This is a genomic window from Streptomyces sp. NPDC052036 (genome assembly GCF_040680495.1).
Taxonomy (GTDB): Bacteria; Actinomycetota; Actinomycetes; order Streptomycetales; family Streptomycetaceae; genus Streptomyces.
This window is the reverse complement of the sequence record NZ_JBFAWW010000042.1, coordinates 1-57671: the sequence shown is the minus strand read 5'-3', so window position 1 is coordinate 57671 and position 57671 is coordinate 1. Positions and strand designations below refer to the sequence as shown.

The 57671-nt window shown below is 69.4% G+C and carries 48 protein-coding genes and 10 pseudogenes (1 of these 58 running past the window's edge); 38 read left to right on the top strand and 20 right to left on the bottom strand.

Annotated features, from left to right (window positions below; all coding sequences use genetic code 11):
* On the top strand, positions 1-380 hold the end of the coding sequence (locus AB0L95_RS35685; protein ID WP_365169369.1) for a PrpF domain-containing protein. The gene continues 844 nt to the left of window position 1, outside the view; only the last 380 of its 1224 coding nucleotides appear in the window; its start codon lies beyond the left edge, outside the window; the stop codon is at positions 378-380.
* A 17-nt stretch (positions 381-397) separates the two neighbouring features.
* A complete protein-coding gene (locus AB0L95_RS35680) occupies positions 398-1483 on the top strand; it encodes a DUF2332 domain-containing protein (protein ID WP_365169366.1) in 1086 nt (361 codons plus the stop codon).
* 282 nt (positions 1484-1765) lie between these two features.
* Here the strand turns inward: AB0L95_RS35680 and AB0L95_RS35675 are convergent, their stop codons facing one another.
* Both AB0L95_RS35675 and AB0L95_RS35670 read right to left on the bottom strand, forming a co-directional pair.
* A complete protein-coding gene (locus AB0L95_RS35675; RefSeq protein ID WP_365169363.1) occupies positions 1766-2293 on the bottom strand; it encodes a hypothetical protein in 528 nt (175 codons plus the stop codon).
* Positions 2290-2496, bottom strand: a complete 207-nt coding sequence (locus AB0L95_RS35670; protein ID WP_365169360.1) for a hypothetical protein — start codon at positions 2494-2496, stop codon at positions 2290-2292. Before AB0L95_RS35670 ends, AB0L95_RS35675 begins: the two co-directional genes overlap by 4 nt.
* A 383-nt stretch (positions 2497-2879) precedes the next feature.
* On the opposite strand from AB0L95_RS35670, the gene AB0L95_RS35665 reads away from it, so the two are divergent.
* On the top strand, positions 2880-4856 hold the full coding sequence (locus AB0L95_RS35665) for a hypothetical protein (RefSeq protein WP_365169357.1): 1977 nt from the start codon (positions 2880-2882) through the stop codon (positions 4854-4856).
* 100 nt (positions 4857-4956) lie between these two features.
* On the opposite strand, the pseudogene AB0L95_RS35660 reads toward AB0L95_RS35665, so the two are convergent.
* A pseudogene (locus AB0L95_RS35660) lies at positions 4957-5875 on the bottom strand (LysR family transcriptional regulator).
* Positions 5876-5925: 50 nt separating this feature from the next.
* Here AB0L95_RS35660 and AB0L95_RS35655 point away from each other — a divergent pair.
* Positions 5926-6036, top strand: a pseudogene (locus tag AB0L95_RS35655) (EamA family transporter); the annotation flags it as partial.
* A gap of 213 nt (positions 6037-6249) precedes the next feature.
* Positions 6250-8211 (top strand): hypothetical protein, encoded by a 1962-nt coding sequence (locus AB0L95_RS35650; RefSeq protein ID WP_365169354.1) that lies wholly within the window; start codon positions 6250-6252, stop codon positions 8209-8211.
* A 214-nt stretch (positions 8212-8425) separates the two neighbouring features.
* On the opposite strand, the gene AB0L95_RS35645 is transcribed toward AB0L95_RS35650, so the two are convergent.
* The 5 genes from AB0L95_RS35645 to AB0L95_RS35625 form a co-directional block, all read right to left on the bottom strand.
* A complete protein-coding gene (locus AB0L95_RS35645) occupies positions 8426-10648 on the bottom strand; it encodes a TIGR03767 family metallophosphoesterase (protein WP_365169351.1) in 2223 nt (740 codons plus the stop codon).
* 168 nt (positions 10649-10816) lie between these two features.
* Positions 10817-13651: a TIGR03767 family metallophosphoesterase gene (locus tag AB0L95_RS35640; RefSeq protein ID WP_365169348.1), complete on the bottom strand. Its 2835-nt coding sequence runs from the start codon at positions 13649-13651 to the stop codon at positions 10817-10819.
* Positions 13652-13751: 100 nt separating this feature from the next.
* Complete coding sequence (locus AB0L95_RS35635; RefSeq protein WP_365169345.1) at positions 13752-15341, bottom strand: GMC family oxidoreductase; 1590 nt, start codon at positions 15339-15341, stop codon at positions 13752-13754.
* The gene (locus AB0L95_RS35630) at positions 15338-15991 is read right to left on the bottom strand and encodes a DUF5987 family protein (RefSeq protein ID WP_365169342.1); all 654 of its coding nucleotides are present in this window, start codon (positions 15989-15991) and stop codon (positions 15338-15340) included. Before AB0L95_RS35630 ends, AB0L95_RS35635 begins: the two co-directional genes overlap by 4 nt.
* Before the next feature lie 6 nt (positions 15992-15997).
* Positions 15998-16657, bottom strand: coding sequence for a hypothetical protein (locus AB0L95_RS35625; protein WP_365169339.1), 660 nt, complete (start codon positions 16655-16657; stop codon positions 15998-16000).
* A gap of 560 nt (positions 16658-17217) precedes the next feature.
* Between AB0L95_RS35625 and AB0L95_RS35620 the strand changes: the two genes are divergently transcribed.
* Positions 17218-17730, top strand: a complete 513-nt coding sequence (locus AB0L95_RS35620; RefSeq protein ID WP_365169336.1) for a peptidoglycan-binding protein — start codon at positions 17218-17220, stop codon at positions 17728-17730.
* 200 nt (positions 17731-17930) lie between these two features.
* Here the strand turns inward: AB0L95_RS35620 and AB0L95_RS35615 are convergent.
* Positions 17931-18066 (bottom strand): annotated as a pseudogene (locus AB0L95_RS35615) (transposase); the annotation flags it as partial.
* 14 nt (positions 18067-18080) lie between these two features.
* Here AB0L95_RS35615 and AB0L95_RS35610 point away from each other — a divergent pair.
* Positions 18081-18432, top strand: a pseudogene (locus AB0L95_RS35610) (Tn3 family transposase); the annotation flags it as partial.
* 103 nt (positions 18433-18535) lie between these two features.
* Here the strand turns inward: AB0L95_RS35610 and AB0L95_RS35605 are convergent.
* Positions 18536-19009, bottom strand: coding sequence for an NAD(P)H-dependent oxidoreductase (locus tag AB0L95_RS35605; RefSeq protein WP_365169333.1), 474 nt, complete (start codon positions 19007-19009; stop codon positions 18536-18538).
* A gap of 5 nt (positions 19010-19014) precedes the next feature.
* Here AB0L95_RS35605 and AB0L95_RS35600 point away from each other — a divergent pair, with 5 nt between their 5' ends.
* From AB0L95_RS35600 to AB0L95_RS35580, 5 genes and pseudogenes are all read left to right on the top strand, one after another.
* Positions 19015-19371 carry a TetR/AcrR family transcriptional regulator gene (locus AB0L95_RS35600; RefSeq protein ID WP_365169330.1) on the top strand — a complete coding sequence of 119 codons (357 nt, stop codon included), beginning with the start codon at positions 19015-19017 and terminating at the stop codon, positions 19369-19371.
* A 795-nt stretch (positions 19372-20166) separates the two neighbouring features.
* Positions 20167-20343 (top strand): hypothetical protein, encoded by a 177-nt coding sequence (locus tag AB0L95_RS35595; RefSeq protein WP_365169327.1) that lies wholly within the window; start codon positions 20167-20169, stop codon positions 20341-20343.
* A gap of 130 nt (positions 20344-20473) precedes the next feature.
* A complete protein-coding gene (locus AB0L95_RS35590; protein ID WP_365169324.1) occupies positions 20474-20734 on the top strand; it encodes a hypothetical protein in 261 nt (86 codons plus the stop codon).
* A gap of 40 nt (positions 20735-20774) precedes the next feature.
* Positions 20775-21122: pseudogene (locus tag AB0L95_RS35585) on the top strand (transposase); the annotation flags it as partial.
* 426 nt (positions 21123-21548) lie between these two features.
* Positions 21549-22146, top strand: a pseudogene (locus tag AB0L95_RS35580) (transposase family protein); the annotation flags it as partial.
* A gap of 27 nt (positions 22147-22173) precedes the next feature.
* Here the strand turns inward: AB0L95_RS35580 and AB0L95_RS35575 are convergent.
* Complete coding sequence (locus AB0L95_RS35575; RefSeq protein WP_365169321.1) at positions 22174-22410, bottom strand: hypothetical protein; 237 nt, start codon at positions 22408-22410, stop codon at positions 22174-22176.
* A 601-nt stretch (positions 22411-23011) separates the two neighbouring features.
* Between AB0L95_RS35575 and AB0L95_RS35570 the strand changes: the two genes are divergently transcribed.
* The 17 genes from AB0L95_RS35570 (at position 23012) to AB0L95_RS35490 (ending at position 41357) form a co-directional block, all read left to right on the top strand.
* Positions 23012-24040 (top strand): lytic transglycosylase domain-containing protein, encoded by a 1029-nt coding sequence (locus tag AB0L95_RS35570; protein ID WP_365169318.1) that lies wholly within the window; start codon positions 23012-23014, stop codon positions 24038-24040.
* 101 nt (positions 24041-24141) lie between these two features.
* Complete coding sequence (locus AB0L95_RS35565; protein ID WP_365169315.1) at positions 24142-25155, top strand: sigma-70 family RNA polymerase sigma factor; 1014 nt, start codon at positions 24142-24144, stop codon at positions 25153-25155.
* Positions 25156-25272: 117 nt separating this feature from the next.
* Entirely contained in the window at positions 25273-26211 is a 939-nt protein-coding gene (locus tag AB0L95_RS35560) for an ABC transporter ATP-binding protein (protein ID WP_365169312.1), read from the top strand.
* Positions 26208-26978 (top strand): ABC transporter permease, encoded by a 771-nt coding sequence (locus AB0L95_RS35555; protein ID WP_365169309.1) that lies wholly within the window; start codon positions 26208-26210, stop codon positions 26976-26978. The genes AB0L95_RS35560 and AB0L95_RS35555 overlap by 4 nt, the downstream gene beginning before the upstream one ends.
* A 3-nt stretch (positions 26979-26981) precedes the next feature.
* Positions 26982-27797: an ABC transporter permease gene (locus AB0L95_RS35550; protein ID WP_365169306.1), complete on the top strand. Its 816-nt coding sequence runs from the start codon at positions 26982-26984 to the stop codon at positions 27795-27797.
* Between the two features lie 5 nt (positions 27798-27802).
* Complete coding sequence (locus tag AB0L95_RS35545) at positions 27803-29050, top strand: MCE family protein (RefSeq protein ID WP_365169303.1); 1248 nt, start codon at positions 27803-27805, stop codon at positions 29048-29050.
* Positions 29047-30084: an MlaD family protein gene (locus AB0L95_RS35540; protein ID WP_365169300.1), complete on the top strand. Its 1038-nt coding sequence runs from the start codon at positions 29047-29049 to the stop codon at positions 30082-30084. The genes AB0L95_RS35545 and AB0L95_RS35540 overlap by 4 nt, the downstream gene beginning before the upstream one ends.
* A gap of 101 nt (positions 30085-30185) precedes the next feature.
* The gene (locus AB0L95_RS35535) at positions 30186-31166 is read left to right on the top strand and encodes an MCE family protein (protein WP_365169395.1); all 981 of its coding nucleotides are present in this window, start codon (positions 30186-30188) and stop codon (positions 31164-31166) included.
* On the top strand, positions 31163-32287 hold the full coding sequence (locus AB0L95_RS35530; protein WP_365169297.1) for an MCE family protein: 1125 nt from the start codon (positions 31163-31165) through the stop codon (positions 32285-32287). The genes AB0L95_RS35535 and AB0L95_RS35530 overlap by 4 nt, the downstream gene beginning before the upstream one ends.
* Positions 32284-33561 (top strand): MCE family protein, encoded by a 1278-nt coding sequence (locus AB0L95_RS35525; RefSeq protein WP_365169294.1) that lies wholly within the window; start codon positions 32284-32286, stop codon positions 33559-33561. Before AB0L95_RS35530 ends, AB0L95_RS35525 begins: the two co-directional genes overlap by 4 nt.
* On the top strand, positions 33558-34844 hold the full coding sequence (locus tag AB0L95_RS35520; protein WP_365169291.1) for an MlaD family protein: 1287 nt from the start codon (positions 33558-33560) through the stop codon (positions 34842-34844). Before AB0L95_RS35525 ends, AB0L95_RS35520 begins: the two co-directional genes overlap by 4 nt.
* Complete coding sequence (locus AB0L95_RS35515) at positions 34817-35332, top strand: hypothetical protein (protein ID WP_365169288.1); 516 nt, start codon at positions 34817-34819, stop codon at positions 35330-35332. Before AB0L95_RS35520 ends, AB0L95_RS35515 begins: the two co-directional genes overlap by 28 nt.
* A 34-nt stretch (positions 35333-35366) precedes the next feature.
* Entirely contained in the window at positions 35367-36116 is a 750-nt protein-coding gene (locus AB0L95_RS35510) for a hypothetical protein (protein WP_365169285.1), read from the top strand.
* 472 nt (positions 36117-36588) lie between these two features.
* A complete protein-coding gene (locus AB0L95_RS35505) occupies positions 36589-37929 on the top strand; it encodes a S53 family peptidase (protein WP_365169282.1) in 1341 nt (446 codons plus the stop codon).
* An 856-nt stretch (positions 37930-38785) separates the two neighbouring features.
* Positions 38786-39994 (top strand): carbohydrate-binding protein, encoded by a 1209-nt coding sequence (locus AB0L95_RS35500; protein WP_365169279.1) that lies wholly within the window; start codon positions 38786-38788, stop codon positions 39992-39994.
* Between the two features lie 771 nt (positions 39995-40765).
* A complete protein-coding gene (locus tag AB0L95_RS35495) occupies positions 40766-40951 on the top strand; it encodes a hypothetical protein (RefSeq protein WP_365169276.1) in 186 nt (61 codons plus the stop codon).
* A gap of 106 nt (positions 40952-41057) precedes the next feature.
* Complete coding sequence (locus AB0L95_RS35490; protein WP_365169273.1) at positions 41058-41357, top strand: transposase; 300 nt, start codon at positions 41058-41060, stop codon at positions 41355-41357.
* Here the strand turns inward: AB0L95_RS35490 and AB0L95_RS35485 are convergent.
* The 3 genes and pseudogenes from AB0L95_RS35485 to AB0L95_RS35475 form a co-directional block, all read right to left on the bottom strand.
* On the bottom strand, positions 41256-41900 hold the full coding sequence (locus AB0L95_RS35485) for a dihydrofolate reductase family protein (RefSeq protein ID WP_365169270.1): 645 nt from the start codon (positions 41898-41900) through the stop codon (positions 41256-41258). The genes AB0L95_RS35490 and AB0L95_RS35485 overlap by 102 nt on opposite strands.
* Positions 41901-42142: 242 nt before the next feature.
* Positions 42143-42467: pseudogene (locus tag AB0L95_RS35480) on the bottom strand (hypothetical protein).
* Between the two features lie 197 nt (positions 42468-42664).
* On the bottom strand, positions 42665-44056 hold the full coding sequence (locus tag AB0L95_RS35475) for a hypothetical protein (protein WP_365169267.1): 1392 nt from the start codon (positions 44054-44056) through the stop codon (positions 42665-42667).
* Positions 44057-44318: 262 nt separating this feature from the next.
* Here AB0L95_RS35475 and AB0L95_RS35470 point away from each other — a divergent pair, with 262 nt between their 5' ends.
* The 3 genes and pseudogenes from AB0L95_RS35470 (at position 44319) to AB0L95_RS35460 (ending at position 45141) form a co-directional block, all read left to right on the top strand.
* On the top strand, positions 44319-44519 hold the full coding sequence (locus tag AB0L95_RS35470; protein WP_365169264.1) for a hypothetical protein: 201 nt from the start codon (positions 44319-44321) through the stop codon (positions 44517-44519).
* A gap of 69 nt (positions 44520-44588) precedes the next feature.
* Positions 44589-44768 (top strand): annotated as a pseudogene (locus tag AB0L95_RS35465) (IS5/IS1182 family transposase); the annotation flags it as partial.
* A 52-nt stretch (positions 44769-44820) separates the two neighbouring features.
* The gene (locus tag AB0L95_RS35460; RefSeq protein WP_365169261.1) at positions 44821-45141 is read left to right on the top strand and encodes a hypothetical protein; all 321 of its coding nucleotides are present in this window, start codon (positions 44821-44823) and stop codon (positions 45139-45141) included.
* Between the two features lie 73 nt (positions 45142-45214).
* Here the strand turns inward: AB0L95_RS35460 and AB0L95_RS35455 are convergent, their stop codons facing one another.
* The 3 genes and pseudogenes from AB0L95_RS35455 to AB0L95_RS35445 form a co-directional block, all read right to left on the bottom strand.
* The gene (locus AB0L95_RS35455; RefSeq protein ID WP_365169258.1) at positions 45215-45838 is read right to left on the bottom strand and encodes a DUF6461 domain-containing protein; all 624 of its coding nucleotides are present in this window, start codon (positions 45836-45838) and stop codon (positions 45215-45217) included.
* 288 nt (positions 45839-46126) lie between these two features.
* A pseudogene (locus tag AB0L95_RS35450) lies at positions 46127-46369 on the bottom strand (IS5/IS1182 family transposase); the annotation flags it as partial.
* Between the two features lie 128 nt (positions 46370-46497).
* The gene (locus AB0L95_RS35445; RefSeq protein ID WP_365169255.1) at positions 46498-46749 is read right to left on the bottom strand and encodes a Smr/MutS family protein; all 252 of its coding nucleotides are present in this window, start codon (positions 46747-46749) and stop codon (positions 46498-46500) included.
* 847 nt (positions 46750-47596) lie between these two features.
* On the opposite strand from AB0L95_RS35445, the gene AB0L95_RS35440 reads away from it, so the two are divergent.
* The 3 genes from AB0L95_RS35440 to AB0L95_RS35430 all read left to right on the top strand — a co-directional run bounded on the left by AB0L95_RS35440 (position 47597) and on the right by AB0L95_RS35430 (position 49993).
* The gene (locus AB0L95_RS35440; RefSeq protein ID WP_365169252.1) at positions 47597-48304 is read left to right on the top strand and encodes a winged helix-turn-helix domain-containing protein; all 708 of its coding nucleotides are present in this window, start codon (positions 47597-47599) and stop codon (positions 48302-48304) included.
* Positions 48305-48627: 323 nt separating this feature from the next.
* Complete coding sequence (locus AB0L95_RS35435) at positions 48628-48954, top strand: hypothetical protein (protein WP_365169250.1); 327 nt, start codon at positions 48628-48630, stop codon at positions 48952-48954.
* 583 nt (positions 48955-49537) lie between these two features.
* Positions 49538-49993, top strand: coding sequence for a hypothetical protein (locus AB0L95_RS35430; RefSeq protein ID WP_365169247.1), 456 nt, complete (start codon positions 49538-49540; stop codon positions 49991-49993).
* Between the two features lie 158 nt (positions 49994-50151).
* On the opposite strand, the gene AB0L95_RS35425 is transcribed toward AB0L95_RS35430, so the two are convergent.
* Positions 50152-50391: an alpha/beta hydrolase gene (locus tag AB0L95_RS35425; protein WP_365169244.1), complete on the bottom strand. Its 240-nt coding sequence runs from the start codon at positions 50389-50391 to the stop codon at positions 50152-50154.
* 739 nt (positions 50392-51130) lie between these two features.
* Here AB0L95_RS35425 and AB0L95_RS35420 point away from each other — a divergent pair.
* The gene (locus AB0L95_RS35420; protein ID WP_365169241.1) at positions 51131-52330 is read left to right on the top strand and encodes a hypothetical protein; all 1200 of its coding nucleotides are present in this window, start codon (positions 51131-51133) and stop codon (positions 52328-52330) included.
* 714 nt (positions 52331-53044) lie between these two features.
* Here AB0L95_RS35420 and AB0L95_RS35415 read toward each other — a convergent pair.
* Positions 53045-54256: an ABC transporter permease gene (locus tag AB0L95_RS35415; RefSeq protein WP_365169238.1), complete on the bottom strand. Its 1212-nt coding sequence runs from the start codon at positions 54254-54256 to the stop codon at positions 53045-53047.
* A 107-nt stretch (positions 54257-54363) separates the two neighbouring features.
* Between AB0L95_RS35415 and AB0L95_RS35410 the strand changes: the two genes are divergently transcribed.
* The gene (locus AB0L95_RS35410) at positions 54364-54966 is read left to right on the top strand and encodes a TetR/AcrR family transcriptional regulator (protein WP_365169236.1); all 603 of its coding nucleotides are present in this window, start codon (positions 54364-54366) and stop codon (positions 54964-54966) included.
* Here AB0L95_RS35410 and AB0L95_RS35405 read toward each other — a convergent pair.
* Positions 54865-55239 (bottom strand): lysylphosphatidylglycerol synthase domain-containing protein, encoded by a 375-nt coding sequence (locus AB0L95_RS35405; RefSeq protein WP_365169234.1) that lies wholly within the window; start codon positions 55237-55239, stop codon positions 54865-54867. The genes AB0L95_RS35410 and AB0L95_RS35405 overlap by 102 nt on opposite strands.
* 2229 nt (positions 55240-57468) lie before the next feature.
* Here AB0L95_RS35405 and AB0L95_RS35400 point away from each other — a divergent pair.
* A pseudogene (locus AB0L95_RS35400) lies at positions 57469-57561 on the top strand (IS5/IS1182 family transposase); the annotation flags it as partial.
* Positions 57562-57671: the final 110 nt, after the last annotated feature.

The following is a 57671-nucleotide window of genomic DNA, read 5'->3' as shown; positions in this document are numbered from 1 at the left end:
ACGAGTACGATCTGGCGGTACGCATGGTGTCGATGCACGCGCCGCATCCGGTCATAGGCCTGACCGCCGCGGTGGCGGTGGCCGTGGCGGCGAGAGTGCCGGGCAGCGTGCCGGCCCGCCATCTGGTCGACCGGTCAGCCCCGGGTCATCTGCGGCTGGGCACACCCGCCGGGGTCCTCACCGTGGACATCGAGAGGGCAACATCCGGACGCGTGCGGCGCGTCATCCTCCACCGGGCCGCGCGACGTATCGCATCCGCCACCTTGTGGGTGCCGATGTCGCGCCCCACCGCACTGGCCGGGCACGCTGCCACCGGCCAGCCTGCCGTCAGGCGGCGCGCCAGGATGGCAACCGCCGTTTCCGCCACGCCGTCGCGCTGAATCGAACGGAAGAACCCATGTCGCTGGAGAACATCGCCGCCGCCATGCAGCGCCAGGCCGACGCATGCGAGCGCTTCGGCTCTCCCCTTTACGCGGCGCTGCTGCCTCGCATCGCCCAGGACATCCGCGCGGACGGACCTTGCGCCGAGGCCACCATTGCTCGTGCGGCCCGGCCTACCTTTGACGCGATCGCCCTCCGGCTACTCAGCGCCGTCCACTATCTCGCGCTTACCGGCCGGGCCCCTGCGGTGGCCGCCCACTACCCCAGCACGGGGGGTAGCTTCGATCCTGCCGAGCCGGACGCTTGTTGGCCAGCCTTCCGGGCGGCGGTGTCCGCCTATCCGGCGTGGATACGGCGCTGGATGACCCGACCGCCGCAGACCAACGAAGTCGGCAGGGCCAATCTCCTCATTGCCGGGCTGCTGTGGGCCACGGCCGCCCATCCGTTGCCCGTCCGCCTCTTCGAGCTGGGCGCCAGCGCTGGACTCAACCTGCGGGCGGACGACTTCCTCAGCGCACACGGCGAGACGACCTGCGGTCCGGCGAACTCAGCGGTGCGCCTGGACCCCGCGTGGGAGGGAGCAGCCCCCGAATGGTGGCTGCGGACCGCCGCTGAACATCGCGCGCTCACCGTCACGGAACGGCGCGGATGCGACCTGTCCCTCATCGACCCACTCTCCCCGGACGGCGCGCTGACCTTGCGGGCTTACGTCTGGCCCGACCAGACCGACCGCCTCGCGCGCCTTGACGGCGCTCTGCGGGTCGCGGCCCGAGTGCCGGCCCGCGTCGACCGAATGGGCGCCGCGGAGTTCCTCGCGTCCGTTCAACTCAAGCCCGGCACCGTTACCGTCGTCTGGCACTCCATCATGCGGCAGTATGTGCCGACCGCCGAGTGGGGCCAGGTGGAACGGGAACTCCTGCGGCTCGCCGGGCAGAGCACCTCGGAAGCGCCCTTCGTCCACCTTGGCTTCGAGCCGAACCGAGTCGGTCACGACTCCCGCTACCAGCTGATCGCGCGGCGCGGCCACACGGCGACCGTGCTAGCCACCGCTCCTTCGCACGGCCTCCCGGCCCGCGACGCTGGGGCACCTCAACCCCGTTGACATGCGGTGGCGGAGCGAGGCCGCCGACCATCAGAGGGTCGAACCTGGCCGTTGTATGCCCCCAGAAACATGCGAGAGCCCGATCCACGTCGGCTGGCCGGGACGAACCGGCGTCACTCACGGGAAAAGCCGGGTCAACGAGCCCCGCCCGTCGGCGTCCGGAGCAGCGGTAAGCAGTAGCAGGCGAAGCTCTCTCCCCACCAGCCCGTTACGGAGGGGAACGTCTGCGGTTCGACGCCTATTGACACGGCAGCTGCAGATAGCTGCTGGTGTGTTGTCTGTTCATGGTGTGGTGTCGGCGTATGTGTGCCATCGGCGGTGGCAGAGGCGGGCGCGGTGTTGATGGCGGCGGTGCCAGGTGGACCACCACAGCAGGTGTTCGGGATCTCGTCGGGGTGGCGGAAGGATCAAGGCCCGTAACAGGCGAAGGAGTTCGTGGCTGCCGAGGGGGACGAGGTCGGCCTCGGCGGGATCGTTCCGGCCGGTCTGGGCGGTGCGTTCGAGGGCGGCGGTGACGGCCAGGAGGGCGTGGACGACCAGGGCGATCACGCCCCAGCGATGCCAGGAGTTCCAGCAGGTGACCTGGCCTTTGTCGAGGTGACAGGTCCCTTTCGCGTCTTGGACATCGTCTTCCACTCGCCATCTGCGGCACACCAGTGACACCAGTCGCGCCAACGTCACCGGCCCGGGGGCGAAGCCGCGGTTGCAGGACAGGGTGCGGGTGTAACGGTGCCGGCGGATGAGCAGCACAGACGTCGCCGTGTCGCCCTCGCGTCCCTCAGGAGGGTCGTCGGCAGTGACCTCGATCATTGCCCAGTCGTAGTCGACCGGTCACTCAGGATCTGCACGCCCGCGGCGACCGGCAGAGACTCCCGTCCGGTCAGGTCCAGATCCACGTTCCCGGCGATCCGCACCACCGCGTCCGGCGTGTCGATCGCCTGCACGAACAGGTCCTGCTGACTGTTGGAGTTGATGAAGAAGGCCGGCGCCGCGGCGGGGGCGGCGGACGCCACCGGACCTCCACTCAGCAGAAGCCCCAAGGCGAACGCCACGGCGCCGCCCAGGGCCGAGCGCCGATGGCCGAAAAAGAAAGCCCACGACTGAGTCCCCTCCGAAAGAGTGGTCGTTTGGATGTGTCGCTGTCAGGTAAGCGTTCCAATCCGTGCCGTCCCGTGCCATCGCGTTCCCCCGGCCGTCCGGCGTGGTTCCGGCACCCGGGCCTCACACGATGTCCACATCTCGTGCAACTTGTGACTGTTCCCCCGCCACGGCCTCTGCGCTAGGCTCACTGGCCGTCGTCCCCTGCCTGTGGCAAGGCCACCGATCACGACCGACACGGCGGTCCGGCCGGCTTCCCCCTGGCGTTGTCGAGTGCACCCAGGAGAGAAGCACAGCCGTGAACAATGTCGATGCGCCCGTGCGGGACGCGCGCGGTCCGGCCGGGCCGGACGTCCCGCGGCCCGGTGAACTTCAGACCCTGCTCGCCGAGGGCACCATCGCCGTGGTCGACGACGGTGATCTGCGCACCGGCCGGGACCGCTTCGAACGCGCCTACCGGATCGCCGAGTCGATGGGCGATGAACGGGCGATGGCGGTGGCCGCCCTCGGCTTCGGCGGCCTGTGGGTGCACGAGCACCGCACGGTCGCCGGCTCGGTACTCCTGGAATCGCAGATACGCCGGGCGCTGGAGTTGCTGGACCCGCAGTCCTCCCTGGCGCTGCGGCTGCGGATCCGGCTGGCCGGGGAGGGCGACTACCGTCACAGCGACAACACGGCGGTACTGTCGCTGCTCGAGCAGGCGAGGTCGCGGCAGAATCCGATGGCGCGTGCGGAGGCTCTGAGCCTGGCCCATCACTGCCTGATCGGCCCGGAGCACGGCGCACTTCGCCGGGAACTGGCCGCCGAGCTGGTCGCGGAGAGCTTCCGCACCTCCCGCCGCAGCGATCTGCTGATGGGCCTGCTGTGGCAGACGGTCGACATGTTCCTGGACGGTGACCCGCACGCGGAACGCTGCCTTGCGGGGCTGCGCGGCCTGCTGGCCGAGCAGGACCATCTCGCGGTGGGCTTCGTCGTGAGCGCGATGGAGGTCATGCTCGCCGTCCGCGCGGGCCGCCTCGACGAGGCCGAGGACCTGGCCAGGGCGTGCACCGAGCGCGGGGTCGCCGCCGGTGACGTCAACGCCACGGTGTGGCAGGCCGCCCAGCTGGTGACCATCCGCTGGTACCAGGGCCGGGTGGTCGAACTCGTGCCGCTGCTCAGCGAAGTGGTCAACTCCCCGACGCTGAGCGCCGTGGACGATCACGCCCAGGCCGCGCTGGCGGTGGCCGCGGTGACGGCCGGGGACCGGCGAAAGGCGGTCAGTGCGCTGGCCACGCTGTGCGGCCGCGACCTCGGCGACCTGCCGATGTCGAGCAGTTGGATGGTGACGATGCACGGTGTCGCGGAGGCCGCCTATCTCCTCGACGACACCGTCACGGCGGCGCGGGTCTACGAGTTGCTGAGTCCGTACGGTCACCTGCCGATGGTGGGCAGTCTCGCCGTCGCCTGCTTCGGCTCGGCCCACCACGCGCTGGGGGTCGCCGCGTTGACCATGGGAGACATCGACCGGGCCGTGGCCCATCTGCGGGACGCGGTACGGCAGAATCTCGCCCTCGCGCACTGGCCCGCGGTCACGGCCTCCCGGGACCGGCTCGCGGAGACGCTCGTACGGGCCGGCCGGCAGACCGAGGCCGACGCTGTCCGCCAGGAGTTCGCGGTGGCTGCCGAGGAGGCCGCGCCGGCGCCGCCGGAGATCGACAGGCATGACGGCGAGGGTCCGCAGGGCGAGGACGGGCAGGGGCAGCCCGCGGCGTTCTGTACCCGGCTGGGCCGCAAATGGCGGATCGACTTCGGCAGGCGCAGCGTCCTGGTGGAGCACAGCGTGGGGATGCTCCACCTGGTGGTGCTGATCGCCAACCCGCGCCAGGAGATCCGGGCCGTCGACCTCGTGGCGGGGCTGACCGCGCTTGACGGGGCCGCCGAGCACACGGCCCTGTCCGGGCAGCCGGTACTGGACCGGGTGGCGACGCAGGAGTACCGCAACCGTCTTGCCCGGCTGCGCACCGAACTGGACGAGTTCAAGGCGGCCGACAACCATGAGCGCGCCGCCGTGGCGCAGGTCGAACATGACTGGCTGATCAGCCAGCTGGCGGGTGCCACGGGCCTGGGCGGACGCGTCCGCCGCTTCCCCGAGGGCGAGGAACGTTCCCGGGTCGCGGTGAGCAAGGCCATCCGCCGGGCGCTGGACCGGATCGCGGCAGCGGATCCGGTGATCGGTGAACACCTGTGGCACACGGTGCACACCGGGGTGCGGTGCTCGTACTGGCCCGCATGACGTGTGCCCGGCCCGCGGTCCCGGCTGGATCGAAGGGCTCGCCGCCTCGCTCGGCACCCCGCCGGGCACCGGCAGGGCCTGAGACGCCGAACCGGGCGCTTCAGCTGCCCGCGGCCGGGTCGTGTGCTGCGGCGGTATCCGTGCCGGTGTCCCGGCTCTGGATCGTCACGGCCGCACGGTGCCGTTCGGTGAGTACGGTCCGTACCGCTCCTCGTGCCACGCGTTCGGGGCGATGCAGCACGTCGATGGGCGGCGGGCAGGTACGCCGCTGAGCGGTCCGAGGACCGGGGCGGGATGCGGACGGGTCGTCCAGCGCGGTATCAGAGCCAGGCCGCCCCCGGCCGCCACGGTTTCGGCGACGACCGCGAATTCGTTGATGCGATGCACGATGTCGAGCCGTCGGTTCGCGGCGGCCGCGATGGCGTCGACGGTGGACATGAGCGGGAAGCCGTCGTGCACGGTGATCCAGGGCTGGTCCGCGACATCACGAGGAGTGACGTGCTGCTTGGCGGCCAGCGGGTGATCGGCCGGCATGGCAATGTCGAGCGGTTCGCGCAGCAGGGTGACGGCGGTGATCGTGGCCGGCCACGGGGGCTCGTGGTCGAGGTGATGGGCGAGCACGAGGTCGTAGTCCCGGGTCAGCCGGGGAAACAGGTGCCGCGCCACGTCCTCGTCAGCGGGCGAGAGCCGAGGGTGCCCGGCGGCGGCCCGACGCAGAAGAAGCGGGAAGAAGGCCGAGGCCGCGCTGTGGAACGCCGCCAGTGACACCTCGACGTCCGGCCGGTCGACGAAATCGTCGATGCCGTGCCGGGCCTTGGCCAGCACGGTTTCCATCTCGATCGCCACTCCGGCCAGGGCCTGACCCGCGTCGGTCAGCACCAGTCGGCGTCCGTCACGTTCGGTGAGCGGGACGGGGATCGAACGTTGCAGCAGTCCCAGCTGCTGTGAGATCGCCGAGGGGGCATCAACAGCGCGTCGGCCGCGGCGGTGACGCTTCCCAGCTCACCGACCTCCCGCAGTGAAGAGAGCCGCTCTCGCCTTCAAGGTTGCGATGGTGCAGCATGGGAGCGTGATCCAAGTCCGCCGCACTGACGCAGTGCTTCTCCTGGTAGCCGTCGTGTGGGGTTCCAGTTTCCTCGTCGCGAAGACGGCGGACTCCGCCCTCCCGGTCGTGGTGGTGGCAAGAGGGTGCGGTGGCTGATGAGGCAGAATCTGGCGCGGCCAGGCATCTGCCGCCTGATCAGCCATTCTTTCGTGCTGAGGCCCTGAGCCGGGCCCTCGCCGCGCGGGAGGCGAAGTCCCGGCTACGGCTGCGTCGTGGTATTGGTCGATGCCGGAAGTCAGCGGAGAGGGCCGGCTGAGAAGGCGGCCGGTCGGGGAGCGAAGTGGAGCCATGACGGGGATGGACGCACCGGCCAAGGACGATCCAGGCCCGACGGGATTCGGCGCCGAGCCGGCGAGCGACCCGGAGACGCTGCTCGCGGCAGCCACCCGGGCGCTCGTTGTCGAGGGTGACCTGCAGACCGGTCGGCGGCGGTTCGACGCGGCCTACCGGATCGCCGAGTCGACGGGTGACGCACGGGCGATGGCCGTCGCGGCGCTCGGCTTCGGCGGTCTCTGGGTCCACGAACACCGCACTGTCGCGGGTTCCGCACTACTGCGGTCGCGGCTGCGTCACGCGTTGTCGCTCCTCGCACCGAACTCCCCGCTCGCTCTGCGGCTGCGAGTCAGGCTTGCCAGCGAGACCGACTACCGGGCCGGTGAGCACGCCTCGATACTCGCCCTGCTCGACGAGGTCAGGCTGACAGCCGACCCGGTGGCGCGGGCGGAGGCCCTCAGCCTCGCCCACCACTGCGTGCTCGGCCCGGACCACGGCGCCTTACGCCGAAAACTGTCGGTCGATCTCGTCGCGGAGAGCTTCCGCACCGCACGGCACAGCGACCTGTTGATGGGCCTCCTCTGGCAGACGGTCGACCTGTTCCTCGACGGCGATCCGCATGCCGAGCGCCGCCTGGCCGAGCTGCGGGACCTGCTGGTCGAGCGGGATCACCTCACGGTCGGCTTCGTGGTGAGTGCGATCGAGGTGATGCTCGCCATCCGGGCGGGCCGCCTCGACCAGGCCGAGACGCTGGCACGTGCCTGTGCCGAGCGCGGGGCGGCCGCCGGTGACGTCGACGCCACGGTCTGGCTGGAAGGGCAACTGCTCACGATCCGGTGGTACCAGGGGCGCGTCGCAGAACTGCTGCCACTGCTCGGGGATCTGGTGCATTCCCCCAAGCTCAGCCCGGTGGACAACCATGGTCTGGCTGCACTCGCGGTGGCCGCGGCGGTGGCCGGGGACCGGCGCAAAGCGGTCGGCGCGCTGGCCATGCTGTGCGGCCGCGACCTTGCCGACCTGCCGCGTTCGAGCAGCTGGCTGGTGACGATGAACGGCATCGTGCAGGCCGCATACCTGCTCGACGACGTCGAGACGTCGGCACGGGCGTACGACGTGCTGAGCCCGTTCGGCCACCTGCCGATGATGGGCAGCCTCGCCGTCGCCTGTTTCGGCTCGGTGCAGCACGCTCTCGGGGTCGCGTCGTTGACCACGGGAGATCTGGACAGGGCCGTGGAGCACTTCCACGCGGCGGTGCAGCACAACCTCGCGCTGGCGCACTGGCCCGCGGTCATGGCCTCCCGGCAGATGCTCGCGCAGGCCCTCGCCCGCCGGGGCCGGCCGGACGATGCCGCCGCCGGCCGGCGCGAGCTGGCCGCCGCCACGGAGGAGGCCGCGGCACTTCAGGACGCCGGGCGGCCCGGCGATCCGGAGGAAGAGCCGCCGGAGGCGGAGGCGACATGTGCCCGCCGGGGCCGGAAGTGGCGGATCGGTCTGGGCCGGCGGAGCATGCTCGTCGAGCACAGCATCGGGATGTTCCATCTCGCGGTGCTCATCGCCAACCCGCGTCAGGAGATCCGGGCCGTCGACCTGGTGGCGGGGCTGACCGCGCTCGACGGTGCCGTCGGGAGAAGTGCCCTGTCGGAGCAGCCGACGCTGGACCGGGTAGCGGTAGATGAGTACCGGCGCCGCCTGACAGGGCTGCGTTCCGAGATAGCCGACCTGGAGTCGCGGGACGAACACGAGGACGCTGCCGGCTCCCGCCGCGAACACGACTGGCTGGTGACCCAGCTGGCCGGTGCCGCGGGACTGGGTGGGCGCCTCCGCCGCTTCGCCGAGGGCGACGAACGAGCGCGGATCGCCGTGGGCAAGGCGATCCGCCGTGCGCTGCAACGGATCACGGATGCCGACCCGTTGATCGGCGAACACCTGCGCCACACCGTGCACACCGGACTACGGTGCTCCTACTGGCCCACGTGACGTACGACAGGGACTTTCCCGTACGCACGGTAACGGGCCTGCTCGGGTCCCGTGGTGCGGGCCGCCGGCCGGCCCTGTCCCGGGTGAAGAACCCGTTGGGCCCGCCGGCGGTGGCGCACCGTTCCCGGTCAACCGCCCGCCCAGTACCGCGTTCGCACGCCGCGGCACCAGCGGATCGGCGTCGGCCGCCCGGCAGTCCCGTGGGCGGTCCGCGTCACAGCGCGATCAGCGTCTGCCAGGTCGTGGACGCGACGGCCCCGTCCGCCGGCAGGCTGTGGGCGGACTGAAAGGACTGCACCGCGCCGCCGGTGGACGGGCCGAAGGCGCCGTCCATGCTCAGCGCGGCTCCGTGAGCGTTGAGCTGGCGCTGCAACGCCGTCACCGCGGGCCCGCTGCTGCCCTGCTGCACGGCAACGGCGAGGGCCCGCCAGGTCGCGGGTCCGACGATCCCGTCGGCGGGCAGACCGCGGCTGGACTGGAAGGACCGCACCGCGCTGCCGGTGGACGGGCCGAAGGCGCCGTCCACGCTCAGCGCGGCTCCCCTGGTGTTGAGCAGGTACTGCGCGGTCCTGACCCGCTCACCGCTCGCCCCCTGCTGAACCACCGGCCAGCCGGCGCTCGGAAGCGGCGTACCGCGGCCGGCGGGCAGGGAGAAGGGAGTGGGCAGGAGCAGCTGTGTGTTGCGGGCGTCGGCCGTTCCACGGCGCTTGCCGATGCCGGCCGCCACCGCCTGGAGGTCGTTGGCCGCCAGCTCGCGGCCCAGCGAGGCCAGCGCGGCGGGGGTGCTGGTGTCCCCGTTGCACGACAGCGGTGCGTCGGAGTCGACCATGGTCGTGAAGATCGACAGGATGCCGCCGCCTTCGGCGATCTCGAAGATCCGGCTCTGGATGGGCCAGTCGATGTGCGACGCCGTGTTCACCTCCCAGAAGCCGTTGCCGATGACGGACGGCCAGGAAGACTTGTGGGCCGAGATGTTGTTGGTGTGGGTGTGGCCGTCGACCATGAGGATCACATTCGGGAAGCGCAGCAGCAGGTCGCGGAGTTCCGTGCCGCCGTACGGGGACCCGCTGTCCGTGTTGTCCATGGAGTCGAGCGTGTGATGGCAGCAGATGACGATGAGTTTATCGGTCACGCCGGGCTGGGTGACGACCGTCCTGGCCTTAGTGCCGTCGGAGTCGTCGAGTTCGTAGCGTGAGCTGTTGGCCCTGAGCTGGGCGTTCAACCAGTTCCACTGGTCCGTGTCGATGGCGCCGTCGGCACCGCCGCTGGTGTTGGTCGTGTCCAGCACAAGGAACTGGAACACGTCGCCGGTCCCCGAGGGAATCGCGTAGTAGCCCTTGTCACTGCCGGAGGTGAAGCCGTGACCGCGCGGGACACCGGTGGTGTTGAAGTGCTCCGCGATGAAATCGCTCCGCGCGAGCAGCCGCCTGGACGGGTCTGCCGTCACATGGGCGGTCTGGAGGGTGAACTCGCCCGTCAGTACGTCCTCCAGCAGATCCAGATAGTACGTCGCGGTGTCGTCGAAGACGTCCGGGACGCCCTCGATCTCCGTCAGTTTGGTGGAGCCGGTGGCGATGCTCTTGAGCGGGTCGAAGGGGAGAATGTCGATCGGGACGTTGCCCTGGACGAGCGCGTCATGGTTGCCGTAGGCGGCGTACCAGGGCATGCCCAGCCCGCTCGCCGTGAACGATCTGCGGGCGGCATTCAGCAGGCCGCTCACGACGGGAAAGCCGTGCTGGGCGTTGTTGTCGGGCGGAGTCTGCCGTGCTTCCGGATGCCAGTAGTGGGTCTCCGTCCCGAACTGGCCGCTGGCCACGCTCTCGTCCTTGGTGAGGTCACCGGAGTCCGGGCGCACCGTGTTGCCGTCGAGCAGGTCGATGTACCAACGCGACTCGTTGTACTGGCAGTTGTCGACCGCGTCGCCCGTGACGACGGTGAAGGCCAGCGGTGTGCTCGTCCGCGGGCTGCGGAGGACCTGCCGGACGGCTCGGCACATCGCGTCGGTCGTCTGTGTCGAAAGGAATTCGTGCGCGCGGTACGCCGATTCGGTCGGGTACGAGTTGTAGTGCGGAGGTCCGTAGTCCGCGAGCCGGTCCAGGCACTCGACCCGCAGCGGCGACTGGTCGTCGACGATGTGTAGGTCGGACATCTGGGCGAAGGCGCTCAGCGACCGGGTGACCTGCGGCGAGGTGGCGAGGGTGAAGTCGTTGCGGATGATGTGCGGTTCGCCGGGCCCGGCGACCACGCCGTGGTATCCCAAGCCCAGGTCGGGACCGACCTGCAGGGTCTGGTCAAGGGTGGTGAGCCCGAATGCGGCACCAGTGCCGAGAGGCGGCGATGCGGCACTGGCGACGGCGCGCAGACCGCCGGCGTCGATGGCCGCGGCCACCAGAGCCACTCCGGCAGCGGTCAGGATCCTGCGTCGGGAGATTGCCATGTCGATTCCTTCGGTGTGGGGGCGTGACATGCTGCGAAGCCGTCGTTCGCCCGTCCCGCACCCCGTTGACTGCGGTGGAGTCCCGAGGGGGCCCGTGACGGGAGGTTGCGGGGAGGCGGGACCCCGCGCAGGTGGAGGAGCGGGACGGGCCAGGTGTTGCCGGACCTGTCACAGCCCGACGAAGGTGTGAGTGGCGCGCAGCTGGAACTGGCAGGACTCCCAGGCCGACCAGGTGGTGCTGCTGGGGTCGGTCTGCGTGCAGTGGTACAGCGTGCCCGTGTCGTCGACAGCGAACAGTTCGATCTTCCCGGCACCGTTCCGCTCGGCGGAGACGTGGCGCATCCGCAGCGTGGTGGTACCGGACTGCGTCGGCATCTGGGCCCAGGACTGCCACGTGCCGCTTGCCGGGGCGGTCTCGAAGCGGCGGAAGAGCTGCCCTTCGGGATTGGTGCCGAAGATCGCCAGGCGTCCGTCGAGGTCGCGGGCCATGTCGATGGAGTCGAGGATGCCGTCGACGGGCAGCACCCCACCCCACTCGCTCTCCGTCTGCGCGTTGGGGACGTTCATCTTGCGCTGGATGAGGAGGCCGTCCTCCTTGATGGCGACCAGCACGGCGCGCCCGTCGGCGCCGGTCTCGACGGCGAGCTGGATCGCGGTGCCGCCGAGCTGGGTCCAGGGAGTGAACCAGCCGTTCGAGGCGGTGTCGTCGTTCAGGAAGTCCTGCCAGCGGTGGCGGATGGTGTTGTCGCTGCGGGTCGCGTAGACCTGCATGCCGCCCCACTGGTCCTGGACCGCGGTCGCCGAGGTGAAGCCGGAGTCGAACTGCTGCGGCGCCGTGTAGGTGCTGCTGCCCGCGCTGGTCTGCGCGCGACGGGTGACGTAGCGGTTCTGGTCGATGGCGAACACCTCGACCCGGCCGTCCTGGTGGGTGCTGGCGGTGACGGACTGCCATCCCGGACCACTGGCGAGCTTCGTCCAGGCCTGCAGGCTGCCGCCGGCGGTCTGCTGGCTGGTGTTCCACAGAATGCCCTGCGCGTCCGTGCCGAACAGCTCCAGCCGCCCGTCCTTGTTGCGGGCCGCGGCGACCGGGGAACCGAGCGGATGCGGAGCGTGCAGCGGGAAGGGGGCCGGCAGCAGCAGCTGTGTGTTGCGGTCCTGGTTGACGCCCATGCGGTTGGTGATGCCGTGGCTCACCTCCTGCGGGTCGTTGGTGGCCAGCTCCCGTGCCAGGGAGGCAAGTTGCGCGGGGGTGCTGGTGTCACCGCCGAAGGAGAGGGGCGCGGCGGGGTCGACCATGGTGGTGAAGATCGAGATGGTGGCGGGCCCGGCGGAGGAGCCGAACTCGCCCGCGTTCTGCGCGTCGGGGCTCGCCATGATCTCGATGATGCGGCTCTGGATCGGCCAGTCGATGTGCGAGGCTGTGGAGATCTCCCAGAAGCCGCCGGAGATCGGGCTGGAGGCCGGCGTCGGATGGGGGACGATCCTGTTGGCGTGGGTGTGCCCGTTGACCATGGCGATCACGTTCGGGTAGCGCAGCAGCAGGGACTTGAGTTCGTCGCCGGTGTGCCGGTCCCCGAAGATGCCGCCGAAGACGCCGTCGTCGAGGTTGTCCATGGTGTTGAGCGTGTGGTGGCAGAACAGGACGTACATCTTGTCCTGCACACCGCTCTGCGTGACGATGCGGTTCTTTGTGTCGATGTAGCGCGAACTGTTGGCCCTGAGCTGCTGTTCCAGCCAGTTGAGCTGATCGGTGTCGATCGACCCGCCCGCGGCACCGGAGCCGAAGCCGTCGGTGTTGGTGTTGGTGGAGTCCAGGGTGATGTAGCGGATCAGGTCGCTGGAACCGGACGGGATCGCGTAGTAGGCCTTGTCGATCCCGACGCCCTGGAATCCGTGACCGACCGGCAGGCCGACGGTGTTGAAGTGGTCCTGGATGAACGCCTTGCGGGTGAGCAGCCGCCGGTTGGGGTCCGCGGCGACCCGGGTCCCCTCCAGGTCCCAGGCGACCATCAGCTTGCCGAAGGTGCCGAGGTCGCTGTAGTTGTCCGGCAGGTCGGCGGAGGTGCCGGTGGTCTTGGACGAGCCGACCGTCATGCCCTGCACGTCGACTAGGTTGTTGTCGATGGGCTCGTTGCCCTGCCACAGTCCGTCGTGGTTGCCGTACGCCGCGTACCAGGGCATGCCCAGGCCGTGGGAGACGAACGGCCGGCGGGCCGCACCCACCACTCCGCTCGCGTCCAGCAGGCCCGGAACATAGGGGAATCCGAGCCCTGACGTGCCGGTGTACTGGTTGCCCGGCACCTGCTGCGGGGGCACCGACGGGTAGTAGTAGTGGTTGTCCCCGGTGCCGCCGCTGGTCAGTGCGCCGCTGGAGAAGCTCTGGTCCAGGCCGATCTGGCCGGAGTCCGGGACGATGGTCTGGCCGCCGTCGAGCAGGTCGATGTACCAGCGGTTCTCGTTGTGCTGGCAGTTGTCGATCGCGTCGCCGGTGACGATGGTGAACTGCAGCGGCTTCTTGCTCCGCGGGCCCGTGCCGATCCCGGCGATGGCCTGGCACATCGCGTCGACGACCTGGGTCGAGAGGAACTCGTGACCCCGGTAGGCCGAATCGGTGGGGTACGAGCCGTAGTGCGGGGCGCCGGCGTCAGCGTAGCGGTCCATGAACTCGAGGCGGGCCGGCGACTGGTCGTCCACGATGTGCAGGTCGGTCATCTGCGCGAACGTCGCCAGCGCCATCGTCGGAGGGCCGAAGCGGGACCACAGGTCGGTGCGGACGGTGTGCGGCTCCCCCGGCCCTGCGACGAGCCGCTGGTACCCTGCGCCCTGGGCGTAACTCGCCCGCTGCACCGTCTGGTCCCACGTGGTGACCACCTGCACGTCCGATGCGGAGGCGGCCGCCGCCTTGCCGGTGCCGACCGAGGTCGCGGCTTCGGCGGCAGCGCGGAAACCGCCCGGGTCGATAGCTGCCGCCACCACGCCCACTCCGGTCGTCGTCAGTAGCATTCTTCGCGAGATACCCACGCCATGTCTCCCAGGAAAGGTCCAACCTCGTCTCCTCTTCCGGCGTTCCATTCCGTTCCGCCTCGTTCCACAGGCATGTCCGTCAGCGGCCGGGCAGGGGAACGTCGCGGCGGAGCTCGACCCCGGCCTCGGCGGCACGGGTACCGATCGCGGCGACGGCGCGTTCAGCGAGGGCGGCGATGGTCAGTGAGGGGTTGACGGTGAGGGAGGTGGGGACGGAGGCGCCGTCGGTGACGAACAGTCCGCTGTGCCCGCGCAGCTCATGGCCGTCGGTGAGCGCGCTGGTGGCGGGGTCGTCGCCGATCCGGGCCGAGCCGAGCGGATGGGCCGTGACGGAGCCGGCGGCGTCCTCGCTCCACGGGCGGACCCTGGAGAGGGCGTCCTTCTCCAGGATTGCCCGCAGTGCGGTGTCGGCCCGGTCCCATGCCTGGCGGGTACGGGAGGTGGGGTGGTATGTCATGGTGCCCTGTCCGAGCCCTGGCGCCAGCCGGGTGAAGCTGCCGGTGAGCGGGACGATCCCGAAGGTGCCTTCGTTGTCGTCCTCGGTCATGGCCAGCAGGGTGAGCCAGGAGCGCCACCGGGCCCGCATGTACCGCTTCTCGATGCCGAACCAGGTGGGTGATCCTGCGGCCTGTGCCAGCAGGTTGGTCAGCGGGGGGAAGTAGATCTGTTGCAGGGTGAAGCGGCTGTACTCCGGGGCGGCCGGGTCCAGGTAGTCGTAGGTGGCGGCGGTGATGGGCCGGCCCATGGGCAGCCCCTGGTAGGCGGAGCCGTCGGGACGTGACAGCCCCAGCAGTGAGCGCGCCTTGCCCTCGTCGATGTCGGCGACGCTGACGTGGTCGCCGTTGCCGGAGAAGTAGCGCCCCACAGCGGCCGGGACGCCTCCGAGGAGCAAGGCGGAGCGCCGGAGGATCACGGGCGTGCCCACGGCGCCGGCGGCCAGCACGACGACCTTGGCGTGGATGACCCCGACTTGCGCAGTGCACCTGTAGTCGTCGGGGTCCAGGACGGTGTAGCCGACCGCGTAGCGGTAGCCGGACAGGGGCGACGGGGTGACGGTCTGCACCTCGTGCAGCGGGCGGATCTCCGCGCCGTGGGCCTCCGCCGCCGGCAGGTAGTTGAGCAGCAGGGAGCGTTTGGCGTCGAAGCGGCAGCCGGAGAGCATCCAGTTGCAGTTGGTGCAGGTGCCGGTGTCGACGGCCACCGGCACGGGATTGCAGGTGTGGCCGGCCCGCTGGCAGGCGGCGGCCAGGACCCCGCCCGCGTAGGACACGTCCGGCCAGTCGGTCCGGGTGACCGGAAGTGCCTCCTCGACCCGGTCGTACCAGGGGTCGAGGGCGGCCCGGGTCAGGGAGGCCGGCCACAGTCGGCGGCCGAGGCTGCCGCGGCGCTCGAAGACGAAGGACGGCGCGCGCAGTGAAGCAGCGAAGTAGACGACGCTGCCGCCGCCGACGCAGTTGCCGGCGACCACCGCGACTCCGTCGCCGCGGATCACGTCCACGATCTTGTTGTAGGTGCCCAGGCGCATCGAGTGGGTGAAGTCGGCGGCGGCCACTCGGGGGCCGCGCTCCAGAACGGTGACGCGGGCTCCGCCCGCCGCGAGGTAGTAGGCCGGGATCGCGCCGCCGAAGCCGCTGCCGATCACCAGGACGTCCGTGGTCTGCGCGGTCATGCCGGGCTCCCCGAAGCAGTCGTGCCGGGATGGAGTGCCGCGAGCGGGCGGCCGTAGGAGAACTCCGGGAAACGCCACAGGCCGTCCGGATCCGGGTCGGGGAAGCGCAGCCACTTCAGTCCGGGATGGCCCTGGCCGAGCGCCTCGACGGTGTCCTGCTGCCCGGCGGTGTCGAACGCCAGCCCCACCAGCAGGCTCAGCACCTGCCAGATCGGCCGGTCCAGGTCGTCGGGGTCGAACAGGCCGCCGACCAGGGCGGTGCGGTGGGAGAAGGACAGGCCCACGAAAGGCGGGCGGGTCGGCGACAGCCAGATCAGCCGGAGGGCCGCATAGGCGACGGCGCGGGCGTCGAGCAGCGCCGCGATCGCCGGCAGCAGCGGCGCCACCGGCAGTTCGGGCGAGTTGAGGAGGCCGACGACACCGGCCTGTACCGCTCCCGGGCCGGTGACCGCCCCGGCGACCACCACGTCACCGGTGAAGCGGCGCTGGCCTGGGATCAGGGTGTCGGCGAACGCTTCGAGCGTCTGTGTCGTCCAGCTCTCGGAGACGTCGTCCGCCTCGGCCGTGGGTATGTCCAGAGCGCCGGCAGACAGTTCTGCGAGCGTGGCGACCAGTGCCTTGAGGATGGATCTCCGGTCCGGCTCGGTCACGGTGACTCACCCGGCCAGTGCGCAGCGCAGGTCGTAGGGCAGTGACATGGTCAGTCCGGTCTCACCGGCGGCCTGACCGTAGTCGCTCAGCGCGCTGGCGAGGTCGGGGAAGACCGGCTGGAGGGCGGCAACCGCGTCCCCGATACCCACGGTGTGTCCGTCGATGCGGAAGTTGGTCAGGCGCGCTCCGGCCCGTCTCCCGGCCTTGTCCCACCAGTACTCACCGTCCCACACCACCCACGGCGTCGCGCCGTGAGTGGACTGCACGCTCCAGTGGTCCTTCTGGTAGTAGTGGCAGGTCAGCATGGAGACGGCGAACCGGGAGGGTTCGGCCACCAGGAACCGCAGGGCCCCTCCGTCGTCGATGGTGATGTCCCGCTTGCTGTACTCGACGCACAACGGGTCGGCGAACGTCAGCCACCACGGCGGCTGCTCCCCCTCACCGAACTCGTGCCAGGTGCAGCCGGCTGCGAACCCCGGCTCGGTGAACGGGCCGACGGACGGGTCGGCGGCCACCGCGGACCGGGTCGCCTGCCGGGCCTGGCTCTCACGGACGACGGGCTTCGACGGTGCCGCGACGGCGGTGCTGCTCGAGAGCAGCGCCGCGGACGCTCCCAGAACCAGCGCGCAGCCGACTGCGACGACACGCAGGCGCAGAGGAATCACGGGGACCTCCCGGAATCGGGGCAGGGTGAATGTCGCTCAGGACAGGCCGCCGCCATGACGCGGTGGCGGGGCGACCGGCATACCGAGGATGGGGCACGCCAATCGGCCAGTACAAGAGGTGGGTCAGTGACTGAGCCACTGAGCCTGTGATAGGAACTGCCGTCAACTGTGCCGCCCGCTGCGGTTGTTGGATTCCCGACCGCAAGCCACGGCCTGACGCGGTCACCCGTGCCGACGCGTTGCCCCCCATCTGCCGCATCACCCACTCACCAGAGAAAATTGTCATGAGCAAAATGAAAACCTCGCGTTCCTCCCGTCGGAGCGGGCGGCCGCTGCGCTGAGCCGTCGCCGCGGGCGCGGCGGGCGCGGCGGGCTCGGCGGGCGCTCTGCTCGGGGCGGCACAGCCCGCCCAGGCGCGGCCGGCCGCCCCCGCCGCGGCGGCTCACTACGCGGCCGATCACATCGGCTCCGGGACGCACGGGACCGCCTCGGCGTTCACGGCACAGGCGACAACCCCGCAGGGCATCCCCGGACGCGAGGTGAGCGCGTGGGAAGGAACCGTGAACTGGTCCTCGGCGGCTGCCGATGGGGCCGAGTTCGCCTATGTGAAGGCGACTGAGGGCGTCGGCTACGTCAGCCGCCTCAACTGGTGGACCGAGTGCACGGATCACTACACGGGGTTCGCCTCCACCGGCCCGTTGTGGACCGCGCACGACGCCTCCAGCGCCGGAACCCTGCCGAGCGGCTGGAGCAACTACACGATCTGGCAGTACGCCGATGCCGGTACCTACCCCGGGGATCAGAACGTGTTCGCCGGAAGCCTCGCGGATCTGTGGGCCTTCGCCGCGGGTGACCTCGCCCCCGGCCAGGGCTGGCCCACCGTGCAGCAGGGGCAGAGTGGTTTCCAGGTGACCGGCGCGCAGTACCTGCTCGATACGCAGGGCGCGAGCCTCACGGTGGACGGGCAATTCGGCCCCGCCACCGCGAGCGCCGTGCGCGCCTTCCAGAGCGCCCGCGGCCTCACCGCCGACGGCGTCGTCTCGGCCGGCACCTGGCAGCCGTTGGTCTCCTGACCGGGGCGCACGTTGAACCGGGCCGCGGGACGCGGACCTCCGGTGTGCGCCGCGGCCGACGCACGGGCCCGCCTCCCGGCGGCCAGGCCCCGGCCACCGTGGCAGGCCGACCCGCACACCGGACACGGCAGCCGAGAAGCAACGACCTGACTCATGACACCGTTGCGGTGCTCCGGAGCGATCCGTCCGCCGATCTGCCCTAGACGCCGGTAGCAGATGAGGGTAGCGGCGAAGGCGAGGAAGTGTTCGGCTTCGTGCTCGTAGCGCCGGTGCAAACAACGGCACCCGGTCAATCCAAGCCACCGTCCTCTCCACGGTCCAGCGGTGGCGGCCCAGGACCGTCATCACCGATCCGCCTGGACCGGATACGCGCCCACTGGGGCGACATGCTCCGCGTGGCAGGCTCCCTGACCCGGGGCGAGGTCCACGGTCACGACCTGGTCCGTACGCTCCCCGGGACGGCAAGCCGACCGGGCTGGGCGACGCGTTCGCCCATTACGGGCGGATCTTCAAGTCCCTGCACCTTCTCCAGTGCGTCTCGGACGAGGGATACCGGCGGATGATCGGTGCCCAGCTCAACGTCACCGAGGCCCGCCACCGCTCGCCCGGAAGATCTTCTTCGGGCAGCGCGGCGAACTGCGCCAGCACTACCGCGAGGGCATGGAGGACCAGCTCGGCGCGCTCGGCCTGGCCCTCAACTCCGTGGTGCTGTGCTCTTGGGGATGCTACGCCTTCACCCGGTCGCCGACGCCGGGCCTGCGGCAACTGCGCGACCCGAACAGCGACGAGGAGACGGACGATGGCCTCAGTCGGTCCGTCGGGTGGAGCCGAGAAGCTCGCGGTAGCGCTTGGCGTGCACGGCGAGGTTCTCGTCGGAGACGGTGCGGGCGCCGTGCAGAACCAGCGGCTCGGCGAGACGCATGCCGATCAGGCGGGCGGTGGCGTCGAGGGATGCCAGCAGCTGGGTCATCGTGAGGCGGGAAGTGGGATCGCCGGGAGCGTACGACTCTTCCGGCCCGCTTGTGGAGGTGACCAACTGAAGGGTCTTGCCGCGCGGTGCGGAGCCGCTGCTGCCGTAGGCGAAGCCGTAGGTGAGGACCTGGTCGATCCATGCCTTGAGCACTGCGGGGACGGAGTACCAGTACCAGGGGAACTGCCACACGATCCGGTCGTGGTCGCGCAGCAGTTGCTGCTCACGGGCGACCTCGAAGCGGCCATCGCGGCAGACAGGGCCGAGCTCATGGACGGTGACGCGTGCGAGAGGGCTGGGAGGGCGCATCGGGGTTGACCCTTGACTGTGGTCGGCTCGACCTGGTGGTCAAAGGGAGTGGGGTCGGCAACGCCACCGTCTATCGGCAGTTCCCCAACAAGGAAGCTCTCGCCAGCACCTACACACAGGACCGCGCCGACGCCTGGTTCGCGCGTATGCGCCAGGCCTCCGACCAGGTCGACGACCCGCGTGAGAAGCTCCTTGCGATCTTCACGGCCGCCTCGGCCCCCAGGGCCCCGCCCAGCGCACCGGTGAGCTCGTCCGTCGCCTCATCTGGACTGCCTGTGACGAGCCAGGCCGCCCCTGAATCCGGCACATGCCCGACCAACCGGGCGTCAGAGGGAGTCGTTCCGCCCACCGTGCAAGCCTGACAACGCCGCGGGATCCGCTCGCATCCCCGCCCGTGCCCGTCGGAAAACAATCGAATGACGACAGGCGCGACGGGCTGACCCCACCACTCTCCCCAGCTCCCATCCCGTACGCCGTCGACCTACACACCCTGGAGCAGGCGTGGGTCATGGCGTCCACGTGGAACGCGCCACTGTGCGAACGACTGTGAGGATTGATCACGGCACGCTCGGCGGCCTGACTCGCCGAACGATTGAAGCTTCGGGCTGTCCTTTCCAGGAATCGTCGGCCGGCCGATCCCCCGCCGGAGACATGCTCCCCCACACGAACGCCCTCCTACCACTCACCGCCGACGCACAGCTGCGCGCCTGGTGACCGGAGCACGGGTGGCCCGCTTCGCGGCGACGTCGAGATCGCTGGCCGATACCGAGCCTGGCGTTCGTGGGGAGCCGTGCTGCGAGATCGGTGTCGACGGCCCGTATCGCCACAAGAAGCGTCGTCTGCGCCTGAGGTCCATCTCCGGTCCCGCCGATCTCCTGGCGCAGATCACCCGCAGTAGCGTGCCCACGGAATCTGAGCCAGAGCCAAAACTCGTGAACATCTTGCTGCAGCGTCGACAGGACCTGATCGCGAGCCAGGTCCTTGACGACAGACCAGCTTCTGGTCGTCGTCGACCGCGACTCCGGGGCCGGGGCGATGGCCGGACGGGGCGCGGGCACCATAGACGCACACGAAGCCCCAGCCAATCCAGCCGGCCGGGGCTTCGTCGCGTCAACGTGCTAGTGACAGAGAGCGCAACATAACCGCATGCTGTGCCCATGCCAGAGCATCAGCACATCCTCAACGGGAACGGCAGGGACCTGACGATCGAGGACCTTAGGGCCTTCGTCGAGCACGCCAGCAAGAACAGCGCAACCGCGAAGCGCGCATTGTACGTAGAGACGTCGGGCAAAAAGCTCCGAAAGATCTGGCTCGACCTGTCGAGTCCGAGCTGATCAGTGCACTCAGCGCGTCCCGGCCGTCCTCGGCCGGGGCTTCGCCGTGTTACAACTCCGTCCCCCACCTCCCACACCCCACGCCGCAGCGCCACACTGAGCCCCTCAATATCGGGCACCAGGGGGGACCATGGGGTTCATCAACGACGGCAAAGCTGCTGAGGCCGGCAAACGCGCACGCCAGGCACGGGACAACGGAGACACCGTCCTCGTCTACAAGTTCATTGAAGCCAACACCAACAGCAGGGCTACAGCGCCCATGACCGGCATGGCCGACCAGATCCAAGCCGTGGAGCGAGAGGGCTGGATGCTGGCCAACATGGCGGCCGCCGAGGGCAAGGCACTGACCGGCGAACGCGTCGCACTCGTGTGCCTGTTCCGCAGAGTCTAAGACGTCGTTTCTGATGGCGCGATCGCTCGTTGAGCCGTGCATGACGGATCTGGTGGAGCGGTTGGTGCCGGACGAGTTGTGGGTGCTGTTCCGACGGGTGGTCCCGCCGACGGCGGTCATACGCCCGCAGGGCGGCGGGCGACGTCGGGCCGGTGACCGCGAATGCCTGGCAGCGATCATCTTCGTGGCCACCTCGGGCTGCACCTGGCGGCAGCTGCCACCGGTGTTCGGGCCGGCCTGGCCCACGGTCTACCGGCGCTTCGCCCAGTGGAGCCGGGACCGGGTCTGGGCCAGACTGCACCGGGTCATCCTCGACGAACTCGGCGCTCGGGGCGAGCTGGACTGGTCGCGGTGCGCGATCGACTCCGTCAGTGTCCGGGCGGCAAGGAGCAGCACGTGTTGGACAGCCTCCTGCCCCCCGGACTGGCCCCACCGGGGGATCGGAATCCCGTCGCCCTGTCCCGCTCCAGGAGACCTGGACCTGGGAAGCCGGGCCCCTCGCCGAAGACCACCACGAGCGCGTCGCCACCGTCTACAACAACGGCTCGGTCGTGCTCGGCGCCGACGATGGACTCGCCTACTGGGTCCTCGTCGTAACCGGTTCTGAACGAGGCAGGGTCTGGCCCGTCACCGACGTCGGCGCTTACCCGTGTCCCCTGCCGAAAGCGCTCGGCTTCCTGGACTGGGGGCAGCGCTGGCACACCGGCAACGGCTGGTGGGACTGACCCCAACCCGCACGGAGCCCAAGGCTCTGCGAGGAAGCCGGCCTGGCCGCACGGCCGCCGCGTGATCGATACGAGACTTGGAGGCGACCTTGCACGAGGGCCTGACCGTGCTCGCCGACCACGCCCCGGACCTGTCCACCGCCCTGGAGCGCGCCACGGCCGCCGGACACACCCACCTCAACCTGGACGGCATCGTCATCCGTACCGACCGCGTCGCCGCCGCCGGCCCCGACAAAGCAGACCTCTGGTGGTCGGGAACACACCGGCACCACGGTGGCAACGTCCAGGTCATCTCCGCCCCGGGACGGCTGGCCGATCGGGGCCTCCCCGGTCCGCCCCGGCCGCGAACACGACACCACCTGCGCCCGCACCCACGGCCTCGTCGACGCGCTGGTCCGCCTCGCCGCCACCTTGGGCATCCCGCCCCTGACCGACCTCGGCTACGAGAACGCCGGCCCTGGCTTCCGTCACCCCGCCAAGAAGCCGCAGGGACGCGAACTCGACCTGAGGCAGAAGACGTTCAACAAGGTGATCCGCGGCATCCACGGCGTCGCCGAACGCGCCGATGCTCTGTTCAAGGTCACCTTCAAGGCCCTGCGCAGAGTAAGCCTCGACCCCGACAGCAGGGCCCGAATCGCCCGAGCCGCCCTCGCCCTGCTCCAGATGGAGCACGGCCGCACCACCTGAACGAAGATCACGAACCGTCACGAGACGTTACCTACGAAGGTTCAATCGCTGAACGGCGAACAGTTCCAGGTGCGCGCAGTTCGGGCAGCGGAAGGCATCGATCTGCCATTGCGGCAGGCCCCGCGTCTTAGCCATGCCCATTATGCCCCGCTCAAGGAGGCTTCCGAACCATCGCGCGTACCCGTGGGCGCCTTGGCCACTGTCACTAACAAAACCCTGCTCAAGCCCGACCTGACCGCATTGGGTGCACCGTATGTTGTTCACCGAGGGAGTGTAGGTGGGGCGGGGGGTTGACGCTGGTGAGATTCGTGTATTCAACTGTCGCGAGTTCCCCAAGTCACCGCATCCATCAGCTGCAGCGAGTGACGTTCGTTGTTGGTCCGCTGGTGCATCGACGACGGATGAACATGCGAGCTCACCAGTCTCCGTAGTGACGGCCCGGGGCCCTCGGGCCGACGAACTCGGGTGTCGCAGGTTCGAATCCCGCCGGGGCAGGCTTGAACTGCGGGATTGCCGCAGAGCACTTCCGGGCTCGATTCCCGGGAGAAAAGGGAACGCAGCGGGAACGGAATCTGATAGCCCGTCAGGGCTGGCCGTAGGCGAGGGTGGCAGGGCTGGCCCATGCGCAGCGGTCGAATCGGCCCGGCCACACCCGCACTCCGCCGTGAACGAGTGCTCCCGTCTGACCAACACCGGAAAATGACCCATTACCGTGGCGTTCCACCACTTGGTGAGACCTTGGCGGACACGCATGTGTACCCCGCTCCCGAAGACACGCCCGCCCGATCCCCCGATTCCGCGCGACGGACCTGCCCTCCGGCCGCGTAGAGCAGGCGACGGATTCACCCACGGAGGGGACTGCACAGTGACAGCGCGTGCGCTCAAGGGGGCACTGAGGGGTGCCAGGGGTACGGCGATCGCGGCAGCGGCGATGGCCGTCCTGACCGCGTCGCAGGCGCCGGGGGCGGTCTCGGCCGAGGCCGCGGAGCCCGCGCCGAAGGCGGCGCCCGCCGAGCACGGCCCCAGCGTGTCCGGCGACACCCCGTACCGCACCGGCCTTCCCCCGCTGCGGACACGGAAGAACGGCTCGGCACCGGGAGCGACGGGCGGCGGCGCCCTGCCCGCGAGCGTGTTCACCGCGTACCGGCGTGCCGAGGAGGAGCTGGCGCGCAGCGCGTCCGGCTGCCGGCTGCGCTGGCAGCTGCTGGCCGCGATCGGCCAGGTGGAGTCCGGGCAGGCATGGGGCGGCCGGGTGACCCCGGACGGTACGACCGTTACGCCCATCCTCGGCCCGCGGCTGACCGGCGGCGCCTTCGCCGTCGTGGCGGACACCGACGGCGGCGCGTACGACGGGGACGCGGTGTACGACCGCGCGGTCGGCCCGATGCAGTTCATCCCGTCCACCTGGGCCCGCTGGGGCGCGGACGGCAACGGCGACGGACGGTCGGACCCGGAGAACGTCTACGACGCTGCGCTCGCGGCCGGCCGCTACCTGTGCGCGGGCGGCCGGGACCTGTCGAATCCCGCCGACCTGGACCGGGCGATCCTGGGCTACAACCACTCCGACACCTATCTGCGCACCGTCAAGGCCTGGTACGCGTACTACCTGACCGGACACCGCGTGGTGCCGGACGCGTCCGCCGGATCCCGGCCGGACCGGCCGAAGAGGCCGAAACCCTCGCCGCCCAAGCCGTCGGACGACCGGAAGCCGGGCCCTGGTCCTTCGCGCACGCCGTCGACGCCGCCCGCTTCACCCTCCTCCAGCCCGTCCCCCAAGGCCGGCGTCCCGAAGCAGTCCGGGACGCCGCTGGTTCCCGTCCCCGAACCGACCCTCACGCTGCCCGGCGGCGGTGTGCTACCCGACGCGGGGCCGCTGACCACCGACAACGGCTAAAACACGATGGGCGTCTCCCCCTCCACAACTGCCACTACTCGGCGGTAATGTCGCCACCTGCCGGAAGCATAGAACCGGCGGGTGAGTGCGAAGGGGCCCTCATGGCGACGGACATGCCTGCGGACACAGCGGCCACCGACGAGCGTTGGCAGCGCATGTGGAGCCATCGCGAGCAGCTGCTCAAGGTGGCCCGGCGGCGATCCATGAACCAGGAGGACGCCGAGGACGCCGTTCACGAGGCGATGCTGCGGGCCGCGGAGCGCCCGGACCTCGACGACGAGCGGCTCGGCGCCTGGCTGACGACGGTGACGATGCGGCTGTGCGTCGACCGACACCGGCAGGTCAACCGCGAGGCCGAGGTGGGCAGCCGCTCCACACTCGTCGCGCCGGGCCCGGTACCCGTCGAGGAGGCGGTGTGCGACCAGGCCGAGGCGAAGTGGCTCGCCGTGCGCAGCGGTGAGCTGCCCGCCCGGCAGGCGGAGGCGCTACGGCTGAAGTCGGAGGACCTCGACGTCGGCCAGGTCGCCGTGCGCATGGGGCTGAGCTACCGGACCGTCGAGTCCCTGCTGGCCCGCGCCAGGCGAACGCTGCGCGCCTCGCTGGCCGGGACGCTCGGACTCGTGCTGTTCCTGCTGGGGCGCGGCCGGCCGCGCGCGGGTGGCAAGGCGCAGACGGTGGCGGTGGCCTCGACGGCAGCGACGCTGGTGGTGGCGGGCTTCGCGCTGCCGTACGCGCTGGACGGGGGCGGGAAGGGTCCGGCGCCCCGGCCGGCGGTATCCACCGGCGCCGGGGCGATCCGGTCGGACAGCACGGCCCGGGTGCGGGTCCCGGGGACGCCCGAAGCCGCGCGCAGGCCGGCCGGTCGCGCGCCCCAGCCAGCTGCGCCCACTGCCGGCGGGCCGTTGGCGAAGATGTCCGTGCCACCCCTGCCGGCCGTCCCGCCGGACCCGCTTCCGAGACTGTCGGCTCCCGCGGTCCCGCGGGTTCCGGACCTGCCGGTTGCGTCGGCCGTCCCCTCGCCGCCGTCGGTCCCGGCGGTCCGGGCGCCTGACGCCGTACCGTCCCCCCCGCTCTTCGTGCCCACCCCGAGCACGCCTCCCGTGAAGCTGCCGTAGGGCCCGCGAACCCGTCCGAAAAAATCCGGGTCCGCCGCGACGGACGCCCCGCCCCTCCCCGTAGAGCAGTCGTCGGAGCTACTCACGGGCGAGGGCACGGACGAAGGGCGGGACCGGATGGGTGTAGAGATCTGTGTGGAAGGGCTGACCAAGTCCTTCGGTCACCAGGTCATCTGGCAGGACGTCTCACTGACGCTGCCCGCCGGGGAGGTCTCGGTCATGCTCGGCCCCTCCGGGACGGGCAAGTCGGTGTTCCTCAAGACGCTCGTCGGCCTGCTCAAGCCGGACCGCGGCTCGGTCACGGTGGCCGGGCGGGACATCACCAAGCTGCGTGAGCACGAGCTGTACGAGGTGCGGAAGCTGTTCGGCGTACTGTTCCAGGACGGCGCGCTGTTCGGCTCGATGAACCTGTACGACAACATCGCCTTCCCTCTGCGCGAGCACACCCGCAAGTCGGAGAGCGAGATCCGGCGGATCGTGCTCGAGAAGATGGACATGGTCGGGCTGCTCGGCGCCGAGGCCAAGCTGCCCGGCGAGATCTCCGGCGGTATGCGCAAACGCGCCGGGCTCGCCCGGGCGCTGGTCCTGGACCCGGAGATCATCCTCTTCGACGAGCCGGACTCCGGCCTCGACCCGGTGCGCGTGGCCTACCTCAACCAACTCATCGTCGACCTCAACGCGCAGATCGACGCGACCTTCCTCATCGTCACCCACGACATCGCCTCCGCCCGCCAGGTCCCCGACAACATCGGGCTGCTGTTCCGGCGCGAGCTGGTGATGTTCGGGCCCCGCGAACAGCTGCTGACCAGCGACGAGCCCGTCGTCCGCCAGTTCCTGAACGGCCGGATGCAGGGGCCGATCGGCATGGCGGAGGAGAAGGACGCGGCCCAGGTCGAACAGGAACTCGCCCAGATCCAGGAACCCACCAAGACTCCCGGCAGCAGGCCCCTGACCCCCCGCCTGCTGCCGGGCCCCGGCATCACCCGACCGCCCCGCTGGAAGGCAATCGCGACACGGGAGGCCGAGCTGCAGCGGAAGGAGGTGGCCGACGCATGAGCCTGTCCCCCACCGGTGCGCTGCGGCACTCGGGCAACCTGTTCGCGATGGCCCTGGACGTCATCCGGACCCTGCCCCGACGGCCTTTCCAGGCAAGGGAGTTCATCCAGCAGGCGTGGTTCGTCGCGAGTGTCACGATCCTGCCCACCGCCCTCGTGTCCATCCCTTTCGGCGCGGTCATCGCGCTCCAGATCGGCAGCCTGACCCGGCAGCTCGGCGCCCAGTCCTTCTCCGGGGCCGCGTCCGTGCTCGCGGTGCTGCGCGAGGCCTCGCCGATCGTCACGGCGCTGCTGATCGCGGGCGCGGGAGGCACGGCGATCTGCGCGGACCTCGGGGCGCGCAAGATCCGGGACGAGATCGACGCGATGCAGGTGCTCGGCATCGACCCGATCCACCGGCTGGTGGTGCCGCGCGTGCTGGCCTCGATGGTGGTGGCCGTGCTGCTCAACGGTCTGGTGTCGGTCGTCGGCGTCGCGGGCGGCTACTTCTTCAACGTCATCCTGCAGGACGGCACGCCCGGCGCCTACCTGGCCTCCTTCACCACCCTCGCCCAGCTGGACGACCTGTGGGCCGCCGAGCTGAAGGCGCTGGTGTTCGGGGCGATCGCCGCGATCGTCGCCTCCTACAAGGGGCTGACCGCGCAGGGCGGACCGAAGGGCGTGGGCGACGCGGTCAACCAGTCGGTGGTGATCACCTTCATGTTGCTGTTCGTGACCAACTTCGTGATGACCGCGGTGTACTTCCAGGTCGTCCCGCAGAGGGGTTAGCCGATGCGACTTCTCAGCCGTCCACTGGACTCTCTCGAAGAGCTCGGATCCCAGCTCTCCTTCTACGGGCGCTCACTGGCCTGGACGGGCCGCACCGTGCGCCGCTACAAGAAGGAGATCCTGCGGCTGCTCGCCGAGGTGAGCTTCGGCCGAGGCGCCCTCGCCGTAGTCGGCGGCACGGTCGGCGTGATCGCCTTCCTCTCCTTCTTCACCGGAACCGAGGTCGGCCTCCAGGGCTACGCGGCCCTCAACCAGCTGGGCACCTCCAACTTCGTGGCGTTCCTGTCGGCGTACTTCAACACGCGGGAGATCGCCCCGCTGGTGGCCGGGCTCGCCCTGTCCGCGACAGTCGGCGCCGGCTTCACCGCGCAGCTCGGCGCGATGCGGATCAGCGAGGAGACCGACGCGCTGGAGGTGATGGGCGTCCCGTCGCTGCCGTTCCTGGTGACGACCCGGATGATCGCCGGTTTCGTCGCGGTGATCCCGCTCTACGTGATCGGGCTCCTGTCCTCGTACCTCGCCGCCCGCACCATCACGACCGGTTACTACGGGCAGTCGACGGGCACGTACGACCACTACTTCCACCAGTACCTGCCCCCGGTCGACGTCCTCTGGTCCTTCGGCAAGGTGATCGTCTTCGCCGTCCTGATCATCATGGTGCACTGCTACTACGGCTACCACGCGAGCGGCGGCCCGGCGGGCGTCGGCGTCGCGGTCGGCCGTGCGGTGCGGACCTCGATCGTCGCCATCAACGTCCTGGACTTCTTCCTGAGCCTCGCGATCTGGGGCGCAAACACGACCGTACGGATCGCGGGATGAGGCCGATGAGAGCACTGAGACTCAGGTTGTACGGCGTCGCGTTCATCGCCGTGCTCGCGCTGCTGCTGTCGCTCGCCGTGGCCGTCTACCAGCAGGCGTTCACGCCGGTCGTGCGCATCACGCTGCAGGCCGACACACTCGGCAACCAGCTCGAGCCGCGCGCCGACGTCAAGCTGCGCGGGCTGCTGGTCGGCGAGGTTCGGGCGGTGCATGCGGATGGGACGAAGGCCACGCTCGACATCGCGCTCAAGCCACAGTACGTCGCGTACATCCCCTCGGACGTGCACGCGCGGCTGCTGCCCAAGACACTCTTCGGCGAGAAGTACGTCGATCTCGTGCCGCCCGCCAGGTCGGCGGCCCGGCCCATCCGCGCCGGGGACGTCATCACGCAGGACCGCACCACGGTCGGCATCGAGGTACAGCAGCTGATGAACGACCTGCTGCCGCTGCTGCGGACCGTCCAGCCGGGCGAACTCAACGCCACGCTCTCGGCGTTCGCCACCGCTCTGGAGGGACGCGGCGACCGGATCGGCCACAACCTGGTCCGGGTCGAGGACTATCTGCGCCGGCTCAACCCGCACCTGCCGTCCCTGCAGGAGGACATCTCGCGCCTCGCGGACGTGGCCCAGGTGTACGGCGACGCCGCGCCGGACCTGATGGCGATCCTTCGCAACACCGTCACCACCAGCCGCACGATCGTCGAGAGGAAGGACCAACTGGCCGCCGCGCTCCGTACGACGGCGACGGTCGCGGGCACCGCGCGGGACTTCCTCGACGAAAACGGCGACCGTCTCATCACCCTCGGCCGGGTCTCCCGCCCCACGCTGGAGCTCTTCTCCCGCTACTCCCCTGAGTATCCGTGCCTCCTGAACGGGCTGGTCAGGGAGGAGCGGGCGTCGGAGGACGCGTTCCGGGGCGGCGAGATGCGCATCACCCTGGAGGTCGTCCGGCCGCAGGGCGCGTACCAGCCCGGCGAGGCGCCGCAGTACGCCGACCACTCGGGGCCGAACTGCCGGGACATGCCCCATCCGCCCGTCCCCGGACCGAAACCAAGGCTCGACGACGGTACGTCGTCCGGTGGTTCGAACGGCACACTGCCCGGAGGTGTCAACGTGTCCTCCACCGCGGCCGAGCAGCGGGCGGTCGACTCGCTGGTGGCCCCTGTCATGGGCGTCCCCGCGGACCAGGTTCCGCCCGTCGCGACCCTGCTGTTCGGGCCGCTGGCCCGTGGGACGGCGGTGAGCGTCGCATGAGCACCTCACGATCCCGGCAGACCGCGGCACCACTGATCAAGTTCAGCGTTTTCGCGCTGGTGACCATCGCGGCGACGGCCCTGCTCGCCGCCACCATCGTGAACCTCTCGTTCACCCCCGAGCGCACGTACCACGCGGTGTTCAGCGACGTCACGGGTCTGGAGAACGGCGACGACATCCGGGTGGCTGGAGTGCGGGTCGGCGAGGTCGAGGGCATCCGGATCAAGGACCGGACGCTGGCAGAGGTGACCTTCAGCGTCTCCGCCGACCGGCCGCTGCTCACCAGCACCCACGCGGTCGTCCGCTACCGCAACCTGGTCGGGCAGCGGTACATCGCGCTGACCGAGGGCGCGGGCGACGGCACGCGGCTGCCACCGGGCGGCACCGTCCCGCTGTCCAGGACCCAGCCGGCACTGGACCTGAACGCGCTCCTGAACGGCTTCAAGCCGCTGTTCGCGGCGCTCAGCCCGAACGACGTCAACCAGTTGGCGACCGAGATCATCAGGATCCTCCAGGGCGAGGGCGGCACGGTCAACAGCCTGCTGGTGCACACGGCGTCGCTCACCACGACCCTCGCCGACCGCGACCAGCTGATCGGCTCGGTGATCGACAACCTCAACGCCGTGCTGGAGACGCTCGACAAGCGCGGCACCCGCTTCTCCGGGCTGCTCACCCAGCTGCGCCGGGTGATCTCCGGTCTGTCCGCCGACCGCAAGCCCATCGGGGACTCCCTGGTGAACATCGGCGCCCTCACCGACGCCACTTCGGGGCTCCTCGCGGACGCGCGTCCGTCGCTGAAGGACGACATCGCCGGGCTGACCGGTCTCACCGGAACGCTGAACAGGAACGACAAGACTGTGGAGGGCGTGCTGAAGAGGCTGCCGAACAAGCTGAACGCGCTGACCGGGACGGCGTCCTACGGCTCGTGGTTCAACTTCTACCTCTGCGACTTCGACGGCCGGATCGTGCTGCCGAAGACGAACCAGGTGCTCACCCCGGAGTTCCATGTGGCACAGGCGAGGTGTGGCGGATGAGCATGCGGTTGGTGCCGCGCAGGAGGCGCCGCCCGGCATCCCTGGTCAAGGTGCACGTCCTGCCTCCGAAGCTGCCGCGTCTCAGTCTGCGCCGCCCGCGCCTGAAGCCGTTCCTCGAGCGCAACCCCGTGGTCGTCGGCGTCATCGGCCTCACCGTGCTCGCCGTGCTGGCCGTGGCCGCGTTCAACGCCGACAGCCTGCCGCTGATCGGCGGCGGCAGGACGTACAGCGCTGCCTTCTCGGAGGCCGGCGGCCTCAAGCCGGGCGACGAGGTGCGGATCGCCGGCGTCAAGGTCGGCAAGGTCGACGGCGTCGACCTGGAGGGCGACCACGTCAAGGTGACGTTCAAGGTCAAGGGCGACCCGGCGTTCGGCATCGACACCGGTGCGTCGATCCGGGTCAAGACGATCCTCGGCGCGAAGTACCTCGCCCTGTATCCGAAGGGGCCCGGCCAGTTGAAGCCGGGCAGTGAGATCCCGCTGAGCCGGACGGTGTCGGCGTACGACGTTGTGCAGGCGTTCAGCGACCTGACGACCACGACGGAGCAGGTCGACACCTCGCGGCTCGCCAAGGCGCTGGACACGATCTCCACCACCTTCCAGGACTCGCCCGCCGAGGTGCGGGCGTCCATCGAGGGACTGTCGCGGATCTCGAGGACGATCGCCTCGCGCGACCAGGCGCTGATGGACCTCCTCGGCCACGCGAACGGGGTCACCAAGGTGCTGGCGCAGCACACGAAGGACTTCTCCGCGCTGGTGACCGACGGCGACAAGCTGTTCAAGGAGATCAGCGCGCGGCGCACCGCGATCCACAACCTGCTGGTCAGCTCCGCCCTGCTGGGAGTGGAGCTGTCCGGCCTGGTCGAGGACGACCGCAAGGAGATCGGGCCCGCCCTGAAGAACCTCAACACCTTCGTCACCATGCTCGAACGCAACCAGACGAGCCTCGACCGCAGTGTCGCCCTGCTCGCCCCCTACGTCCGGCTCTTCACCAACACCCTCGGCAACGGCCGCTGGTTCGACTCCTACGTCCAGAACCTGGTCGCCACCCCGGTGGCGCCGCGCACGGGAGGCTCACGATGAACCGCCGAGTCCGGGCCCTCGCCCTGCTCACCGCCCTCGCGCTCGCCGCCACCCTCGCCGTCGAACTGTGGCCGCGCTCCGGCACCGTCCGCGTCGCCGCGTACTTCCCGCGCACCGTCGGCATCTACCCCGGCTCGGACGTGCGCGTCCTCGGCGTCCGCATCGGCGAGGTCGAGAAGATCACGCCCGAGGGCGACCGGGTGCGGGTGCAGCTGGAGTACGACAAGGGGCGCAAGGTGCCCGCGGACGCGCAGGCCGCGATCATCAACTCGTCGGTGGTCAGCGACCGTTACGTGCAGTTGCTGCCGGTGTACCGGAAGGGCCCGGTCATGCGGGACGGCGCCGTCATCCCCGAGTCCCGCACCGCCGTCCCCGTCGAGCTGGACCGGATCTTCGACGGCTTGCACACCACGGCCGAGGCGCTCGGCCCCAAGGGCGCGAACAAGGACGGCTCCCTGTCGCGGCTGCTCGGCGTGAGCGCGGAGAACCTCAAGGGGCAGGGCACGAACCTCAACCAGACGGTCGAGGACCTCTCGCAGGCGGTCACCACGCTCTCCGACGGCCGGGGCGACCTGTTCGGCACCGTGCGGAACCTCCAGGTGTTCACGGCCGCGCTGGCAGCCGACGACCAGAGCGTGCGGTCGTTCAACACCACTCTCGCCACGGTGGCGCAGCAGCTCGCCGGGGAGCGCACGGACCTGGCGGCGGCACTCCAGCACCTGGGGGTGGCGCTCGGCGACGTGTCCGGCTTCGTGAAGGACAACAAGACATCACTGACGTCAAACGTCAAGGGCCTCAGCAAGGTCACCGAGGTCCTCGTGACCCAACGGGCCGCCCTGGAAGAACTGTTGACCGTCGCCCCCACCGGCCTGTCGAACCTCGCGGACGCCTACAACCCCGCGTCCGGCACCCTCGACACCCGCGACAACCCGCAGAGCCCGCAGGACCCCGCGTCCCTGCTGTGCTCCCTGCTGCGGACGACCGGCGACACGGGCGGCAAGAACCCCGACTGCTCACAGCTGCGGAAGCTCTTCGACTCGCTGCCGAAGCTGCCGGCCGCCTCCACGGGGACGGGCACGGTCGACCGCACGCTCGGCGGAATTCTGGGGGCGAGCGCATGAGCGTGCCGCGCAAGGGCAGGTCGGTGGCGTGGACGGCGGCAGGTGCGCTGCTGCTGTCCGGCTGCGGGTTCAACGGCTGGTACGACGTCCAACTCCCCGGGGGCGCGGCGGCCGACGGCCACGCCTACCACGTCACCGTCGAGTTCAGGGACGTACTCGATCTGGTGCCGCAGTCGGCGGTCAAGGTCGACGACGTCACCGTGGGCGCGGTCGAGAAGGTCGAGCTGGACGGCTGGCACGCGCGTGTGCGGCTGCGCGTGGCCGACTCGGTGAAGCTGCCCGCGAACGCCGTCGCCGACCTCAGGCAGACCAGCATGCTGGGCGAGAAGTACGTGGAGCTGTCCGCTCCGTCCGGCACACCGCCGATCGGCCGGCTCCGCGACGGCGATGTGATCCCGCTGTCCCGCAGCGGCCGCAACCCGGAGATCGAGGAGGTGCTCTCCGCCCTGTCCGCGCTTCTCAACGGCGGCGGCGTGGCCCAGCTCAAGACGATCACCGTGGAGCTGAACAAGGCCCTGAACGGCCGCGAGGACCGGGTCAGGTCGCTGCTCAAGCAGCTCGACACGTTCCTAGGCGGCCTGGACCGGCAGCGCACGGAGATCGTCCGCGCCCTCAAGGGCATCGACCGGCTGGACAAGCGGCTGGGGAAGGAAAAGGAGACCATCGCGCAGGCCGTCGACGCCATCCCGCCCGCGCTGAAGGTCCTGGCCGACCAGCGCCGCGACCTGACGAAGATGCTCACCTCACTGTCGGACCTCGGCACGACGGGCACAAAGGTGATCGACGCCTCGCGGGACGACACCGTCGCCGACCTCAAGCAGCTCCGGCCGATCCTGCAGCAACTGAACGAGGCGGGCGAGGACCTGCCCAACTCTCTGGAGCTGCTGACCACTTACCCGTTCCCGCGCAACGCGACGGACGCCGTCAAGGGCGACTACGTCAACCTGAAGATCACCGCCGACCTGGACCTGGCGGGGATCTACGGCAACCTCACGAACCAGCCGGGCAAGGGCGGCGGATCCGGCAGGCAGCCGACCCCGACGCCCTCGCTCCCGAGCCTGCCGCTACCCACCGCGCTGCCCAGCATCCCGAGCGTGCCGAAGGTACCGAAGCTGCCGGTCCAGCCCTCGGCGCCGACGGGCGGCAGCGTCGGCGGCGTGCTGTGCCCGCCCGTGTGCACTGCGGCCTACGGCACCGGAGGAGACGCCGGCCGCTTCTCTCCGGGGATCGACCTCGCGCTCGCCGAGCTCATGCTGAAGGGGATACAGCCGTGATCACACGTACGGTCAAGGCCCAGTTGCTCGCCTTCGCCGCGGTCACCGCCGTGGGGGTGTCGTACGTCGGCGTCCAGTACACGGGCCTTGCGGACACCCTCGTCGGCCGCGGCTACACCGTGCACGCCGACTTCGCCGACTCCGGCGGCATCTTCCCCGGCGCCGAGGTCACCTACCGCGGGGTGCCGGTGGGCCGCGTGAGCGACCTGCGCCTCGACGGGTCCGGGGTGTCGGTGGCGCTGCGGATCGAGGACGGCGCGCCGCGTATCCCGGCGGACACCCTGGCGGTGGTCGCCGACCGGTCGGCGGTGGGCGAGCAGTACGTCGATCTGCAGCCCCGGCACTCCGGCGGCCCGTATCTGATGGACGGCAGCCCGATCCCGCGTGACCGCACCCGGACGCCCCTGCCCGTCACCGACCTCATCCTCAGCCTGGACCGGCTGGTCAACTCGGTCGGCAAGGACGACCTGCGTGCCACCGTCGACGAGTTGGGCAAGGCCTTCGCCGGCACCGGGCCGGGGCTGAGCCGCTTGGTGGACTCCGGCAACGCGCTCGCCGAGTCGGCGTCGGCGTCGCTCCCTCAGACGGTCTCGCTGATCAACGACTCGCGGAAGGTGCTCAAGACGCAGGCCGACCAGGGCTCGGCCATCAAGTCGTTCTCCCGTGATCTGGCGGCGCTCACCGCGCAGCTGAAGTCGAGCGACGGTGATCTGCGTCGGCTGATCGGCAACGCGGTGCCCGCCGCCGAGCAGATCGAATCCCTGTTGAAGTCCACCCGGCCTTATCTGCCGGTCCTGCTGGCCAATCTGATCAGCGGCGGCCAGATCACCCTGGCACGGCTGCCCGGCGTGGAGCAGGCCCTGGTCACCTTCCCGGTGGTGGTCGCGGGCAGCTACACCGTCGTGCCCGGCGACGGCACCACCCACTTCGGGCTGACGGTGAACGCCGACGATCCCCCGGCCTGCACCCAGGGCTACGGAACGCGGCAGCGCGACCCCTCCGACACGACCACACGTCCGGCGAACACCGACGCCCGCTGTACGGCCCCGCGGGGCGGCAGCGCGTCGGTGCGCGGCGCGCAGAACGCCCCTGGTGCGTCCGCCGGTTCGGGTGGCGCGAACCAGTCCTCCTACGTCACCCCGTACGACCCGGAGAGCGGCACCGGCACCGCCACCGCCACCGGCCCGGACGGGACGCCCGTCGAGATCGGCTCGACGGGCGGGGAACAGAGCACATTCGGAAAGGAGTCGTGGCAATGGCTGCTCGTCGGACCGATGGCGTGAACGCCGCCGGCATGAACAGGGCGCTGCTCGCTGGGCTGATCGCCGTGACCGCGGTGACCATGGCGCTGTCGGGCTGGCTGGGAGCGGGGCTGTCCGACCAGCGCGCGGTGGAGCAGCGCCGCCAGGACATCCTGGTCGCGGCCCGCCAGTCGGCGCTCGACTTCACCTCGCTCGACTACCGGCACTACGGCCGGGACAGCCAGAACGTGCTGAAGGGTGCCACCGGCGACTTCAAGAAGCAGTTCGCGGCGCAGACCGCGGAGCTGACGAAGCTGGTCGCGCAGAACAAGTCGGTGTCCGAGGGACAGGTCCTGGAAGCGGGCATCGTGCGGTCCGACGCGCGTTCGGCCCGGGTCCTGGTCGTGGCCGACAGCAAGGTGACCAACACCGCCGCACCCGAGGGCCAGGCGCGCACCTACCGGCTCCAGCTCGACCTCGCGCGCGTGGCCGGCCGCTGGCTGACCTCCGACGTCGCGTTCGTGGGCTGACCCACCCGTGAGGCTATCGATGAGAAGAGACACCGTGGCGAACCCGACCTCCCGCACCCGCAGCACCGGCTCACCGGCCCGCCGCACCATGACTGCGGCCGCCCGCGCGGCAGCCAAGCGCGCCGGGCGGCCCGCGCCCCCCGAGCGCGGTACCCGCCAAGAAGCGCAGGCTCGCTCCGGGCGCACCCTGCTCGTCGAGCCGCCGGCGAACGGCTGGGAGGACCCGCCGGAGCCCGAGTCGTTCGAGGGGGAGCCGGAGGACGGCGCACCCCCGCGCAAGGCCGGGCGGAGCGTGCTCACCGCGGTGCTGGGCGTCGTCCTCGCGGCGGCCCTGGTCGCGGCCGCCGTCCTCGGGTGGCAGTACCGGCAGGGGCGGCAGGCGGAGCACGCCCGCGGCGAGGCTCTCGCGGCCGCACGGAAGGCGGCGCCGGTCGTACTGTCGTACGACTACCGGCACCTGGACCGGGACTTCTCTCGGGCCCGCGCCCTGCTGACCGGGCACTTCCGCGACCAGTACGACAAGACCACGAAGGCGGTGGTCGCGCCGACCGCGACGAAGTACCACGGCGTGGTGAAGGCGACCGTGACCACACCCGCCGACGGCGGCGCCCCGGCGGCCTCCGTCGTGTCGGCCACACCGGACCGGGCCGTCGTCCTGCTCTTCGTCAACCAGGTCACCCAGAGCACCCGGGTCCCGGAGCCCCGGCTGGACCTGAACCGGGTGCGTATGACGCTCACCCGCACCTCCGACGGCTGGAAGGTGAGCGGCGTCGACGCCCTCTGACCAGGCCTCCGTAAGTACCCTCGCACAGTCGCGCGGGGGCACTTTTTCACCCGGTCCAAGAGATCCGGCGTCGAAGGAGTTGGGAGAAGGGGGGATACCAGTCGCTGGGCGCCCGGTTGCTGCTGATGATCAGCGAGCGTCCCTGCCGTTCGGAGACGAGTAGGCCCGCTCAGGACTCCGATGGCTCACTTGCGTAGCAGTTCGTTCTGGATGAGGAACTCATCCCGCGGGTGGCGGAGGAGTTTTCGTGGCCTCGTAGTGAGCGCTCCCGCGGGCACGCCGGCACCAACGGGGGTTCACTCGCTTACCGCGACAGCCTCACAAGACCTGCATTGGCATGGCCTTGACCAGCACAAGAGGGCAGCCGCATGGTGAAAACCATCTGGCTCGCAGCTGATCTGACATGCCGTCTGCTCATGCTGCATTTCGTCATGTGGCCCTCCCGAACTGTCCGAGACCGCACGGAGGCTTGATGCATCGCCACGAGATACCCTCCGGATCCCCAGTGATCCACCGCCATCGACCCAGACCCCGGGTGCGGCGGACGGCAGCGGCCGTCACCGCGCTGCTCACACTCGCCGTCACCGCCCTCACCATGGGCCTGGCCACCAGTGTCCAGGCCGCCGCTCTCTCGCCCGCCCCGCGCGCGTCCGCCTCCGCGAGTACGGCGGACTTCGGCTGCGCCCATCCCGTGCAAGCGGGACAGGCCCGCTGTTTCGGCGTGCTGAAGGCCCATCGCACCGCCTCGGGACGCATGTCACCGTTCACCACCGGATCCCCGACCACGGTGGGGTACGTGCCGTCCGATCTACGTTCCGCCTACAACCTGGGCAGCGCCTCGGGATCGGGCCGCACCGTGGCAATCGTCGACGCCATGGACGACCCGAACGCCGAGTCCAACCTGGCCACTTACCGCAGCGCCTACGGCCTGCCGTCGTGCACCACCGCCAACGGCTGCTTCCGCAAAGTGAATCAGAGTGGCCAGGCGTCGCCGCTGCCCTCCGGTGACTACGGATGGGCCGAGGAGATCAGCCTCGACCTCGACATGGTCTCGGCTTCATGCCCTGACTGCCACATCCTCTTGGTCGAGGCGAACTCGGCGAACGCCCCGGATCTCATGACGGCCGAGGACACCGCCGCCACCACCCCGGGCGTCGTCTCCGTCTCCAACAGCTGGGGCGGCTCCGAGGACAACACCATCACCTCCGCGGACTCCCACTTCAACCACTCCGGCATCGCGATCACAGCGAGCTCGGGTGACTCCGGTTACGGCGTCTCCTGGCCGGCCTCCTCCCCCTACGTCACCGCCGTGGGCGGCACCTCACTGAGCAAGGCCTCCAACTCGCGCGGCTGGACCGAGACCGCCTGGAGCGGCGCGGGCTCGGGCTGCTCGGCGTACGAGACCAAGCCGTCCTGGCAGCATGACTCCGGATGTGCCAAGCGCACCGTCACCGATGTGTCCGCGGTCGCCGATCCCAACACCGGGGTGGCGGTCTACGACACCTACAACGACTGCGGTGGCGGATCGTTGTGCGACACCGAGCTTGAGCTCGGTGTCGCACAGGGTGCCGACGGATGGGTCGAAGTCGGCGGCACCAGCGCCGCGTCGCCGATCATCGCGAGCGTCTACGCGCTGGCCGGAAACACCTCTCAGGTCGTCAACGGCTCGTACCCGTACAGCCACACGTCGGCGCTCAACGACGTCACGTCGGGCAGCAACGGCTTCTGCGGGAGCGGCTACCTGTGCACCGCGGGGCCGGGATACGACGGGCCGACCGGTCTCGGCACGCCCAATGGCACCGGTGCCTTCTGACGGCGGCGCCTTCTGACCGACAAGGGCTGGGCCTCGTCGCACTGCTGCGGCGCGGACCCAGCCCTTGCCTCATCTCAGTCTTCGAGGTGGACGAGCGCGACATCGAAGCCCGATACGCCGCTGCCATCGGGCGAACTCCGCGACACTGATCCGGGCGGCCGGCCGGGCCGGGGCGCGACCACCAGGCCCAGGTACACAGGCCTGTCCGATCCGCGGGACGGCGTAAGGGGCCGTGATCACTCGGGCCAGGCAACTCCCGACCAAAGCCGCTCCGTAAGGTGGTCGGCGGTCCGGGACTGGAACGAGCCCGACTCGTTGCTGTCCCGCACATTGCTCCTCACGATGGCGTGGCCGCGCGCCTGCCCGACACCGGCCGATCCCTTCCCTGTCGCGTTGTCACCGGGAGCCGTGGCGTGCGCGGCAGGTGCATGGAGCAAGACGGCCGTAACGCCGGCGGTCAGCGCGTCGGCGCGGATGAGAGTACGCATGGGACAGGCCCATCTTCGACATACGAACGGGAAGATGTGGAGGGGGCGGCTCACCATCCAGCCCGACCTGGCGACGGGACAAGTACGAACAGACAACGAACGGATCTACCACCGAGATGGAAGCCATCCTCGGGCCCCCGCGAGCCTCCCGCGTGTGTGTGGAGGGGCCGTCTCGGCGCCTCTTGCCCAACTGGGCATCCTGGCCGCTATGCCCATCTAGCCGGCATCGCCGCCCACGCCCGGGCCCGGGCAAAGCCTTTGCATGGTCTAGTCCAAAGCGACACTTGGTCTAGGCCAATCTATTGACGTGACTGCAACAACTCACTCAAGCTGAGACGACTCCCCCACCACCCCACCGGAGGCACGCAGTGAGACGTCTTCGTGCATGCCTGGTCGCCGCTGTCGGCCTCACCGCGGCCGGTACGACCGCGCTGGTCGCGGGCAACGCCTCGGGCGCGACGAGCGCCCTGAGCAACCGTTGGTACGCCGCAGCCCCCTATCTGATGCCACTGGACAACGACCCGCCTGATGCGGGCACCATCATGGATGCAACCGGCCTCAAGGCCTTCCAGCTCGCCTTCATCCTCGCCCCCAACGGTGGCGGCTGCTCCCCCACCTGGGGCGGCACCGCGGCGGTCTCCTCAGACACCGCCGTCCAGTCCGTCATCAGCAACATCCGCGCCAAGGGCGGCGACGTCTCCGTCTCCATCGGCGGATACGGCGGCACCAAGCTCGGCCAGGCCTGCTCGGACGCAACGGCCACGGCGGCGGCGTACCAGCAGGTCATCACCAAGTACGGGCTGCACGCCATCGACTTCGATCTGGAGGAGCCGGAGTACGAGAACACGGCGGCCATCAAGAACGAGATCGGCGCAGCCAAGATCCTCCAGCAGAACAACCCCGGCCTCTACGTCTCCGTCACCACGGCCGGCACGGCCGACGGCACCGGATGGTTCGGCAAGCAGATGCTCCTGGAAGCCAAGTCGCAGGGGTTCACCCCGAACAACTTCTCGATCATGCCGTTCGACGGCGGATTCAACGGCGCCGCCTCCCAGACGAGCGCACTGACCAACTTCAACCAGATCCTGCAGTCCACCTTCGGCTGGGACCAGGCCACCGCCTACAGCCACGAGGGGTTCTCGGGGATGAACGGGCGCAGTGACACCGGGGAAATCTTCACGCAAGCGGACTTCCAGAGCGTGCTGGACTACGCCACCGGCCACAACATGGACCGCTTCACCTTCTGGTCCCTCAACCGGGACCGCCAGTGCAACCCGCCCGACAACGGCGGCCGCACATCAGGCACCTGCTCCAGCGTCACGCAGAACGCCTGGGACTTCGCCAAGTACTCGGTGACGTTCGCCGGAGCCACCCCGCCCACCGGCACCCCCACCCCGACGCCCACACCGACTCCCCCGAACACCACGTGCAAGGCCGCCTGGAGCTCGACCGCGGTCTACACCGCCGGGAACGAGGTGTCCTTCAACAACCACAACTGGAAAGCCAAGTGGTGGACCCAGAACGAGCAGCCCGCCGCCACCGAATGGGGCCCCTGGCAGGACGAGGGCACCTGCTGAGGACCTGAGGTGCCCGGTCTCCCCTGCGTTGAACTCGACAGCTCCCCGCAGGGGACAGGCCCGACGGTGTCGCCACCTCGTCATGATGAGCGGCCATGAGCCACGACGTCACGCAGGAAGCCGATCAGTGCAGAGGTCCGCTATCGCCGGGCGATGATGCTGCTCGCGTCCGCCGGCGGGAACCGGGTGCCGGTGATCAGCCCACCGCATGACGACGGCCCCGCCCGGACATCTGGACGCTGTTGGTTTATTCGGGGCCTCGCGTGACGTCGGCCTTCAAGACCTGGTTGTGGTCTTGAAGGCCGACGTTGTCGTATGGGGGGGTGGGTGCCGATGTCGATGTAGCCGAAGGGATCTGGGGAGATCCCGGCGGACACGGTACGGGTGGCTCGGGCCGCGTACCCGAAGGGGAGCCCGAGAGCGCGGGCCGGGCCCGTACTGACTCCACGCATGTGCTGTCGGCGGCGCGTGAACTGTGCTGGCTGGAGATGGTGGCGGAGACGCTGCGGTCGACGTTGAACGCGCTCGCCCAGGCTGCCCCGGTCTGGCTGTCGGAGGTGGCCGAGCCGGAGTGGTTCAGGCATTACGCCACGAGGGCGGAGGACACGCGATTCCCTACCAGCCGCGCGAAGCGGGACGAGGTGGGGACACGGATCCCCCGGGACGGGACGCGTCTGCTGTCGGCGGTCTTCGGCGCTGACACCCCCGCCGGGCGCGCTGCGCCTGGTCACCAACGTCACCACGACCCTGGCCACCGTCCAGGACCGGTCGATGGCCGAGACGATCCACACCCGGCTTGCCGCCCGTGACTGCCTGCCGGCCGAACACTGGGTCGACGCCGGCTACCCCACCGCCCCCGCCCTGGTCAGCGGCCGACGCGACCACGGCATCGCCCTGCACGACCCCATCCAGGCCGACAACAGCGCGCAGACCAGCGTCGAGGGCGGCTTCGCGTAGGACGCCTTCACCCTCGACTGGGACAACCAGCAGGCCACCTGCACGGGCGGCCACCAGCACCACCTGGAGCGAACGGCCCTCCCGACGCGGCCAGCCGGTGCTGCGGATGTTGTTCTCGGTCAGTGCCTGCCGCCCCTGCACCATGCGGCAGGCGTGCATCAACACCCCCAACATCAAACGGCCCCGCGAACGGCGACTACGCCGCCACAACGAGCACCACGCGCTCCAGGCGGCCAGGGCCGAGCAGCAGACCGATGCCTGGAAGAAGTGCTACAAGGTGCATGAACTCGAGTGGGCCCTCGCGTCACCTTCGCCAGAACAGGTGGTGCGTCACGCCGCTCGGGCTGGGCACGACCTCCAGGTGGAACCGGTCGAGCAGCTGATCGGGGGACTCCCAGAGTCGTAGTCCGGACCCGAGCTTTACCGGCGAGACCGCCACATGCATGGTGTCGACGAGGTCAGCATCAAGGAACTGCCGGATGGTGGTCACCCCGCCGCCGAGTCGGACGTCCTTGCCCTGCGCCGCTTCCCGCGCCCGTTCGAGGACCGCGGCCAAGTCACCGTCAGCGAAGTGGAACGTGGTGTCGGAGAGCGTGAACGACGGACGCTTGTGGTGGGTCATGACGAACACGGGCGTGCGGAACGGGGGCTCCTCCCCCCACCAGCCACGCCACTCATGATCCTGCCATGGCCCGCGCTGGGGCCCGAACTTGTTGCGGCCCATGATCTCGGCACCGATGTTGCGTGCGAAGTCTCGCGTGAAGTAGTCGTCAAGGCCCCGGCTCCCTCCGGGATCCGTACGCATAGGCCAACTCGCCGTGGCTCCGGCCCAGGCGAACAGCCTCTCGGGATGGTCGTAGCCGAACGGCCGCTCCAGACTCTGGCGCTCACCGGCACCGATTCCGTCACTGGAGACGTTGAAGTTCATGACTCTCAGCAGTTGATCCACGTGTTTCCTCGTCAGGTCCTGTCGCGTCATCGTGTGGCGAGGCGCCGCACATCATGACGTCGAACGGGACGTGACCGGATCGACAGCGGCCCACAACTTTTTCCAAGGCGCGTCAGCAAGCGGCCCCGTTGGCGGTGTGGCTACAGCCTCGAGCGGTTCGATGAGCGGCTCCGTTGGAACGCGCAGGTGTCCGCGGGGGCATGGCATCGGGTCGGCCCGCCACATCACGGAATTCCCGCAGCTCAGTGGAACTCGTGTACCAACTGGATCTTGCCAACGATGTGACCGTTGAACTCGTCAAGCTCCTCGGCCGGTACCCACAACTCGAGGATCGTCTTCCCGCCCGCTTGCTGGACCAGATACCTGCGCACGAACTCGAACTCGCTTCGAACCGGGTGACGAACCCGGCGCCATCGTGCTTGACGTACCCGTCTCGCGCGAACTTGACGGCGTAGCCCTCGTTGAGGAGAGGGTAGAAGATCGGCTGCTCGGGAAGCCGGGGCGTCAGGCACGCCAGTCCAGCTCACGCACCAACGCCAGTTCCTCAAGGCCGGTGGGACGCCACAGGGTTGTCCTTGCTTGCTGGCGGGGTCACGGGAACCGCCCTCTGGACGAGGCAACCGCCGATACGGCTGGCCAGAAGCCCGTACCGGCACCGACGCGCTGCCCTACCCCTGACCCGGTGCGCGGCGGCCGAGGTCGGGGCCCGCGTCCCCGGTCCCCACCTGTGCCCGTGCCTGACCGCCCTCCCCCGTACCCACCCGTCACCCGCCCGCTTTGCCCGACGGCGACGCCCCGCCGCCAGCACCCGCTGCACCGGCACCCCGCGGCCGTCGGTACGCACCGTGCGAAGCGCGCCACAGGCGCACGTCCTCCCGGCTGAGCAGCAGTACTCCCGTCAGTAGCCCCAACCCCACCGGAAGGGTCAGCGGCCCGGTGACCAGGGGGCCGTCAAGAAACGACATCGGCACGAGTAACGTCCCGAACAACCCCGAGTAGAGCTTGAGGAACCCCGTCGTGACCTGCCCCGCCAGCCAGGTCCGGTACAGCAGCAGACTGGCCACCGCCGCGAAGACCAGCACCCCCGGGATGTTGCCTGCCCGTCCGCGCGCCATCTCGGCCATGAGCACCCCCCAGGCCAGCGCCAGCAGCGGCACCGCGGCTTTGACCGCCCAGGGCCGCGCGGTGTGGCCCATCGGCAGGCGCGGCAGAGCGAGACCGGCTCGTAGGAAGACCGGCCGGACGGCCAGCGGGAAGGCGGTCTCCACCCAGGCGTTGCGGTCGAGCAGCCAGAGCACCTCGATCTCGGGATCGTCGCTGCCGAGCGGGACCAGGTGTGGAGTCCAGTCCGCCTCGAACCAGACGGCATCGCGGATGTACGTCTCCGGGGTGTCCGTCCGGTCCTTCCGGGCCGGCGCCGAGGGCGGCAGGCCCTTCGGGAAGGCGTCCTGCATCGCAAGCCGGAAGGTCTCGTACTGCTCGACACTGCGCACGCCGATCAGCACCAGCCGTTCGGGGCGGCCGCGGGCGACGATCTGCTCCACCTCCCAGCGCAGTTGCCGCCCGGGCCCGCAGACCAGCAGGACGAGCGACGCTCGGTCCAGAGCCGCGAGGACCTCTTGCTGCCAGACCAGGTCGGAGCTGTAGTGGCGTCCCGCGCCGGGCTGCGGGAGCCGGTCACCGGGGCGGCCCAACGCCACCATCCGCCCGAACGGCGCTATCGCGCGGGACAGCTGCTGTTCCTCGGTCTCGGTGGACGCCGCCCAGGGACCGTCCCGCATCGAGCCTCGCTGGACCCGGGCGAGCCCGGCGTCGTCGGCGAAGGAGCGCAGGAACAGTACGACCGCTTCGTCCTCGGGCAACTCGGTGAGCGGACTGAGGACGGGTGCCCGGTGCCGGTATCCCTGCCGGATCGCCCAGCGCCCGGCCGCCAGCAGGCACAGCATCAGGCCCAGCTCGACGGCGACCGCCCACCATCCCTGCTCGGCCCGCCAGGTACGCAGGGACCGGTAGGCCACCGCCCCGCTGGCCGTCCCGAGGCCAGCCGAGACCGTGCCGGCCACCTGGAGCAGCAGACCGAGGGACCGCGACTGGCGCAGCTGGGTGCACGGCCGCGGCGGTCGCTGGGCGGGAGTCGGCTGCTGCTCCTCGGCCATGGCTTCCCCTCCGGCAGCCGCAGACAGTGACGAGACGTCGCCTCAGATTGACAGAATCACTCGTATGACGGAAGCGGTTGATGCGGCGATTCGACAGGTCTGGGACCGGCAGAATGTCTGGTCGTAGGCGGCTGACTCTGCCAAGGCGGCGACCGGCAGGGCGCGTGCCATCGGGCTGACCCTGGGCATCGTGGCGGCGGCGCTGTCGACCCTCGGCTCCGAGGTCATGTCCTGACAGTCCGCCCAGGGCAGGGTTCTGGTCATGCTCGCCGCCACCTCGGCCGGGCACACCCCCCTCGCCGCCACCTGGTCCGGTCCGGCCGCGGTACGGGAGTGGACCTCGCTGCGCTCGGTCAGCGAGGCGCTGAAGAGCGAAGTCTCCACCTGCCTGGCCGGGGCCTACCGCGCCGACGGTGCAGGCACTCCTCGATCGCGCCGACCGAGTCCTCGCCGACGCCGGTGACCTCACCCACCTGACCATCGGGCTCGCACCCCGGCCCGCGCCCCCCTGCCGGACCAGGTCGCCAGAGGCACCGTCAAGAAGGCCCTGGTCGACCAGGGCTTCAGAAACCAGTTCACCGCCCACGGCACCCTCCTGGGCATCGACGTCGAGACCGTCGAACGCAACCCGCAGGAGACGGGGTTCGTCCCGCAGCCGAAGCGGCGCAAGGTCGAGCAGACCTACGGAATCCTGACATTGCACCGGCGCCTGCATCCAGCACCTACCCAACGCGCTCGGCATCCAGGAGGACGCCACCCGGGCCTTGGCCGGCGACCTCCGCACGCAGATCGCCGAACCGCAGACCCGGCTGCGGGAAGCCGAGACCCACCTCGAACACCTGGCCATCACCCGGAAGACCGTCACCGCCCTGGGTGAACGGCTCCCCGCCCACCCGGTCTCGCCCGACCTGCCCGAGCACCCGGACTACCCCCGCAACCTCGCCGTCTTCAACGAGGCCACCGGCCCCCTCCGGGCCCGCGATGTCTGCGAAGCCCTCGACCACGAACTGCTGCCAAAGAACATCGAGGGCACCCGCGCCAAGCTGAGACGCCTGGTAAAGCTCGATGTCACCACGAAGCAGTAACCGACCGAGCAGCACGACCAGCAGATGAGGCCTCAGCTGGCGCGTGAGCACAAGAGTTGGCCATCGCGGTCGCTCAGATGTGCATGTCTGGAGTGCCGCGAACCGCATACGCCGGCAGGCGGGCTTCCTTCAGGTAGTCCGGTGAGAGCGAGAGGCCGAACCGCTGCTCGATGACGCCGAGGGTACGCCGGTAGGTATCCGTGTAGTGCTCGCCTTCAGGGGCGATGAGCGTTCCGTCGGGCTGCAGCACGTGCCCGCTAACCAGGTAGGGAAGCAGCAGGTCAGGCTCCCGACCCCAGCGCCACACTTCCTCGCCCAGCCCGAAGCCACATAGTTCCACGCCGTCCCGAGCATAGAAGACTGTGGCCGGCGGGTGCTCTTGCATCGGCACGTAGTGGACGGCTTCAACCCCTTTTCGGGAGATCTCTGCCAAACGATCCCCGCCGGTTGAGTCCCCGTACTCCAGAGCGAACGACCAGCCTCCATCTTCTCCGACCCGTACGACACCATCGCCATCCCCGCCCGGTCTGTACCACTGGCCGAGGTCCCACGTTTCGGCGTCGGTGATCGGCTCGGTCGCGCCGTCTCGGTCGCCTCCCATGCGCACCGCCAGTTCCTGCGCGGATATCCCGCGTGCGAACACCACGCTGGACATCCAGTGCTCCAGATCGACCAGCCACCGAATCCCGTCGCGCATGCCTTCGCCCCTCACCCATCAGCCATTGATCGTCGGGTGCACCCTATGCAGCACCACCGACAAGCCGATCCCGTCGTACAGCGCCAAGTGATCCCGCAGTCGGCCAGAAGGCGCTGGAGCAGCCGTTGCCCGCGCTCAACTGGCCAAGTGAAGTGCTCAGTCGCAGCAGCCCGCCCGGCCTCACCCGGAAATGGACATCAAATCCCGAACCGCCCTCTGAACGAGGTTCTCAGCCAGTCAAGCAGCTGGCGCTTGCCGAGGCTCAGGATGAACCCACGACCCAACCGTTCATGCTGTGAGGCGGCGGTATCCGATGTGGGCCGCGGCTATGCCGACGAATGCGAGGAAGTGTCCGGCCTTGCGTTCATAACGGCGGTGCACGCGTCGCCGCCCCCCCCCTACCAGGACACCGTCTTTTCGACCACCCAGCGGTGGCGGCCCAATCGCGTGAGAGGACTCGATGCCCTTGCGGGCGATGCGATGGCGGATGCCCCACTTGTGTAGCCACCGCCACAGATGGTTGTAGTCGTAGGCGGTCGGAAGGAAGCGGATCGATGGTCTACTGCCTCGCTGCGGAGTCGTTTCAGTTCCTCGCGCTCGGCGGTGGTCATCCGGTCGTTCCGGTCGCCGACGTCGGCCTACACGAAACCGGGGTCAGCTCACCTTCGCGTGAAATGGACGAGCACCCGGCCGGTATTGCCGTCGCTGACCTCCACCCTGTCGTAGAGCCTTCTGATGTGCCTCTGACCGAGAAAGGCCAGGACACGCTCACGCAACCGGCCCGTTCCCTTGCCGGGGATGATCTCGGCCACGGGCTCCCCGGCCTGATGGGCTTTGAAAATGAATTGGCGGAGCGCCAGCTCGATGTCCCGGTTGTTCCGGAAGATGGGATGCAGGTCGAGACTGAGCATGTGCGGGTCGCCTTCGGAGTGGGGACAGGGGGCGTGTGCGGCCTTCTTCGTACCGGATACGGATCGGTTGCTGCAATGCTCGGGTCGGCTGCGTGTTCGATGGGGCGGGAATATCGTCGCATGGAAGGCCCTCCGCGCGACTGATGAGGTCCGGCGGGTCCTGCTCACCCTCGCCCGCGAGTTCGAATGTCGTCGGCGTCCGCAGCCGTCCCTTCACATGGCCGCGACGGGGCAGGCTGAAGTGCCCCGGGTGGTCGAACGGCGGATCCACCGGGCCGGCTTGTCAGCCGAGACTGAGGCTACAGAGTGCGGTATTTGCCGCCCTCGTCGCCGACTACCTGCATGATCCGCAGCAATGGATCCGGCGGGCCACACCGGCCAGAGGCCTCTCGACTCCCCGGCCGGCCTCGTAGTGTCGGCGGCTGCGCAGGCCGACGCGGATAACCATGGCACCGATCGGATCTTCCTTCTGGCCACCGGCGCAGCGGTTTCCGCGACCGGGCCCGCTCTCGTGCTGGCCGACGAGAACGGGCAGACGGCCGAGGCATCCTCGACTCCATCGAGTGGGTCTTGATCGTGTAGACCGCCCGCGCCGAAAAGGCCGCCTTCGTCCCTGGTGACGCCTGCTCGGCGGTGAGCGCCCGATTCGGGGCGACGAGGCACGGAACCAGTCCGACCAGGAAGGTTGTGACGGCCTTGACGGTCGGACTCTGGCTCATTTTCCTGCTCAAGGCTGCTTCTCCCTGGGGTGTCGCGAAGGGTTCAGGCAGCCTTCGAAGCGAAGCACGGCAAGCGGAATCGACGGAAACACTTCGATGAGGTTCGAAGCGTGTGCTGCACTGGATGAATGATCGACGTCTCATTGACGGCAAGCTCACTGCCCCAATCCCGGTTCACCGTCTCCCCGGTGATGCAGGCGGTGGTGCTGCACCCGCAGCGCGCCGGGCGGTCCGGGCGCGGTCAGGCGGTGCGGCACGAGCTGCGCGCGTTGCTGGCGGACGGGCGGCTCCCCTTGGTGTCCGCCCTGCGCCAGGCCATTCGCGGCTACGCCCCGGGTTGCCTCACCCCGGCACTGGCCACGGACGGCGCCCTCAATCTCAATGTCGGACTCCACCACATCGCCCGCACCCCTGGAACGAGCGCGGCCTCTACCTCATCCACCCCGCCACAGAGCCCGCGGGCGGACTCCGCGCATGCCGCCGTGGAGCACGCCGAGCCTCCGAACCGGGGGGAGCATCCACTGGCCCAGGTCATCGGCCACACCCGGTTCGCCCTGCTGGAGAGCCTTGGCTCCTCCAGAACGCCCGGGGAACTCGCCGAGCGGGATCACCTCAGTCCCTCGACGGTCTCCTACCGCCTCGTCCACCTGCACAGGGCAGGCCTCGTCACACGATTCCAGTTGGCGAAACACGTGTACTACCAGCGCACCCTCGGATCAGAACAGCTCCTGCACCAAGGGGTTCGCACCCCTCTGTCACCGCGGGGCGGCGTCGCGAGTTGTCGGGGGCACGCTGGTGCCGCGACGGAATACACGGCGGGCATCGTATCGAACTGATGTTTGGGAGTCGGTGGTGCCTTCCTGACTGTCTGAGGATGGCCGCTGCGCGCCACTCCTCCACATCGCTCGCCCTGCCCTACCCGGGCGCTCTGCCTGGTCGGTGTTTCGGCAACACCACTGTCGTGAGCCGCGATCGCCCAGGAGGCCAGGTCCGGCGGGTCTGGGTACGGTTGAAGTGCCATGTGCCAAGCCCGGCCAGGGGGTTGTGGTGACGGGCGTGGAGATCGCGGTCGGGGTGTGTGTTCGCGTGGCTGGCGGGCAAGGCACGTCGGATGGCGAGGCGGGCAGATGCGGAGGCCGACAGGGGCCTGGATGCAGGCATGGACCGGCTGCATGAGTTGATCAGCGCGAAGCTGCGGGCAGCCCCCGCACTGGAGCGCGCCCCGCAGGAGGCCGAGTCCGGGCAGGAAGGACCGTCGGAGCGGACGCGGCCTCGTCTGGTGGACTCCCTGGAGGACGCGGCCGAGCATGACCCGGCCTTCGCCGAGGCACTCGACGGCACGGCGAGAGAACTGCAGACTGCCCTCGCTGCGGCGAGTGGTGGGGTGTCGGCGTCCGGTGACGGGCAGGCCATCGGTGGAAGTGTGGGTATCCGCGCCGACCGTGGGTCAGCAGCCGCGCTGAGGATGCGCCCGGAGCAGGGCTGACGGAACCCGGCATCACTCCCCGCCCCTCCACCGCCTCGTACGCCGCTGTCGGTCACACGGTCATCACCTCGGCCTATGGCACGGTTTCTGCCGTGCGCATCGGTGCCGTTCACCAGCATCGCCATGGCGCGCCGCGCAAACCGGCCGCATGGCCGCATCAGGTCGGGGTGGTCCCGCAGCGGGCGGACTGTTTCCAGGACCGGGTTGAGGCGGAGCGGCTGCGGCGGCCCCTGACAGAGGGCGGGACGGCGGTGATCTGCCAGGTACTTGCCGGGATGGGGGAAGACCCAGCTGGCCGCCGACTACGCCCGCCACGCCCAGAAGAGTGGTGGACCGGATGCCGTCGCGGGCCGTGGAAGCCGTCGCCGCTGGCACGTGCGGGGGCTGCGGACCGCCGCCAACCACCCCCACTGACCGTCACAAACTCATCACCACTTCTCCACGCCTCTCCCGCGAAGCGCGCCCCAGGCGCTAACGTCGTCGCTTCTGATTCGTCCTGGGGGGACTCATGCCCAACCCATACATACCGCCGCCACCTGCTCCGCCTGTCCGTCCAGCCCCGAAGTGGGCGCGGAAACGGTACGTGCTGCCCGCCATCGGCTTCGCTTTCTTCCTCGGTATCGGCGCCGGCGGCAGCGGACAGAACGGCAACAGCGTCAAGAATGCGGCCAGTGAGCCGCGGCCGACCGCAACCGTCACCGCGACGACCACAGCGACAGCCAGCGCGAAGCCTGCACCGACGCCGACTGTGACGAAGACGGTCCAGGTAAAGGAGACCGTCACCGCACGGGCCACCACGGACAGCAGCTCCAGTTCCGGCAGCGACGGCAGCGGAGGCGGAAGCGGAAGCGGAAGCGGTAGCGGTAGCGGTAGTCAGAGTGCTTCGGGCACCTGCTCGATCGTCTCCAACGCGGGCAACTGCTATTCCGCTGGCGAGTTCTGCCGCAACAGCGACCACGGAGCATCGACGACAGACGCGAGTGGTACGAGCATCACTTGCGCACCCAGCGGGAGCAGGTGGCGCTGGACCTACTCCTGACGAGCTGTCGCTCCCAGCCGTGGTCGCTTCACCCTGCTGAGCTTGCCGCCGGGCCTCTGCGAGGCGAGAACGCACTTCGATCCCGATCAGGCGTTCCCCTCCAAGCAGCATGACCATTCGGGCCTCGACGGCTCGAAGGATGCCGTGTTTAGGCAAGCTCACAGGGAGCCGAGGAATCCCCTGACGGCTGCAGCGAACTCCGCTGGGACGGACGCGTGAACGGTGCGTCCGGTCAGGAGTTCGACGAGCCGGGTGTAGGGGCGCCGGACCACCATGTCCTTCGCATGCTCGCCACTGAGAACCGTGCTGCGGTTGCCTCGGATGAGCAAGGCCGGGCAGCCGCCGGCGAGCCGGTCGTCCCAGTGATCCCCGTTGAGGTGCTGCTGTGAGGCGTTCATGTCCTTCGGGTCGAAGGCAAGGCCCCATCCGTATCGACGTAGCCGTTGCGGCAGAAGTCGGCGGGACGGTCGGCGCGGCCGTGTCCACGCTGGTCAAGGGCGATGACCGACCAGGAGTCGCCCAGTTCCCGGGCCAGGTGCGCCTCTCTCCCAGCCCCGCTGAGCGTTGGTGGGCCCTGAATGCGTGAGCCGACTTGGGTCACTTGGTGGGCCCGCCGACTTCTCTGCCAAGTACGGGAGTTGTCGCACGAGTCTGGGACGCGCGGACGTCTGATCAGCGCCCCGGGTTGTACGTAAGCGTGCGCATTGACCCTGGGTGGGTGATGCGTTTGCATCGCCACGTGTCCTCGGTGCGGGACCGGGGGAAGGCAAGGTCAAGGCTTCGGGGGGTCATGTCCACGTCCGCACGCGTGTCACGACTATCCGGCATCTGGCCGGGGCGTGCGTTTCTGTTCGCACTCCCCGAAGCGGCCGCCCCGACCGCCGCCACTGCGCCTCATCCGCCATGTCCAGGCCGGCGGCGCGTCCGGGAGCACCTGGACCGGTCTCCGCGGCCGCTTCGTCACCTTCCGCTTCACAGCGGTCGACCCGTCGCGCGGCACGGCCGCGGCGTCGTCTTCGGACACGACTGCCGCCGAACCGGTCCCCGACCACATCAACAGCATCTCCGACATGTTCGTACACGAACTGCGCGCACCCGCACCGGTGTCGGCGTACCACTTGGGAGGGAATCGAACTGATGAGACACATGTTCGTGAGCAGCCAGGCGGTGAGTCCGTTGCGCACCGTCGTCGCCGGAGTCGTACTCGCCTCGGCGCTTGGTTTGTCCGCGCTCCCGCCCGCGTCGGCAGCGTCGCAGGGTGCTGCGGAACGGATCAGCACCGCAGCGAACGGCGCCCAGCTGGCCGCGGCCTCACACGATGGGACCGTCAGTGCCGACGGGCACTACGCGTCTTACGAAACCCAGGGCCCCGGCGAGGGCTGCCCGGCCACCTTCTCCACCTGCCTCTTCGTCAAGGACCTGCGCACGGGGAGGCTGGTGGAGATCCCCGGGACCGGTGTCTATGCGGGCAACGCGACGATCAGCGCCGACGGGCGCAGGGTCGCTTTCGACACGGGCAACCGCTTCCTGAAGCCGTACGTCTATGACCGCAAGACCGCACAGACACAGCCACTGTGGCCCCAAGGCCTGCCCCCTGGACCCGGCTTCGAGCTGGGCAACGTCGCCGCGATCAGCGCAAACGGCAACCAGGTCGCGTACACCATCGGCAACAGGAACGGAAACTACAGCTCTCCCTACCTCTACGTCCGTGACCTGGTCACCGGTACCGACGATCTGGTCACGCCCCTGCAGCCGGAGGGGAACGTCACCGGCGCACGGCTCAGCGCCGACGGCCGGTTTGTGGCCTACGGGGTGCACAGCGGCGATCAAACGGTCCTGTACGTCAAGGACCGGGCCACGGGTGCGGTCCGCCGGTTCGACACCGCGCCCGACGGCACCCCGGCCAACGACTACTCGGAGATCGTGCGGCTCTCGAACGACGGCCGCCGAGTGCTGTTCAACTCCTGGGCGACCAATCTGCTGCCGGGCGGGCCAGTCCAGCCGGAGGAGCAGGCATACATCGCCGACCTGCACACAGGACGCATCCAGCGAGTCGGCGACAGCGGCGCACTGGCCCTCGCGGCAGACGACGGCTGCCGTTTCGTGCTGTTGAAGCAGTACGGCGCCGAGCCGTCGGAACAGCAGGGCGACGTGGTCCTGCTCGACGTACGCACCGGCAGGAAGCAACGCCTGGCTCCGGCCGCCGCATCAGCCACCGCTCTCCCGGGCGCAGTCGCCCGGCACGGCCGCGAGGTTGTCTTCACCTCGGCGGCCGCCGACCTGGTACCCGGCGACACCAACGGCGTCTCCGACGTGTTTGTACTGCACCTGAAGTGACGTTGCTGTAAGGCCAGTCGGTGGATGCTTCGCATCCGGGACCTCGTTGCCGATCTCCCGCGTCTCATCGTGTGCCAGATACGGACGCGGGATGGTGGGTGGCGGATCGGGCTTGTCGGCGATGATGTCCAGCCCTTCTCATAGGGGAAGCGGGCAAGGTTGCGATGCTTGGCGGGCCAGTCCTCTGACGTGGCGTGGGGCCCGAGTCGCGTACTCCATTTGGCGGTATTGCGGTATCGGACAGTCCAGCGGGGCGTTGAACGTGTATGAGCGGAAGTCACCGACGGAAACGGTCAGGGTCGCGAGCGTTCGAGCAGGTGCAAGCGCAGTTGGCTCGCGCGGCTGCTGCGATGGCTGCAGGGAAGAAGTCGCCACGGCAACGCGTGGAAGAAACGGTTCGCCCGGCGGATGCGGAGCCGGATAACGGCCCTGGCCGGGCGGCGCCGCCCGGCTGAGCTGAGGTCATTCGCCTGACTTCTCGTCGCGCGCCCGGACAGGAGCCACCGCCGACCGCTGTTCCGCTGTTGCCCGGGCCGGAAGACCTGGAGGAGCGGGCGCGTACGGCCACGCTCGTCCGCGACGCGGCGGCCGATAGACAGGTCGCACGCGAACAGATCTTCGGCGGGCTGCTCCCCCACCGGCCCAGTCGTTGACGGACGACCCCTTGCAAGGTGGCGCGCCCAGGCACCGCCACCTTCTCCCCCAAGGACTGGATCACGTGCCCGCAGCGTGTCGGGCGTGCGGGTGTGCGTGCATCCCGATTCGTGCAGACGACGAGTGTGAGGACTCCTCGGGCGACGGCGGCACATGGGGCGTCGCGACGTCGTTCGCCGGACCCTCCGTACCCACCGTCGCACTCTCGTTGGCGACGGGGATTTTCGCAACGGGGGACATACGGTGGCCGAACAGGACGGCTGCCAGTCCCAGCACGCTCCACAAGGTAAGGACAGCGATGTGGCCCGCACTGTCATGGCCGTTGAAGTAGGCCGTACCGCGCACGAGGCTGGCGCCGGCGCCCGGCGGCAGCCACTGGCCGATGTCGTCAACCGCCTTGGGCAGCAGCTCCGGTGCGGATGTGCTGCCGGAAAACGGATTGCCGACAAAGACCATGAGCGCCGCGCTCAGCCCGAGCCCCGCCGAACCCACAAGAGCGACCGCTCCGGCAGTGGTGGCGCTGATGGCGAGAATGGTGAGTGCCAAGGAAGCCCAGGTTGCCAGATGGTTGTGCGGCATCGCACCGAGAAAGCCCTGGGCAACCACGTAGACCCCGAGAGCTGCCGCTCCACTCACCACGATCAAGGCCATGAGACGCGACATACGCAGCCTCAGTGACATCGCAATGACCAAGGCAATCATGATGCTACAGATCGTCAGCGGGAGAAGCGCCGAGCTGAAGACCACGCCCCGGGGATCATCTGCCGAGGTCTGAACGACATCCACAGTCCTCGCTCGGATCTGCGCCGGCTTTTCGGCGCCGGCCCTACCTCGCTTGGAGCCAGCGGACCGGGCAGACGAGGCAGCACGGTCCGCGGCCGCCTTGGACGCACGGGCGGCCAGTTGCCGGCCCGTCTTGCCCAGCAACTGCGCGACGGTCGGGCTCGCGGCAGTGGACTCCAGCACGGTGAGACTGCCAAGGGTGACAACGAAGGCACCGTAGACGTCCCGCTCCCTGATAGCGGACCGCGCCGACGCCTCGTCGGGGTAAAAATGGAAGTCGAAGCTGCCCGGCTTGCTGTGAGCCAGGCCCTCGACCGCGCCCTGGCTTGCCGTACTCGTGCCCACGATCCCCACTGGCAGGTTACGCGGCGCTATGCGCGCCGCAGGCCGCGCGTAGGCCATCACTGCCAGTGAGATCACCAGCGGCGATGCCACTGCCATGATGGCCGCACGACACCATGACTGGTTTCCCGCCAACGGGGTCTTCACGGTCTTGCCTCCCAAAGACGAATGATCGTTCTCCAGGAATCCAGTCTGCTAGGCTCGCCGTCAGACGGTCAAGACGAACATTCGTTTTTCTTTGGAGAGGATGCCCCATGCCGAAGGTGTCCCAGGAGTACATGGAAACTCGCCGTACCCAGATTCTGGATGCCGCCCGACGATGCTTCCTGCGCGACGGCTTTCACTCAACGTCGATGCAGGATCTGTTCGCGGAGTCCGGGCTCTCGGCGGGCGCGGTCTACCGGCACTTCGCGAGCAAAGACGAGATGATCCTGGCTATTGCCGAAGAGAACATGCGTGAGGTCCTGACGCTGGTCCACACCGTCGCCACAACTCGGCCCAGGGGTTCCGTAGGGGCGGTCATCGCTGATGTCCTCGACCTCGTGTCAGCTCGATCCGCAGAACACGACATCGCAAGGCTGGCAGTGCTGGCCTGGTCCGAGGCCCTGCGAAACCCCACGTTGGCCGGCCAGTTCAGCACCCTGCTGAACCAGATGCGCTCCGACCTCGCAGAGGTCGTGCGAGAGCACCAAGAAAGCGGCGCTCTGCCCCGGGAGGTGACTGCCGAGTCGATCGCCGGCGCGCTGGTCTGCCTGCTACCCGGCTACATCCTCCAGGTGGCCATGCTCGACCCCACGCTCGTGGATGGGGTCGGCAACGCGGTACGGGCTCTGTGGCCGGATCCGGCCACGCCCTGACCGGCTCCGTCGTTGGACGAGCAAGACCGACCACCCGGCGACACCGATCAGTCCAGGGTTGAGGGTCCGGTAGAGAAGATCAGCGGCCGTGGCGGCCGACATCGGCATTCCGCCGTGATGCAGAGTCAGGACCAGTGCCGCGTCGAGAGGGCCGAGTCCCGCGGGCAACAGAGGCAGAGCCGATACGGCCGTCATCGCAGCGACGTAGGCGAACAGCACCTTGTCCGAGGCCGGGGCCGAGCCCACGGCATGGCACACAGCGAGCACACACACGAGATCCGCCGACCCAGTTGATCAGGGCAGCGCCGAACCCCAGGGCCCAGAAGTGAGCTGGAGGCCGCATGGCAGCCAACTCCCCCAGCAGGCCATCGGCCGACGTCTGCCCGCCCTTGCCGCGCCGCAGTCTCCGCCACACACGAAGCAGAGCGCTCACCGGCCGGCGCAGCACACTGGTGCGCTGGACGAGCGCGAGCGCGGCGACGGTGACGGCACAAGCCGCTGAAACCTCAAGGGCTGCCCCTACAAGCTGGGCACTGTCCCCGGCCAGAATCCTGCCAATTCCAGCAAGCATGACGAGCGCGGCCGCGCCCAGAAGGCCGGTGACAGCATGGGTGAAGCCGATCAACGGCATACTGGCACCCCAGGTACGCATACGCCGTGTCCGGTACGTGATCGATACCAGGCTGCCGCCGGGCAGAGTCGCGCTGAGAGCGCTCCCCGCAAACACGGCGGAAACCACAGCGCTCAGTCTCACTCGCAGCCCGCCCGTACTCAGCGCCAGGCGCTGAAGCCGGGCGAAGGCCGCCATCGACACCATCTCCGCGGCGACAGCCAGCAGAAACCAGGCGGGTTGAGCGTGGGACAGCTGGTCTGCCGCACGACGCGCGTAGGGCGCGACCAACACCAGCTCGACGCACAGCAACATCACGACGGTGCCCATACTGAGCGCGACGCGTGATCGAGAGCGTGACGGGGATGTGCACCCGTCGTCCTCGTCCGCCCGTTCCGCCCGGGCTTGTCCCCTCGAAGCCGCAACCTGGTCGTGTCCGCGGTCGCCCGGCTCGATCTGGTGCGACCTGCCCATCACTGCACCAGCCACTGGGGCAGCACGTGCACCGGGCCCTCCAGGTGCACATGGCACCACGTGTGCTTTGTGCGGGCCAGGCCCCATACGCTCGCACGAAATGGCACGTGAACGCCTACGGCTGCAACGCGGCCTCCGCCGTCTGCGATCGACGGCAGAGGACCGACAACATTCAACCGGCCAAGAGGGACGGCGTCAGTAAACCCGTTGAGTGTAAGCATGGCGGTGACCTCTTCCCAGGCGGTGCCCTGGTCGCCGTGGTAGTTCCGGACCAGCCGCAGTTCCCCGCTGGTCCCTGCCACTTGGCGCCTCAGCTGCCGGATGCGGCCGGGCCCGTCGGCCATGGCCGGATGTGTCGCAGTCGGATATCCGGAAGCGTGCCCGTCCGCCGATCAGCTCCTCAGTGTCCGGGATGACCAAAAAGGCGTCTTCGAGGTGCAGCGGCAGATACGAGCCGGCCCGCCCTCGGCGCCTGCTGTACAGCCAACTACTGGAGGCACTGCGGTCGTTGCCGTGTTCCGTGTCCTGCAGGCAGGAATCGGGAGACGGGGGTCTTCATCAGCGCGTGGGGGCAGCCCGAAAGAGAAGATCACTGTGAGTCACCTGGAGGGAGTCTGTGTGAGGGGGGCCCGGGAATGCCGGACCGAGCAACTGCGGTGGCGAGGCTGGCAGCGGTCGACGGCCCCCATCGCATGGTTGCGGCGCGTCTGCCGACGATACGAGTGCGGCGCTGCAGGGCGCCGAAGAAGACCATGAGTGCGGCGCCTGCGATGCCGTCCAGCAGATAGTGGTTGCCGGTTGCGACGACGGTCCAGGGTTGTAAGAACGGGACAGGCAAGGCCGAGAATTCTGACGGTCCTTCGCCGTGCGTGCCGGTGGAGGAGGATGTGTACTGCGGTCCGGTGTACGCAGGAGGCCCTGAATCCGGCGGCGCAGGGAAGAGGCACAGTTGGCCATCGGCCGTCCTCATTCGGTAAGACGTCAGGGGAGAGCCGCCCGCGGCTCGCCCAACCGAGAGCAATGGGGCGGGCGACCCCGTCCCTGCGAGAGGCTGTAGCGGACACCGCAGGGCGGGGCCCTTTCCTGCTGGTGCGGTCCCCACAGCGGTGGGGACACAGGGGCCACTCGGCGGGGGGTGTGCCAGCGTCGAAACAGTCCGGCCATGCAGACCTGGAGCACCGCAGGAGGAGATCACGTCCGCTGGAGCCGTAGCACTGCAACCCCAACTGGATTGTGTGGCCCCGGCCTTGACAGTGGCAGCGGCGGGCTCGGGCCCGGCTGAGCGATCTGCGGAATGAGACATGGGAGTTGACCCGGCTGGTCGTCACGCTGGAAGGACCGGCACCGGAACACCCGGCCGAAGACCCGTGGCAGAGCCTTGTCGGCCGGCTGGTGGAGGTGGTGCAGGAGGTGAGGGCCTGGGTCGCTCGCGAGGGGGCTTCACCGGCAAGATCCATCTGAGCGCCGACGGGAAGTGCCGCCCGCCATCCCTGATCATCACTCCTGGGCAGCGGGCGGGCAGTTATCGGTAGTTCGTTAAATCCGGAGGTAGAGGTCAATGCCGTGTCCGGTAGTGACCGCGTCGATGAGGGCCTGGAGTTCGTAGGGTGGGGCCGTGTCT

Coding starts and splice junctions, on each gene's coding strand:
- AB0L95_RS35565 (WP_365169315.1), top strand. CDS start 24,142: ATGGCGACGGACATGCCTGCGGACACAGCGGCCACCGACGAGCGTTGG.
- AB0L95_RS35475 (WP_365169267.1), bottom strand. CDS start 44,056: ATGGCCGAGGAGCAGCAGCCGACTCCCGCCCAGCGACCGCCGCGGCCG.
- AB0L95_RS35505 (WP_365169282.1), top strand. CDS start 36,589: ATGCATCGCCACGAGATACCCTCCGGATCCCCAGTGATCCACCGCCAT.
- AB0L95_RS35545 (WP_365169303.1), top strand. CDS start 27,803: ATGAGAGCACTGAGACTCAGGTTGTACGGCGTCGCGTTCATCGCCGTG.
- AB0L95_RS35445 (WP_365169255.1), bottom strand. CDS start 46,749: ATGCTCAGTCTCGACCTGCATCCCATCTTCCGGAACAACCGGGACATC.
- AB0L95_RS35555 (WP_365169309.1), top strand. CDS start 26,208: ATGAGCCTGTCCCCCACCGGTGCGCTGCGGCACTCGGGCAACCTGTTC.
- AB0L95_RS35540 (WP_365169300.1), top strand. CDS start 29,047: ATGAGCACCTCACGATCCCGGCAGACCGCGGCACCACTGATCAAGTTC.
- AB0L95_RS35675 (WP_365169363.1), bottom strand. CDS start 2,293: ATGATCGAGGTCACTGCCGACGACCCTCCTGAGGGACGCGAGGGCGAC.
- AB0L95_RS35470 (WP_365169264.1), top strand. CDS start 44,319: ATGCTCGCCGCCACCTCGGCCGGGCACACCCCCCTCGCCGCCACCTGG.
- AB0L95_RS35640 (WP_365169348.1), bottom strand. CDS start 13,651: ATGCTACTGACGACGACCGGAGTGGGCGTGGTGGCGGCAGCTATCGAC.
- AB0L95_RS35495 (WP_365169276.1), top strand. CDS start 40,766: ATGGCCGAGACGATCCACACCCGGCTTGCCGCCCGTGACTGCCTGCCG.
- AB0L95_RS35550 (WP_365169306.1), top strand. CDS start 26,982: ATGCGACTTCTCAGCCGTCCACTGGACTCTCTCGAAGAGCTCGGATCC.
- AB0L95_RS35650 (WP_365169354.1), top strand. CDS start 6,250: ATGACGGGGATGGACGCACCGGCCAAGGACGATCCAGGCCCGACGGGA.
- AB0L95_RS35420 (WP_365169241.1), top strand. CDS start 51,131: ATGAGACACATGTTCGTGAGCAGCCAGGCGGTGAGTCCGTTGCGCACC.
- AB0L95_RS35490 (WP_365169273.1), top strand. CDS start 41,058: ATGTTGTTCTCGGTCAGTGCCTGCCGCCCCTGCACCATGCGGCAGGCG.
- AB0L95_RS35410 (WP_365169236.1), top strand. CDS start 54,364: ATGCCGAAGGTGTCCCAGGAGTACATGGAAACTCGCCGTACCCAGATT.
- AB0L95_RS35525 (WP_365169294.1), top strand. CDS start 32,284: ATGAGCGTGCCGCGCAAGGGCAGGTCGGTGGCGTGGACGGCGGCAGGT.
- AB0L95_RS35530 (WP_365169297.1), top strand. CDS start 31,163: ATGAACCGCCGAGTCCGGGCCCTCGCCCTGCTCACCGCCCTCGCGCTC.
- AB0L95_RS35605 (WP_365169333.1), bottom strand. CDS start 19,009: ATGCGCCCTCCCAGCCCTCTCGCACGCGTCACCGTCCATGAGCTCGGC.
- AB0L95_RS35425 (WP_365169244.1), bottom strand. CDS start 50,391: ATGAACGCCTCACAGCAGCACCTCAACGGGGATCACTGGGACGACCGG.
- AB0L95_RS35435 (WP_365169250.1), top strand. CDS start 48,628: ATGGACCGGCTGCATGAGTTGATCAGCGCGAAGCTGCGGGCAGCCCCC.
- AB0L95_RS35595 (WP_365169327.1), top strand. CDS start 20,167: ATGCCAGAGCATCAGCACATCCTCAACGGGAACGGCAGGGACCTGACG.
- AB0L95_RS35635 (WP_365169345.1), bottom strand. CDS start 15,341: ATGACCGCGCAGACCACGGACGTCCTGGTGATCGGCAGCGGCTTCGGC.
- AB0L95_RS35515 (WP_365169288.1), top strand. CDS start 34,817: ATGGCTGCTCGTCGGACCGATGGCGTGAACGCCGCCGGCATGAACAGG.
- AB0L95_RS35455 (WP_365169258.1), bottom strand. CDS start 45,838: ATGCGCGACGGGATTCGGTGGCTGGTCGATCTGGAGCACTGGATGTCC.
- AB0L95_RS35645 (WP_365169351.1), bottom strand. CDS start 10,648: ATGGCAATCTCCCGACGCAGGATCCTGACCGCTGCCGGAGTGGCTCTG.
- AB0L95_RS35440 (WP_365169252.1), top strand. CDS start 47,597: ATGATCGACGTCTCATTGACGGCAAGCTCACTGCCCCAATCCCGGTTC.
- AB0L95_RS35560 (WP_365169312.1), top strand. CDS start 25,273: ATGGGTGTAGAGATCTGTGTGGAAGGGCTGACCAAGTCCTTCGGTCAC.
- AB0L95_RS35680 (WP_365169366.1), top strand. CDS start 398: ATGTCGCTGGAGAACATCGCCGCCGCCATGCAGCGCCAGGCCGACGCA.
- AB0L95_RS35590 (WP_365169324.1), top strand. CDS start 20,474: ATGGGGTTCATCAACGACGGCAAAGCTGCTGAGGCCGGCAAACGCGCA.